We start from the raw sequence: 57,671 nt of genomic DNA on the forward strand, positions 1-57,671 counted from the left end.
GCACTGCGCTTCTTTGCCACCATAATGCAGCCAGAAGTGTCCCGGTCAAGCCGATGAACCAGCTCAAGAAATTTTGCATCCGGGCGCATTTGACGGATCGTTTCAATCAACCCAAGGCTAATACCACTGCCACCATGAACAGCCAGCCCTGATGGTTTATTCAGCACGATCAGATCATTATCTTCGAACAAAATAGAACTCTCGACCAGCGCTCTAAGATTGGTGCTGACGGTCGCCTGAGGCTTTTCGGCACTCAGTCTGATCGGCGGCACCCGCACCAGATCACCATCTTGCAAACGGTAATCCGGCTTGATTCTCTTTTTGTTAACGCGCACCTCACCTTTACGTAAAATACGGTAAATCAACGTTTTGGGCGCACCTTTTAAACGCGTGCGAAGGAAGTTATCTATCCGTTGCCCGGCCAGCTCGGAATCAATTTCAAACCATTGAACGGCAGGGGCGGATCTTGTTGTTTCTTCTGACATATTAATGGGATATCGGACCTTTCGATTGATGCTATCTATTTAAGCTGCTATATTCTAGCGCTGCTGCGAGCAGTTGGCTTTAGCTAATTTGAAATTCCCGGTTATTTTGCCATTTAGTACATAAAATCAAGCAAATAATCGGTGTGAATCCCTCGTACAGCATCAATTTAAAGAGAATTACTACGTATTTCATCCACCTGGCAATGCCCTGAATAGCAAAACCAGTTGGAGGTGTAGATGTCAGTTGCCCGGAACCTGCCAATATATAGACGGCAGCACCAGCCCGATCAGACTCGAGATAACAGTCGATACGAGGCAACTGTTTCCTTCACCGTCGATAAGACCGAGTTACATAACACTGTAGCCCGGCAATAAGTTGAACACCAAAGTCGTTACGAAGACTTTGTTTTGCGTGCCTGTAATGTTAACGACAGGCACCTCTCTGTGTGGCTTCCGGCTGGATGAAGTGCGTTAGTGTTATAAGAGAACGCTAACAAACAATGAAAAGAATGCTAATAAATGCAACTCAACAAGAAGAGTTGCGCGTTGCGCTGGTAGACGGCCAACGCCTTTATGATCTGGATATCGAGTCCAGTTCCCGCGAACAGAAAAAAGCCAACATTTACAAGGGCAAGATTACCCGTGTTGAGCCGAGCTTAGAAGCTGCTTTTGTCGAATATGGCTCAGAACGCCACGGCTTTCTGCCTCTCAAAGAGATCTCCCGTGAATACTTTAAAAAAGGCTCCGACAAAGGCGGCCGTCCAAATATTCGCGAAGTAATCGCTGAAGGAACCGAAGTTATTGTTCAGGTTGATAAGGAAGAACGCGGCAATAAAGGCGCCGCACTGACAACCTTTATCAGCTTAGCCGGTCGTTATTTGGTATTGATGCCAAACAACCCACGGGCCGGCGGCATCTCCCGTCGCATCGAAGGTGATGACCGTAAACAACTGAAAGAAGCGCTCGACGGCGTCACTATTCCACCAAAAACCGGCGCGATCGTCCGCACGGCCGGTATTGGCCGCACCTCTGAAGAGCTTCAGTGGGATCTCGATTATCTCATGACCCTCTGGGATGCGATCACCGGCGCTGCCGAAGAACGCCGTTCCCCCTTCCTGATCTATCAAGAAAGTAACGTGGTCATTCGCGCTATTCGTGATTATCTACGTCAGGATATCGGCGAAGTCTTAATCGACAAGCCTGAGGTTTATCAGGAAGCAATCAACTTCGTTCAGCAAGTGATGCCTAGCTACCTGAACAAAATTAAGCTCTACGATGAAGCGATCCCGCTATTCAACCGCTTTCAGATTGAAAGTCAGATTGAAACAGCCTTCCAGCGTGAAGTTCACCTGCCTTCAGGCGGCTCTATCGTTATCGATCCAACTGAAGCACTGGTATCCATTGACATCAACTCCGCCCGGGCGACCCGCGGAAGCGACATCGAAGAGACAGCACTGCAAACTAACCTTGAAGCCGCCGATGAAATCTCACGGCAGCTGCGCCTACGTGATATTGGCGGCCTGATCGTTATCGATTTCATCGATATGACACCGATCAAAAACCAACGCGAAGTCGAAAACCGGATGCGTGATGCGTTGAAAGTCGATCGCGCCAGAGTTCAGCTCGGCCGCATCTCACGCTTCGGCCTGATGGAAATGTCCCGTCAGCGTCTACGGCCATCATTGATCGAAAGCCGGGGCGCAGTCTGCCCTCGCTGTAATGGCCAAGGCACCGTGCGTGATACAGAATCACTGGCACTGTCCATTTTGCGCTTGATTGAAGAGGAATCTTCAAAAGATCGCACCGCTCAGATTCGTGCGATTCTGCCGGTTTCTGTAGCGACCTTCCTGCTTAATGAAAAACGCAGCGAAGTCCATGAAGTTGAAGTTCGCCACCGCGTTCGCGTAGTTGTGGTACCCAATCCGAACATGGAAACACCGCATTATGAAGTAGTACGACTGCGTGACGACCACACTGTCATCAACACTAATGATGCTAGCTATACGCTTCAGCCTGAACCAGAAGAAGAGTTAAAAGTTGAAGCCGCAACCCAAGCAGCGCCGGTTAGAGAACGCGCCGCTGTAAGCACTGTTGCGCCATCAACACCCGCTCCTGCACCTGTAGCTCAAGCACCAGCACCCGCTGCACCCGTTCAGCAGCCAGCAACCGCTTCACTGACTAGCCGAATCTTTAGCGTGTTAGGTGGCCTTTTTGGTAGCTCCGACGACAGCCAAGAGAAAGCTCGACTGGAACAGGAAAAAGCTAAACAAGAGCAGGAACAGGAAGAGCGCAATAAGAAGCAGCGCGGCCGTAAACGCTCAAATAACCGTCGTGATCGCGATCGTGACCGTAATCGCAATCAACGTCGCGACAGCGACAAGATTATCGACAACCTGTCCGACAATGAGCCGAAAGAAACTAAAGAGCGTGAAGACGCCCCTGAAGATTCCGGCCGTGGCCGCTCACGTAATCGCCGCCGCAATGAGCGTGACAACAAGCCTGCCGCTAAAAACCAGAACGACGAGCAGAACAATGCTCAGCCAAGCCGTCCTGAGAAAGCCAGCGAGCAAAACAAACCTGCCGAGAAAAACGAAGATGGTCGCCCTCGTGGTGAACGTCGTCGCGGACGTCGTCGTCGCGGCGAACGTAGTGGCAAGCGTACCGCCGATAGTAACAATACGGAAAATACCGAGTTGCTAGCACCGGCTGAAACCCAGCCAGACACAGCAGCAGATGCAGCCGTGCAACTGCCAACTGAAAGCGAAGCTACCCCGCCGGCAGAAAAACCAGCGGAAAAGAAAGCTGAGAAAAATACCGATGAAGCGCCACGTAAACGACGCCAGCGCCGCCGTGGACCTCGCAATGATAACTCAGCAGCAACCAACAACGCTGACACAAACGCAACTGAGGACAACGCTGTTCAAGCAGCCGTTGAAACCAGCGAAGCTCAGGTTAACGACACTGCCGTTATAGAATCGACTGACGCCCAAACGACAGCACCGATTGTAGACACAGCGGCAGCGGAAACTAATGCGACTAACAACGCATCAGTGGACGTTAACACCGAGCAAGCGACGCTAGAGACGACTGCACAGAGCGACAAAGCAGCAACACAGGCCGCTGCGGTAGCTGAACCTGCAAACGTAGAAACACAGGTCGCAGACGCGCCTAAGCAAACGATTGCTGAAGCCCCTGCTCCGATTGTTGAAGCCGCACCGGTTGCAGAAGCCACAGTTGCTGTAGACACTGCGCCCGCTATAGAAGCAGACACAACGCCTGCTGAAGCAGCACCGACAGAAACAGCGCCAACGGCTGAACCCGCTAAGTCAGAACCAACACCGACTGAAGCACCTGTGGAAACCAGTACCCTCGAAATCGAAATAGAGATCGAACCGGCTGCTGAAGAACCTGCCCGTACTGCCGGTCGCCGTGTTCGCAAACGTCCTGATCTAACTGCACCGACGGTTGCTCCTGAAGAAGTAATGACCGCACGACCACGTCGTGAAGCACCACCGGCCATTGCAGCGGAAGAAGCAGCACCGCGCAAACGCCGTCAGCGTCGTGCACCTAATGATCCTCGCTTACAAAACCAAGATGCAACGTCCGCTGCACCTCAAAGCGAGACTGAGGAAAAAAGCGATAGCTAATCAGCTACGCTTGCTTAAATCAACCAGGCATTAGCGAGCTCGACACTCTCAATGCCTGAACACTAAAAGCACCTACGGGTGCTTTTTCTTTAGCGACAAAAGCTCAAAAACTACACCAACAAAGCAACAGCATCACACCTCAGTACTGTCAAAACGAATCACAACAGCACAAGCCTCTCTAGCTTCCAATACCATAAGATCAATTCTTGTAGCCGTTATGACAAGGAATCAGCGTTATATACACTGCTCCATCAATGCCAGCTCAAACTTAGCCACAAAAAAAGCAAAAAAAACCGCGATAGGCATCGCGGTTTGGTAAACTAAATAGCCCTTAATAAAAGCCCTCAAGGATAACAGCGCGGTTCAACCTCCAGCATCACACCAAACTGCTTGAATACATCCGCTTGAATCGCGCCAGCAAGATCAACAATATCCGCGCCATCAGCTGCACCATAATTCACCAACACCAAAGCCTGCTTATCATACACGCCAGCATCCCCGCGACGATGACCTTTCCAGCCCTGCTGATCAATCAACCAACCCGCGGCGAGCTTGCAATAACCCGGCTGATCGGCAAACACAACCAAGCCAGGATAATCCTGCTTCAGCTGCTCGACCTGAATTGCAGGTATCACTGGGTTTTTGAAAAAGCTACCCGCATTCCCTAATTGCGCAGGCTGAGGCAACTTTGCATTACGGATATCACAGATCAGATCACTCAGTTGTAATGGCTCAGGGGAATCAATATTGCGCTGCTTAAGCTGATCATCAATGCCACCATAATGCAGTACAGGCTCAAACTCTCGACTCAGGGTAAAGTTAACGGCGGTAATCAGGTAACGGCCTGGAAAGCGACTTTTAAAGAGACTATCTCGATAACCAAACTGACACTCATCTGCGGTAAAAATAACCGACTCCCCCGTCTCGAGATCAAAGGCATCGAGAAAACTCATGCGATCTTTGATCTCAACACCATAGGCACCAATATTTTGAATCGGTGCGGCGCCGACCGTACCCGGAATTAATGATAGATTCTCAAGACCATAAGCACCCTGCTGCAAAGTCCAGCGAACAAAAGAGTGCCATTCCTCCCCCGCCCCTGCGGTGACGCTAACAGAGCCATCAGAGTTACCCTGCATCTGCAATCCCTGAATCTGATTCACCACCACCAGCTGATCTAGGTCGGCCGTTAGCACCAGGTTACTGCCGCCACCGATAAACAACACAGGCATGCGGTTTTGCTGGATAAAATCACGAATAGCCGGAAGCTGCCCAGCATCTTCCAGCACCGCAAAATAGCGAGCAGAGACATCGAAACCGAAGCTGTTATAAGGCTTTAGAGAGATATTTTCTTGGAACTCAATGGTCATTTATGCAGCTCAGCAGCGATACGATCTAACAGTGCCTCAGAGGCCACCTCAACCAGATCAAGCACATGGTCAAAGCCCGCAGGACCTCCATAGTAAGGATCAGGCACTTCACGCTCAGCTAAGCTAGAGAGCGCCAAGAACAACCCCAAATGCCCTTTATAATCCGCCGGACAGATCGATTTGAGCTCACTTAGGTTTTCATTGTCCATTGCCATAATGAAATCATAATGGGCAAAATCAGCCGCTACCGCCTGCCGGGCCCGAAGATCACTTAGATCAACACCCCGCTTCAACGCTGCCGCTGCAGCACGATGGTCAGGCGGATTACCGACATGATAAGCCCCCGTGCCAGCGGAATCGATCTCCACTAGGTGCGCCATACCTCTACGCTCCACAAGCGAACGAAATACACCGTGAGCCGTTGGTGAACGACAGATATTACCTAAGCAAACAAAAAGTACCCGTTTCATGTGCTCCTCCGCTAATCAGCTTTCAAAAAGATGGCGAATCCGCTCAAGGTCTTCAGGGGTATCAACACCCGCTGGCGGCAGTTCGTCTGCCTCTTCGACATGGATGACGGCACCATTCCACATTGCCCGCAACTGCTCAAGACACTCAGTCTCTTCAACCGGCGCTGGCGCCCATTGAACAAAATCATTCAGCAGCTTAACCCTGTAAGCGTAAATGCCGATATGGCGCTGGAAATTCACACCTTCCGGCATTACCTGCTGGCCTGCTTCACTAATAAAAGCATCTCTAGGCCAAGGAATGGGTGCGCGACTAAAATACAGAGCTCGACCATTTTGATCGGCAACGACTTTAACGACGTTAGGGTTTAAAACTGAGTCAATATCCGTCACCGGCTCACAGAGCGTCGCGATGCTAGCGTCCGATACTGCACCGAGATTATGCGCCACCTGATTAATAATCCGTGGCGGAATAAGTGGTTCATCACCCTGTACATTGACTACAATATCGTCGGCATAAAAACCCAGCGAATGAACCACTTCCTGCAATCGATCAGTACCTGATGGATGGTCAGCAGAGGTCATACACACTTCAGCACCAAACCCCTTGGCAATATCGGCGATACGCTGATCATCGGTAGCAACAATAACCCGTTGCGCCTCACTCTGAATAGCCCGCTCATAGACATGCTGAATCATCGGTTTACCGGCGATATCCGCCAAAGGCTTACCAGGAAAACGGGAAGAACCGAAACGCGCGGGTATAACAACAGAAAAAGCCATAATAGCTACTTCTCCAGACGCTCTTCAGTGGTCAATGTCCGCGCTTCGTTTTCCAGCATAACCGGAATATCATCGCGAATGGGGTAAGCCAATCCGGAGCTGCGACAGATCAATTCATTGGTTTCTTTGTTCCATTCAACCGGTGCCTTAGATACCGGGCAAACCAGGATATCGAGTAGTTTCTTATCCATCTTAGATGCCTCTGTGTGAAATACTATAATAAACGTTATTCTATGGGACGTGTCGCCAGCCCTGCGGGTTTCAGTATAGCCTCGAGTGAAGCAGAAAACCCGTTATCCAGCGCAGCATTAACTTCAAGATACCAAGCATTATCCAGTGCTATATGATCGCACTTTACGGCATCTTTTTCAGTCATAATTAAGGGACGTTTAGGCGTGAAATCAAAATCACTGCAACGGTATTGATGATGATCGGTAAAGGAGTGAAGCTGCGGCTGAAAGCCTAGCTGTTCTAAGGTGTGTGCAAAGCGTGCCGGATTCCCGATCGCCGCAACCGCATCAACTACGCGAGAGTCACTCCACGACGATGGATCTAGCTTGGCGTGATTAACCAACGAGACCAACTGCCCCGACTGCAAAGACATGGTAAATGCTTTACTCGCCGCATCAGGCTCCAGCCGTACGTCCGGCGCAGCGCCATTCACCACAATCAGATCAACCTCTTTAAGCCGCGTAACAGGTTCTCTTAACGGCCCCTCAGGTAAGCACCGGCCATTACCGAACCCACGCGCCCCATCAACCACCGCTATTTCAACGGTGCGATTCAAAGCATAATGCTGCAAACCATCATCACTAATAATCACATCGCATTGCGTCTGCGCTAACAGCGCTTGCGCAGCAGCAACCCGGTTGGGGGATATAACCAGTGGCACCTTAGTGCGCCGCACGATCATCAGCGGCTCGTCACCGGCTTCTGCCGCTGAGGATGAGACTGTAACAAAGAAAGGAGACGTTGGCGGCGCTGCCCGGTAACCACGACTAATGACACCCGGCTTATAACCTTGTTGTCGAAGATAATCGACCAGCCAGATCACCAAGGGAGATTTACCCGTCCCCCCTACCGAGATATTACCAACCACGATAACCGGCACCGGTGCCGTCCAACTTTGTTTAATGCCATCCCGATATTGCTGTCGACGGCGACGAGCTAAATAACAAAAGACCCGCTCGAGTGGGCGTAACAATAGCGGCCAACGACGGCCGTTATACCAAGCCTGCTCCAACCCCATATTACTTATCAGCCGACTGCTGAGTCGTAATGCTAAGCCCAGCAAACCCGAGCTTTCCCGCTACATCCATCACCGTAACCACGGACTGATGCGGCGTTTTGGCATCGGCAGAAATAATAAAGGGCAACTGACGGTTATCCCCCGCCTGATCGATAATGGCTCGGCGCAGGGTTTCCGGCTGACTATTCAACAAACTCTGACCATTCAGTGTGTAAGCACCATCAACACTGATTAACACTTCCAATGTATCGGCCTTCGATTCCACGGCCTCACCATCCGCTTCAGGCAAGCTGATCTGCAGATGGGTTTCATTAGTAAATGTTGTCGATACCATAAAAAAGATCAGCAGTAGAAACACCACATCAATCAAGGGTGTCAGATTTACGGAAACCTCTTCCGCTTGTTTTCGTCTGAATTTCAATCGGCTCATGGATTACTCGAAATCTACTTCACGGTCGCCATGAACAACTTCAACCAGTTTGTGACACTCTTGCTCCATCTCAATGAGCAACGTCTCAATACGACGCTGGAAATAACGATGAAACACCAGCGCAGGAATGGCGATGGATAAGCCTGCCGCCGTAGTGATTAACGCCTCGGAGATACCACCGGCTAGTACATTGGCATTACCCGTGCCCTGCAACATGATTTCAGCAAAAACTTTAATCATACCGATAACAGTACCGAGCAACCCCAGCAAGGGTGAAATCGCTGCAATGGTACCCAGAGAATTCAGAAACCGCTCCATCTGATGCATCACATGCTGGGCTGCTTCTTGGATACTTTCCTTCATGATCTCCCGACCATGGGTGGAGTTATTTAAACCGGCCACCATAATCTGCCCCAAGAAGCTCTCGCTGCGGATCTGTTGCAATCGATCAGGTGTCATTTCGCCATTACGCACCATCGTCCAGACATCGGACAACAGGTTGGCTGGCGCTACGCGCTTTTTCTGTAACACCCAAAAACGCTCTAGACAGATAGCCAGAGACAAAATAGAACAGGCGATAATTGGCAGCATTAGCCAACCACCCGATTGAATCAATTCAAACACCAGTATTCCTCCTTTGGATCGGCCCATACTCTAGCATAGAGTCAGACGGCAGAGTAGTGATTAACCCGCTGTCCAGTAACGCTTTTTCTGCTCTCTATAGGCATGAGTCAAACAACCGTTGGCATTGCTCTCCAGGATCAGCGCGCCCTTCTCTGCCGTATTCAAACTAGGTAACTGTAAGTCATCCAACCGCTGAGTTACCGCTTCTGCCGGATGTCCATAGGGATTATCGAAGCCCGCACTAAACAGAACCTGCTGCGGATCAAGTCGCGCCAGCCATTCTGGCGAACTTGAAAAACGACTACCATGATGCGCCGCAACCAACCAGTTAGCGTCCAAATCAGGATATCGGTTAAGAATCTGTGACTCAATGCTGCTTTCGATATCCCCGGGAATGACCAACGAACAATACTCAGACTCCACCAACAGAACACAGGAGCGGTTATTCTCATTAACAACCGCTAAGCGGGCGGGTTGAATATAGCGAAAGCGGATGCCATCCCACTGCCAGCTATCACCTGATACGCAGCGCTGAGCCGATAACCTGCGTAACAATTTAGGACTACCTGTCTGAATATCCCCAATGGCAACGCTCTCGCTAAGCGCCGTATAGCCGCCAGCATGGTCATTATCCTTATGACTCAGGACGACACGATCAATCCGCTCGATTTGACGACTTGCCAATAACGGCAGCAACGTAAATCGAGCAATACTACGACCGTTATAAGCCGCACCGGTATCAAAAACTAAGGTTTTCGTTTCTGTTTCTATTAAAACCGACAACCCCTGCCCAACATCGACAACAGTCGCCCGAAAATCACCTGACCTGAGTGACGGTTTTGCCGGAAAGATTAATCCCAGCAGCAAAAAAACACCAAAAGACCTAACACCAAGCCAGCGAGGCAAAATCAACAGGGCTGCCGCCATGACCCCCAGCATCACAGCAAGCATTGCCGGATGACCGCTCAACATCCCATCAGCCGGTGAGCAGAATGCCAATAACTGCCAAAAATAATTGATCAATTCATCTAACAGAACCACCCCCACACTCGAGTCGCCAAGGCTTAGCAGCAACCCCAGCATTACACCGGGCAGCAACACAAACGTTAATAACGGGATAGCCAACAGATTAACTAAAGGTGCAAGCAGTGCTACCTGCCCTAACCAGAGCAACAACAGCGGCAACAAGCCTAGAAACACCGCCCACTGAGTGGCCAAAATAGTGGCAATAGGCCGACGACTACCCTCTTGGTTAACCGTTAATAACAACGCGGCTACGGCCGCAAACGACAACCAGAAGCCGGGCTGATAAAAACTCAGCGGCTGAAGCAACAACACCATAACCAGCGCCAATCGATAACGCTGCCAAATACCGACATGGCGATTAAAAAGGGCCGGCAACAACATCGCCAACGACATAATTAAGGCTCGCTGAGTGGGAATGCTAAAACCCGCCAGCAACGCATAGCCCGACGCCAACAATAACGCAGGGATTATGCGATAAGCACGAATATCAGTCGACGCGGGCATAAGACGCCCTAAACTAAGCTGCAAAAACCAACCCAGCCCATAGCCCAATAAACAGGCGATACCGATATGTAAACCACTGATGACCACCAGATGAACCGTGCCAGTTTGACGCAACATCTGCCACTGCTCATCCTGCAAACCCTGCTTGTCACCAAGCACCAGCGCTCTGATCGTAGCATCGGTGGGCGCGGCTAACGACAACTGCGTTAACCATTGCGCGAACTGGTAGCGCCACTTTTCCAATGGATACTGGCCGGTTTCATTAGCGCTATTGAGCAGTTGAGCACGCTTCACATAACCCCTAGCATTTACCTGCTCGGCAAATAGTCGCGTTTCATAATCGCTACTACCGGGGTTCATTAGCCCCCGTGGCGGTTTCAACCGCACTACCAATGACCACCGCTGACCAGGCATGACCTCTTGATCGGGATTGTACCAACTCAATAATAAGTGTTTTAAATCAGTATCGACTATAGCTGGAGAATAGCGCTCCACGTCGAAGCGAAATCGGCTCATGCCTGGCATGGTTTCGGGTAAATGACTCACCAGCCCTTCAACGGTGATGGTCTGTGCGGGCATATCGAGAGGCATCCGCTGGCTCAGGTTGTAATACCCCCAACCTGAAGCATAGATCACCCCCAGCAGCACACCCGCAATTTGTACACGCCAACGAACAACCAATTGACCCCAATAGTGCCTGCGCGTCTTAAATAGCCAAGGCCGCAATACGACCTGACAAACAGGTAGACATAAAACCAGCAGCACCATACTCAGTACCACCAGTACCCAATATGAAGGCAGTTGCGGCAGCCAAGCAACCAACAACACACCTAACGCTATACCAATCATCCTTGATTACCGGTTGGCTTAATGGTTTGAAGGAGGCATAATTACCCCCCATCAGCTAACTATAAGTTCCACCCTGATGCCGCGCAAACTTATAAAAAAATTTATGCCAGATGAGCGAAAGCTCAAAGCCAACCGCTACCTTAGCTGGTTGGGGAGCCATATACATGACCCAAACCTCTGGCACCTGACACGCAAGTCAGTCAGTCGGGCGTTTTTTGTGGGGCTTTTCTGTGCTTTTATTCCGCTACCATCGCAGATGCTCATTGCTGCGGTGGCAGCCCTGTTTGTCCGCAGTAACTTGCCGATCTCAGTGAGCCTCGTATGGCTTACCAATCCACTCACTATTCCACCGATGTTTTATTTCGCTTATTGGATTGGTACCTTAATTATTGGCGTCGATGTTGTCGCCATCGATTTTGAAGTCAGTCTCGAATGGCTGAAAGCAGAAATCGATCATATCTGGCTGCCCTTAGTGGTCGGTTCGCTTGTTTGCGCTATCGTTAGCGGCACCTTAGGCTATTTACTCATGCAACGCTTCTGGGTATGGCATGTGAATAAAAGCTGGCGCAACCGTAAAGGTCGCAAATTCACACTGCGCAAAACAAAAGCAGAACAACCCGCCCCCTCTGCACCCCCGTCACTCGAGTCTAAAACACCCCATTCAGAAAACAAAAAGCCGGAATAAGTTCCGGCTTCTCAAATCACGCTAGTAGCAAAAAAAATAGCATTACATGGTCGAGGGCTGCAACAAACCATCCTTTAGTTCAACCACTCGTCCCTGCTTATGCGCCAATTCTAAATCATGAGTCACCACCACAAAAGAGATACCAAACTCGCGATTAAGGGTGTTCATCAAGCTCTGCACCTCTTGCGCAGTATAACGATCAAGATTACCCGTAGGTTCGTCCATCAAGACACAGGCGGGATTCGTCACCAACGCCCGAGCAATCGCCACACGCTGTCGTTCACCACCACTAAGCATCGATGGCTTATGTTCTAACCGGTGCGATAAACCAACCGAATCGAGTATCGTAGCCGATTGCTCACGTACCTTATCAATCGCTTCACCACGAATTAATAGCGGCATTGCAACATTTTCAAGGGCGGTAAACTCAGCCAACAGATGGTGGAATTGATAGACAAACCCGAGCGAACTATTACGCAGCTTGGCCCGTGCCTGCTCGCTAATCTCAAACAGAGATTGATCATCGACACGAACATCACCAGAACTCGGTAGATCGAGACCACCGAGCATATTCAACAAAGTACTCTTACCGGAGCCTGAGCTACCGACTATAGCGAGGGTTTCACCCCGTTTAACCTCAAGTTGAACACCCCGCAAAACTTCAACCCTGATATCACCATCACCGTAGTGTTTTTTTAGATCAAGACACTGCAATACCAGATCACTCATAACGCAATGCCTCCGCTGGTTGTGTGCGGGATGCCCGCCAAGCAGGATAAATAGTCGCGAGGAAACTAATACTGAGCGCTACGGAGATAATCACAAGCACATCACTTAACTGCAATTGCGAGGGCAGATAACTGATAAAGTAAACATCGGCACTAAGAAACTGAATCCCAAAGGTGTGTTCAACCCAAGCGATAAGATCAGTGATCGTTAAGGCCAGAACCACACCAAGCAGAGAACCTAGCAGCGTTCCCATTACACCAATCACCGTCCCCTGGACCATAAAGATGCGCATAATGCAGCCAGGGGTTGCGCCGAGAGTCCGTAAGATAGCAATGTCACCTTTCTTATCGGTCACCACCATCACCAGCGTTGAAACAATATTAAATGCCGCCACAAAGACGATCAAAAACAGCAGTAAGCCGATCATTTTCTTTTCTAACTGAATCGCCTGAAACAGATTTCCATGGGTCCGGGTCCAGTCACTAGCACGATAAAACTCACCTAGGTCGGCAATGATCTGCTTAATACGACGAGGCGCATCAAACAAATTATCAAACTGCAGTCGCAGCCCATCAACACCACTATCCATCCGTTTAATGCGAGCCGCATCGGCAATATGAATGTAGGCCAAATTAGCATCCAACTCGGCCCCCACTTCAAACAAGCCAACCACCGTAAAACGCTTTAACCGGGGAATAACCCCGGCCACACTAATCGATGCTTCCGGCAACACTAAGGTGATTTTATCGCCAATATTAACTCCCATTGAGCGAGCTAACAGAGAACCCAGTACGATGCCGTAGCTCTTAGGCTGCAATGCCGACAGGCTACCGGCCTTAATATGATTGCCTAGGATAGAGACCTGCGTCTCCATCTCCGGCTCAATACCATTGATCAAGACACCGCGTACGACCCCACGATTCGTCAGCATACCCTGCGCTTGTATATAAGGTGCAGTGCCAACAATGCCTGCCTGCTGATTGACTTTCTCAGCGACTGCCTGCCAGTTTTCTAGGGGCTTGCCGTAATCAGAGATTGTTCCATGGGGTACCATCCCCAAAATACGATCTTTCAATTCTCGGTCGAAACCGTTCATGACCGAAAGTACGACAATCAGCGCAGCGACACCCAGCATCAGCCCCAACATTGAGACTAGCGAGATAAATGAGATAAAATTGTTGTTCCGTTTGGCTGCGGTATACCGCAATCCAACGTACAAAGAGAATGGTCTAAACATGGCTGAGGATTAAATCACAGACGGATGAATTTCTCTAACAAAATCAGAATAATATTCGCTATACTCAGTTAAAGTGACAAAATCTCGAGGGCTGTAATTTTGAATCAGGAACGACGTCAGTATTTCCGTATTAATGGCAAGGTAGCGGTAGACTATAAGGTTATCACCGAAGATGAGATGCAACACGGACGCCTTCCGACTCAATTTCAGGTATCGCCTTTCTTTCAGTTGCTAACACAACTTCAAGAATGCAATCACGATAGCAGTTACCAGCTACGCAAGATTGCTCAAAAAGAGCCGATGATCGCCTCCTACCTCGAGTTGATGAATGAAAAAATCGACGCCATTGCCCATGCGGTTGCAAAAAGCGAAGTTGAATTCGAGAACCTCACCGCCCAAGAGATAAACCTCAGTGAAGGCGGCATGTCCTTCAACAGCACCCAGCCGGTTGAACTGAAAAGCTATCTCGCCCTAAAAGTAGTTTTTGAAGAGACTCATAGCGGCTTATTACTCTATGGACAGACGCTCTATTGTGGCGAACAGAATGACGACGGTCTATACAAGATAGGCGTCGAATTTAGTGAGATGCCAGAGAGCAGTCGTATGACCGTTGCTCGTTATATTCTCACCAGCCAAACCCGTGGCCGTATGAGCGACGGATGAGCAATACTAGCGCCGTCGAGCTCGTTGATAGTCTGAACGGCCTGCATCAGGCGTTATTGATTTTTTCACAACAACTATCCGCAAGCACTCTACCCTTTTGGTTACCGGGCCCTACGGCCCGAAACCTGCCCCAAGCGGCGGCACTCTGTACCGACATCTGGTATCAAGATGGTCAAGACGGTCGCACCACGCTGAGTCAGCACGGCATTATTGGCGCAGATTCACAACTAATAGATGCCACCCTCAAGCTCAACCAAGCTAAAGCAGATTTTCAACGCCTAGCTACCCAGTATCGTTTGAGCCAAACAACTGACCTGCTGGAACAACTGCACCAACGCAGTGAAAAAATTGCGGCGCTGCTACATCGGCATGGTGCTGCAAGGCTTCATCTAAAACAGTGCTATCGCCAAATTCCACTGCTAATGCAATGCCCTAACAAAATTGGGTTTAGTTGGTACACCAGCGGCCGCAGCATACGCAAACTAACACCCACTGAGGCTGAACAAAAGCTCCTAAAGATGGATGTTAGCCAGCCCCACATCCAACAACAACTGCAAGCGGTGGGCAACCTTCGCCCAGGAGATATGCTGGCGCAGATTCAAAACCAAGTGCCGGTCATGCGCGCCAATATGATTTGGAAAAACCAAGACCAAGTCGCACGCAAGGCCCGCAATACCTCACTACCGATTATTATTGCCTTGAACAGTGAAAATCCATGTTTGCCTGCGTATAATGAGCCTCCGCTAACACCTCCAGAGACACGCAGCAGATTGGAGCGCAGTGATCTTAAGATAGATCCACAACCTTTTTTGCCGAGCCTCAGAGCCCACCGCTACTTGGGATAACCGACCTCATGGCCGACGATTCGAACGCAAACACACCCGGCGCAGCAACGCCCCAGACGCACAATAAGCTACTACACCATGTAGCAACCGGCTTCGGCCTACTGCTGCTGACCGGTTACTATCTACTCATCGATAGTACAGGCTTTTACGACTGGATCACCTCACAGTTACCGGTAAAATACGCAGGCTCCGGCTTAATGCTAGGCATTATGATCGGTATGACCCCCGGCTTCTTTCTCTGGAAATACTACAACCGCTGGGTAGAGAAAAAACTCGGCGTCACCGGTAAATATTACGAAGATGGTTTTTATAAAGAGCCAGAAAAACACAACGATAAGGCCAAGTAACGATGATCAAATAAGCCCGTGATCAGCGATACGGAAATAAAAAAACCGCCACATTGGGCGGTTTTTTGTCGCTCGAAAGAGCCTTAGAGATTAGATATACGGTTGAGGCCGGCAATTGCCGCTACCCGATAGGCTTCTGCCATCGTCGGATAGTTAAAGGTGGTATTAACGAAATAGTTAATCGTATTCGCCTCACCCGGCTGGTTCATAATCGCCTGACCGATATGCACGATCTCAGACGCTTGGTCACCGAAACAGTGAATACCTAGAATCGCTAGGGTATCGCGATTAAAGAGAATCTTCAGCATCCCAACCGGTTCACCGGAAATCTGCGCCCGCGCGGTATCTTTGAAAAAGGCCTGCCCCACTTCGTAGGGCACACACTCTTGGGTCAACTGCTCTTCAGTTTTACCGATTGAGCTGATTTCAGGGATAGTGTAGATTCCAGTAGGCACATCATTAATATAACGGAAATCATCCGCTTTTAGCATATCAGAGGATGCTGCACGCCCCTGGTCAAGCGCCGCAGAAGCCAGTGCAGGCCAACCGATCACATCACCACAGGCGTAGATACCTTCAGCTTTAGTGCGGTAATGCTCATCAACTTCTATCTGCCCACGACCATTAGCCTCAAGGCCAATATTATCAAGCTTGAGCATGTCAGTGTTACCACTACGACCATTACACCAAAGGAAAGCATCTGCACGAATCATCTTACCGGACTGAAGAGTCAGCGTGACACCACGCTCATCGGCGACTACTTTTTCATAAACTTCATTGTGGCGAATTTTTACCGCGTTGTTACGCAGGTGATAACTCAATGAATCAGAAATTTCAGCATCCAAAAAGGATAGCAGCCGATCCATCGAGTCGATCAGATCAACCTTAACCCCTAAACCACTAAAGATAGAGGCATACTCTGAACCGATAACACCAGCACCATAGATAATCAGTGTACGGGGTGTATGACTCAACGTCAGTACAGTATCGCTGTTATAGATACGCGGATGAGTGAAATCGATATTATCCGGCTTATAAGGGCGTGAACCGGTTGCAATAATAATATTCTTCGCTCGCAGGGTTTCATCGCCTTTCACCGTACCGGATACCAGAACCGTGTTTTTATCAACGAATTCCGCCTCACCAAAGAAGAGATCGATACGGTTGCGTGCATAAAAGTTAGTGCGCATCATAACCTGATTGGAGATAACTTTTTCCGCACGCTTAAGCACTTTAGGAAAGGAGAACCAACGCGGCTCACCGATATCCCGGAACATGGGGTTGGTGTTGAATTCGATGATTTGCTTAACCGAGTGACGTAGCGCCTTGGATGGAATAGTCCCTTTGTGAGTGCAGTTTCCGCCCACCGAATTTTGTGACTCAATCACAGCAACCCGGCGGCCCTTTTTGGCAGCATTCATTGCTGCACCTTCGCCGGCCGGACCCGATCCAATTACAATGACATCATAGTCATATACAGCCATCACTTTCCCCTGCTATCTGTTAATTGTTCTATATTCTTTAGGATGGAACCGAGCATGTTATCTCGGGTCACGACAGCTCAATAGCGCCTTGCGCCAACCGTAACAGCGAAACCGAGTGACAGATGCCAAACATGCTTGCATTAACTAAATTAACGTCCAGATTTAGCGTCATACGCCAGCGCAGCTAGCTCTTCCTTGCGGCTCTGCTTATCTTGCTCTTCTTCACACTTACTAGGATTACCACCGCAGATAGCACACTCTTCATCGATACCAACGGCAGCAAGGCCACCGCAGGAACCCGCTATCGGCTTACGCCCCATCATCACGCCAACCGACATGGCCGCGACCACTAACAACAACACTACAAAGGTTAAAATCATCGTACTCATACTATGTCCTCACTCCACCAGATAATCTTTAAATCCCGGTGTCATTATTTCTACAAAGCCTTCACCAGACTTAACAATCATCAATGCTTCAACGCCCTGCTGCTCAGCATAGGCTTCTGCTTTATCAGGACCCAAAACCATCATCGCAGTTGCCAGCGCATCAGCCGTGGCACAATCCTTAGCCAATACGGTGACTGACGCCAACTTATGATTTATTGGTTTGCCGGTCACTGGATTAATCGTATGGGAAAAACGGACCCCGTTTTCCTCAAAATAGTTACGGTAATCGCCCGAAGTGGCGATACCGATATTGTTGACTTTAATTATACGCTGAACAATACGCTCACCGGAAACAGGCGCTTCAATCGCGATTTTCCAATGACGACCATCAGGCTTAACACCTTTAGCGCGCAACTCACCGCCCACCTCAACCAGATAAGCGTTAACACCTGCCGCTTCAAGAAGCTCAGCGACCTGATCAACACCATACCCCTTAGCGATAGCGGATAGATCGATATAGACATTTCGTTCACGGGTAAGCTGCTCACCCGAAAGCGTCAGATACTGATAACCAACACGCTGACGTAATGCCTCAATATCGGCATCAGCGGGAGCACGAATAATACGACCATCCGGCCCAAAGCCCCACAGATTAACCAACGGACCCACGGTCACGTCGAATGCACCACCTGAGGTGTGGCTAATCTCTAAAGCTTGTTTTAAAACTTGCGTCAAACCAACCGATAGCATAACAGACTCACCGGCCGACATCTGATTAATGCGGCTGAGTTCTGAATCATCTTGGTAAGTAGACATGCTGTGATTAACATCAACCAAAAGTTGATCGATTTTGGCGGGTAATATGGCATCCACTGCGGTATCAGTAGAGACCCATTTTACCGAGAAAGAAGTCCCCATTGTAGGCCCTTGATGGCTAACAATCTGAGGTTGTTTGCTGCACCCCAACAGGGCAAGCAACATAAACGAAGCGGCCAGCAGCAAAGCTGCCGGCCGTTTAATATTACGCCTGGACATATCAGACATCTGTTAATCAGCCACCGAAGTCATCAAGGAAGATGTTTTCACGCTCAACACCCAGATCAACCAACATCTGGATAACCGCTGCGTTCATCATCGGAGGTCCACACATGTAGTACTCACAGTCTTCAGGCGCATCGTGATCCTTCAGATAGTTTTCGTACAAGACATTGTGGATGAAGCCGGTTTTACCTTCCCAGTTATCTTCTGGCTGCGGATCAGACAGTGCTAGATGCCAGCTGAAATTATCATTTTCTTCCTGAAGCTTATCGTACTCTTCATTGTAGAAACACTCACGCAGAGAGCGAGCACCATACCAGAATGAAATTTTACGCTTCGAGTTCAAACGTTTCAGCTGATCAAAGATATGTGACCGCATTGGCGCCATACCTGCACCACCACCGATAAAGACCATTTCGTTATCGGTATCTTTGGCAAAGAACTCACCAAATGGCCCGTAAACTGTGATCTTGTCGCCAGGCTTCAGACCAAACACAAACGAAGACATCTTGCCCGGTGGGTAATCAGTACCTGGAGGTGGAGAAGCGATACGGATGTTAAATTTAACCACCCCACGCTCTTCTGGATAGTTGGCCATAGAGTATGCACGAATGGTGGTTTCATCCACTTTCGACACAAAACGCCATTGATCAAACTTATCCCAGTCACCTCGGTATTCCTCTTCAATATCGAAGTCCTTGTAGTGAACTTCATGAGGAGGACATTCAAGCTGCACATAACCACCGGCGCGGAAGTCAACATTCTCGCCTTCAGGCAGACGCAGTGTCAGCTCTTTGATAAAGGTCGCTACGTTAGGGTTAGACTCAACGGTACATTCCCACTTCTTAACCCCAAAGATTTCATCTTCGAGCTCAATTTTCATGTCCTGCTTAACCGCAACCTGACATGACAAGCGCCAGCCTTCTTTAGCTTCACGCATAGTGAAGTGAGACTCTTCCGTTGGCAGCATAGAACCGCCACCATCTAACACCTGGCACTTACACTGAGCGCAAGTACCACCGCCGCCACAGGCAGAGGGTACAAAGATCCCTGCATTGGACAACGTTTGTAGCAGCTTATCTCCGGCAGGAACAGTCACGCTCTTGTCCGGGTCATCATTAATGGTAATGGTTACATCACCACTGCTTACTAATTTAGAACGGGCTGCCAGAATTACCGCGACCAGTGCAAGCACCACCGCGGTAAACATGACAACGCCGAGAACGATTTCTGCATTCATTAGCTTAATCCTTCTTTAGTTGATCATGCGACAGCAATTACAGCTGCACGCCGGAAAAAGACATGAAACCCAGAGACATCAAACCAACGGTAATGAAGGTAATGCCCAGGCCACGTAAACCTTCCGGTACGTCGCTGTATTTAAGTTTTTCACGAATACCGGCCAGGGTAGCAATTGCCAACGCCCAACCAACACCCGCACCGGTACCATAAACAACAGATTCACCAAAGGTGTAGTCACGTTCAACCATGAACAGTGCAGCACCCATGATGGCGCAGTTTACGGTGATCAACGGCAGAAATACGCCCAACGCGTTGTACAACGCGGGAACATACTTATCGAGGAACATTTCCAAGATTTGTACGATCGCAGCGATAACACCGATATAGGAGATATAACCCAAAAAGCTCAGATCAACATCAGGATAACCGGCCCAAGCCAGCGCCCCTTCACGCAACAACAAATTGAAGATCAGGTTGTTAATTGGGGTCGTGATCGCCAATACAACGATAACTGCAATCCCCAAACCGATCGCGGTCTGAACCTTCTTTGAAATAGCCAAGAACGTACACATTCCCAAAAAGAATGCCAACGCCATGTTTTCAACAAAGATCGCCTTAACCGCAAGGCTGATATACTGTTCCATTACGCAGCCTCCTTCTGAGTGTTCTTCGCCAGTTCAAACTCAGGTGCTTCAACCTGATCCTTCTTAAAGGTACGTACTAACCAAATAAACATACCGATAATGAAGAATGCGCTTGGTGGCAATAACAACAGACCATTTGCTTGGTACCAACCGCCATCAGTGATCAGCGGTAGAATTTCAATACCAAACAGCTTACCTGCGCCGAACAGCTCACGAATGAAACCAACAAACAGCAACACAACACCATAGCCTAAGCCGTTACCGATACCATCTAAGAAAGAGATCCCAGGTGGGTTTTTCATCGCAAACGCTTCAGCACGACCCATAACGATACAGTTAGTAATGATCAAACCAACAAAGACTGAGAGCTGCTTAGAAATTTCGTAAGCATAGGCTTTCAGGATTTGGTCTACCACAATAACCAAAGAGGCGATAATCGCCATCTGACAGATAATCCGAATACTACCGGGTATCTGATTACGGATAATTGAGATAAACATGTTGGAAAAGGCAGTAACAACCGTTACAGCCAACGCCATTACACAGGCAGTCCCTAGGTTAGATGTTACCGCCAGTGCGGAACAAATACCGAGAATCTGCAGCCCGATCGGGTTGTTGTTAAAAATCGGTCCTAATAGGACATCTTTAACTTGAGACATAATTTACGCCCCCCTGCTTTCAGATTTGACAGAAATGGTGCATAACCATTTTCACCCATCCAGAAGTGAACCAGGTTAGTGACACCACGGCTGGTCAGCGTCGCACCGGAAAGCCCATCAATCTGATATTTAGCATCCGCTGAAGCTTGATCAACACTACCTTTAATCAATCCCAGAACCGGCTTCATAGAGTCAGCAGTGTAAACCTGCTTACCAGGCCACAGCGCTTTCCAGTTAGGATTATCGACTTCACCACCCAGCCCAGGGGTTTCCGCATGGGAATAAAACCCTAAACCAACTACCGTGTTCAAGTCGGATTCCAGTGCTAGGAAGCCATACAGCGTAGACCAGAGACCATATCCATGAACGGGAAGGATCATCTTATCGAAGCCCTGAGGCGCATCGCTCTTAACCAGATACACCGGCATAACCTTCGCCTGTACCTTGATCGAAGCAATATCATTCTCACGACTTAGCTTAATACCCGTGTCCGCTTCTTTAGCGGCTTTACGCGCATCATAACGGTCAGGATCAGCAACATCGGTATATTTACCGGTGCGCAGATCAACAAAGCGTTTTTCGATCAGCTCATCAAACAACGCCTGAACATCCTTGCCATCGGTCGCTATACCGGCCGCAGCCAGAATATTCGTTTGACGGTCAAGGTTCTTATTTGCAATCTGTTTTGGCTTTAACAGCACGGCTGCTGCTGATACAACCACAGAGCAGACCACACACAACAAAACAGCTACGGTAAGCGTTCTACCGATAGAATCTTTACTCGCTGACATGTCGCATCGCCCTCCGTTTGATGTTCGCCTGCACGACAAAGTTATCGATCAGTGGTGCAAACAGGTTACCGAACAGAATCGCCAGCATCATTCCCTCAGGGAACGCTGGGTTAACTACACGGATCAGAACAACCATCACCCCGATCAGAGCACCGAAGTACCACTTACCCGTATTGGTCATAGACGCTGAGATCGGATCGGTTGCCATAAAGAACATACCGAACGCGAAACCACCCAGCACCAAATGCCAGTAGAACGGCAGCGAGAACATCGCATTAGTGTCAGAACCTATCAGGTTCAGCAAGGTTGCCATAACGGTCATGCCCAAGAACACACCAGCAACAATCCGCCAAGCAGCGATTTTAGCAAACAGCAACACGAGGCCACCCAAGGCAATCGCAAAGGTAGATACCTCACCAACAGAACCCTGAATGTTACCGATAAAGGCATCAAACCAAGTAATGTTGTGCGCCAGAATAGCATCGACACCACCCGCAGCAGCCAAGCCTAGAGGCGTAGCACCCGAGAAGCCATCAACGGCCGTCCAGATTGCATCCCCTGACATCTGTGCCGGATAAGCAAAGAACAAGAAGGCACGACCTGTCAGTGCTGGGTTAAGGAAGTTTTTACCGGTTCCACCGAAAACTTCTTTACCAATCACAACACCGAAACTGATACCGAGCGCAACCTGCCATAAAGGGATAGTTGGCGGCAAAATCAGCGCAAACAGGATAGAAGTAACAAAGAAACCTTCGTTAACTTCATGACCACGCTTCATCGCGAACAAAACTTCCCAGAAACCACCAACAACAAAGGTTGTCAGATAGATCGGTAACCAGTACATCGCACCGTGGATAAGATTGTCCCACAAGCTATCGGGGTTAAACCCGGTAAACAGCGCAGCAAGACCGCCCTGCCAGCTTGATGGCTCAGTAATACCCATCGCCGCCATGGCAGTGTTTGCCTGAAAGCCCACATTGTACAAGCCAAAGAATACGGCTGGGAAAGTACACATCCAGACAAGAATCATGATCCGTTTCAGGTCAACTGCATCACGAACATGTGCAGCGGCCTTTGTTACATGACCCGGAGTATAAAAAATAGTATCTGCCGCTTCATATAGCGCATACCAGTTTTCATATTTGCCGCCTTTATGGAAATGCGGCTCCATTTTATCGAGAATATTTCTTAAGCTCATGATCAGGCCTCTTTCTCTATGCGCGCCAGATTGGAGCGAAGGATCTGGCCATACTCATACTTGCCTGGACAGGCAAATGTGCATAGCGCGAGGTCTTCTTCATCTAACTCGAGGCAACCCAATTCCATCGCATGAACGACATCACCGGTGACGAGAGCACGCAATAACTGCGTAGGAAGAATATCTAACGGCATCAGTCGTTCAAACTGACCCACAGGCACCATGGCTCGCTCAGAACCGTTCGTCGTCGTGGTGAAGTCAAACTTCTTAGACGGACTCAGTACAGAAGCAAACATATTCAGCACAGAGAACTTGTTAGCGCCCGGTTTAATCCAGCCTAACAGTTCGCGCTGATCACCCTCTTCTAGTACGGAAACCTGCGTGGCATAACGTGTCAGATAAGCCAACGGCCCTTCGGCACGACGACCATTCCAGACAGAACCGCTAATAACACGGTTATGATTGCCTTCTGTACGCCCAGCTAATAAATCATCGAGGCTAGCCCCTAAGCGAGTACGTAACAGTGTTGGCTTGCTAACCTGAGGCCCACCTACCGCAACAACACGATCGGTATACAGCTCACCCGTGGTAAACAGCTGACCAAAAGCAATAACGTCTTGGTAGCCCACCGTCCAAACGGTTTTATTCGCTGATACAGGATCCAAAAAGTGGATATGTGTACCGGCATTACCGGCTGGATGTTTGCCGGCAAACTCTTCAACCGTCACGCCTGCTGCCGTTGGCAGATCAGCGCCGGCGGCTTTACACAGAAAGACCTTACCTTCAGTCAAACGGGTTAATACCGTTAAACCGTTAACAAACGCCTCTTTCTGTTCAGCCACCACAACGGCTGGATCAGCCGCCAATGGATTAGTATCTATGGCTGTCACAAAGATCGACGCAGGCTGAGTGCCTGGCTGTGGAACTTTGCTAAATGGACGTGTCCGCAAAGCAGTCCAGGCACCCGATTTAACGAGGTTTTCCTGTACTTGTTCAGCCGTCAAGGAAGACAACTGAGCTGCTTCATACTTTGCGAATTGCTCCGCCTCATTACCATCTATTTCAACAACAACCGATTGAAGAACACGTCTATCACCGCGGTTGATCTCTTTGATCACCCCCGCAGCTGGTGCTGTAAAATCAACACCTTCCGTTTTCTTATCGGAAAAGATCACTTGACCGAGTTTTACTCGATCTCCCACCTTGACCCGCATCGTAGGCTTCATGCCTGGATAATCGAAGCCGATCACGGCGACAGACTTAACCTCAACAGCTGCCGAAACAGTCTGCTCTGGTGTGCCTGTTATAGGTAGATCTAGACCCTGTTTGATCTTGATCATCCGCCTCACCCAATTTCTATTATAATTTTTTCAGGATCCCCCCTGCAGAGCACTATGCCTCCGACTCTGCAACATTGTCCCCTGATGTCGCAAAAACAAAGCAATAACTCTACCACGGACGGGATAACCCCAACCCAAAAACCGGTTAAGTATAAAGATCGGGAGGTAATTTTTCTACAAGAGCGACCATTAAAGGGGCCTTTTAGGTCATTATTCGCAAAACATTGATAGATCATTAAGATCTAAGAATATAATTTTTATGAATATAAATAAAAACCCAATAAAAAACCGCCTCTTAGGGCGGTTTTTTAAGCCACTAAAGTACTGTTAGACCTTAGCTTTAGGGAACGCAGGCAGAGTACATTTAGCCATACGCTGAGCCATACGGATCACCTGACAGCTATAACCGAACTCATTGTCATACCAAACATAAAGTACGCAACGGTTACCTTCAGCAATAGTCGCCAAGGCATCAACAACACCGGCGGCACGAGAACCAACAAAGTCAGATGACACGGCTTCAGGAGAGTTGCTGTAGTCGATCTGCTTCTGCAAAGGTGAGTGCAACGCCATATCACGCAAGTAGCTATTCAGTTCCTCTTTGTCAGTGGCCGTATCCAGGTTAAGATTCAGGATAGCCATCGACACGTTTGGCGTCGGTACACGAATCGCATTACCGGTTAACTTACCTTCTAACTGAGGCAGCGCTTTAGATACCGCTTTAGCCGCACCTGTTTCAGTAATAACCATGTTCAGACCCGCCGCACGACCACGACGATCACCTTTATGATAGTTATCAATCAGGTTTTGGTCATTGGTGTAAGCATGGACAGTTTCAACATGACCATTGGTCACGCCATACTTAGCATCCATCGCTTTCAGGACCGGTGAAATCGCATTGGTAGTACAAGAAGCCGCTGACAGAATTTTATCACTGTCATCGATATCGCCATGGTTAACACCCATAACAATATTCTTAATACCTTTACCCGGTGCTGTCAGCGCAACCTTAGCAACACCTTTTGATTTCAGGTGCAGCGATAGGCCGGCTTCATCACGCCAAATACCCGTATTATCCAATACCAGTGCGTTATCGATACCGTATTGCGTGTAATCAACTTGATCAGGACCATCAGAATAGATGACTTTGATCAGGTTACCATTAGCAATAATCGCTTGCTCTTCTTCATCAACCTGAATAGTACCGCGGAATGAACCGTGTACAGAATCACGGCGCAGCAGGCTAGCACGTTTTTCTAAATCGTTAGACGCTTTACCCTTACGCACAACAATCGCACGTAAACGCAGAGACTGACCACCGCCGGTACGCTCAATCAGCAACCGCGCCAGCAGTCGACCGATACGACCGAAACCATAGAGAACGACATCAGTCGGTTCAGATGCAGCACCATCAATTGCCGGAGCCAACTCAGCTGCCAGGAAGTCTTCAATGGACGCGCCATTAGCTTCTTCACGGAACTTAACGGCCAACTTCCCGATATCAACGTGGGCACGCTTAACATCAAGTTTATCCAGCGCTTTCAAAACAGGGAAGGTGTCATGGACTGACAATTCCTGATCTTCAAGCTGGCGTACGTAGCGATGGGCTTTAATCACATCAACAACAGAACGTTTAACGATAAGGCGACCATACACGGACGTCTCAACATGCTTGTCACGATACAGACGCCCAACAAGAGGGATCATCTCTTCAGCTAATGCTTCGCGACCTTTCCAGTCAGCTAACACTTTATCTTGGCTCACGGCTCACTCCAAAAAGGTAGTAGTCTTAATAGCAGTCAATTTTGCTGGAGCGGATTATCCTCTTTTAACCCCCTATGAGCAAATCGGAAACACTACACTTTAGGGTTAGATTACTCTTTAATGCCATAAAATCATCGCTTTCAGACAAAAACACACCCGATAAGGACAGCCATATATTGCGCCCTATGGGGTGTACTTTTGCCCCACGCGCCGTAAGATATGCGGCCTGATCAGTACGCTGCTGTTGCCGTCTTTATTCTTAACAGACACCCACATCAGCCTAATGGAGTTAGCCTTAAGTGTTTAAAGAAGAATATCAACTACCCCAATCCTCAGGCGATATCCGCCGGATAGGCAACCTGTCCGGTAGCGGCCGCGGCCTACTGACCACCGAAATCGCCCAACAACATTCGGGCTTGATACTCTGCATTACCAACGACAGCGATAGCGCTAGCCGACTGCAGTCCGAGATCCGTTTCTATAGCAATAACAGTCTTGAATGCATGGTTTTCTCCGACTGGGAAACCCTGCCCTACGATAGCTTCTCTCCTCACCAAGACATTATTTCAGAGCGCCTCAACACCTTATTCAAGCTACCACAGCTTCAACGTGGCGTGATTATTATTCCCGCCAGCACCTTGATGCATCGCGTTGCGCCGCAACAGTTTCTCGATGGCAATGCACTCATCCTTGATCAGGGCCAGCCCTTCAATCTCGACGAGATGCGCCATAAATTGACGGATGCAGGCTATCAACTCAGTGAAACCGTTTACGGCCACGGTGAGTTTGCTATTCGTGGCGCTATTATTGATATCTTCCCGATGGGTAGTGACGTGCCCTACCGCATCGAACTGTTCGACGATGAAGTCGACACCCTGCGCAGCTTCGATCCCGAATCACAGCGCTCGATCGACAAGGTCGATAAAATACGTGTTTTACCGGCTAAAGAATTTCCTTTCGATGAAAAGGCTATCAGCCTATTTAAACAACGCTGGCGAGAAACCTTTGATGTCGACTATAAACGCTGCACCGTTTATCGCGATATCAGTGATGGTATGACACCACCGGGCATCGAATACTATTTACCGCTATTCTTCGAACAATGTGCGACGATCTTCGACTATTTACCACAAAATGTCATGATTCTGGCGGAAACAGATCTAGAAGATCACTGCAAACAATTCTGGCAAGATGTTCAAGAGCGCTATGAAGAGCGCCGCTATGATATCGAACGCCCCATTCTCGCGCCGGATAAACTCTTTACCCCGGCAACCGAGCTGTTCAGCATTTTAAAACAGCGACAACGCATTCAAGTACAACAAAACAAAACCCAAGCAAAAGCCACGTCGGGACGCTACAACCTTTCTTTGGTCGAGCCACCCACCCTGACCGTCAAGGCGCAGGCAACTCAGCCACTCGCGGCAGTCGAAGACTTCCTGAGCAAAACCCAAGACAAAGTCCTGTTTTGCGCAGAATCCGCCGGTCGCCGTGAAGCCTTAATTGAATTACTCGGGCGGATCGATATCAAACCCCATCAAGTCGACAGCCTTGCGCAGTTTTTCTCCGATGGCTACCCAATCAATATTTGTATTTTCCCGCTAGAGCAGGGCCTCAGCGCACCGGGGAAATTTCACCTCATCACCGAAACACAGCTATTCGGGCATCAGGTTTTTCAGCGCCGTCGGCGCTCGAAAGAGCAGGAAGAATCCGACCAGATCATCAAAAATCTCACCGAACTCAATCTCGGCGCACCGGTGGTTCATATCGATCACGGGGTTGGCCGTTACCGTGGACTGGTCACCTTAGAACTGGACTCACAAACCTCAGAATTTCTCAAACTCGAATACGCCAACGACGCCAACCTCTATGTACCGGTGACATCGTTGCACCTCATTAGCCGCTATTCCGGTGCGGGTGACGAGCTAGCCCCACTCCACCGTTTGGGCACCGAACAGTGGAGCAAAGCACGCCGCAAAGCCGCTGAAAAGGTCCGCGACACGGCCGCCGAATTACTCGATATATACGCCCGTCGTGCAGCCCGCCGAGGCCATCAATTCAATTCGCCTGACGAGCACTATGCCAGCTTCAGCGCCGCCTTCCCCTTTGAGGAAACCGTCGATCAAGCCAATGCCATCCAAGCAGTGGTACAGGATATGCAGTCGCCACAACCGATGGACCGACTGGTGTGTGGTGATGTTGGTTTCGGTAAAACCGAAGTGGCCATGCGCGCCGCTTTTATCGCTATACAAAGCAACAAACAGGTCGCAATATTGGTGCCGACAACACTACTGGCACAACAACATTATGAAAACTTCCGTGACCGCTTTGCCGACTGGCCGGTCAATGTCGAGTTGATATCCCGGTTTCGCTCTGGCAAAGAGAGCAATGCGGTCATCGAATCACTGCAACAGGGTAAAACCGATATCGTCATCGGCACCCACAAACTATTACAGGGCGATATTAAATTCAGTGATTTAGGCCTGCTGATTATCGATGAAGAGCACCGCTTTGGCGTGCAACAGAAAGAACGCTTAAAATCACTGCGCTCTGAAGTCGATATCCTTACGCTAACCGCCACACCGATCCCTCGTACACTCAACATGGCGATGTCTGGCATCCGCGATCTTTCGATTATCGCCACTCCCCCGGCGCGCCGCCTATCCGTTAAAACCTTTGTCCGCCAAGCCGACAAAGCACTCAAGAAAGAAGCTATTTTGCGCGAGTTACTCCGGGGTGGACAGGTTTACTACCTGCATAACGAAGTCAAAGATATCGAGCAAACCGCCGCTGAAATTAGTGCCATGATCCCAGAAGCCCGGGTCGCCATTGGCCATGGCCAGATGCGTGAACGTGAACTTGAACAAGTGATGTCCGACTTTTATCACAAACGTTTTAACGTTCTGGTCTGTACCACCATTATCGAAACCGGTATCGATGTCCCCAATGCCAACACCATCATTATCGACCGAGCCGATAAATTTGGCCTAGCGCAACTGCATCAATTACGTGGTCGGGTGGGCCGCTCTCACCACCAGGCGTATGCCTATCTGATGACTCCTCACCCCAAAGCGATGACCACCGATGCCGCCAAACGCCTAGATGCCATCGCCAGTGCCGATGAACTCGGTGCAGGTTTCACCCTCGCTACCCATGATATGGAAATCCGAGGCACCGGCGAACTGCTCGGCGAAGGTCAAAGTGGTCAGATTCAAAATATCGGTTTCTCCCTCTATATGGAGATGCTAGAACAGGCGGTTGACGCCATTCGCGAAGGCAAAACACCGAACCTCGATGCACCACTAAAACTCGGGGTCGAAATCAACCTTCGGGTTCCCGCGCTGATTCCCGACGAATATCTACCCGATGTGCATAGCCGCCTGATCATGTACAAGCGAATTGCTAATGGCAAAAATGAAACCGAGCTAAAAGAGCTACAGATCGAAATGATCGATCGCTTTGGCATCCTCCCGGAACAAACCAAAAATCTATTTCGGCAGACACTACTCAAACTTCATGCAGAACAGCTCGGCATCTGTAAAATCGATGCAGGCGAAAATGGTGGCCGAATCGACTTTGAAGCCGATACAGAGGTAGATCCTTTTAAACTGGTGCAACTTGTACAGCAACAACCACAAAAATTTCAGTTTGGCGGCGCTAGTCAGCTGAAGTTCACCATGAAGATGGATAAAATAGAGCAACGCTTTAAGGCAGTGGAACAGCTACTCCAGCAATTGACCGGGAATTAATAATGACCAAGCTCACCTCAGGGATCATAACGGCCCTGACACTGATACTGTTAAACAGCACAACGGCACAGGCCGCTACCAGCAACTATAAGGTCGAAGTCTTGGTGTTTAGTCATCTCACCTCCGACACCCTCGATGATGAGATCTGGCCGGCGATTAACAGTATTCCCGTGCTCCCTAGCCGCTCACTTGGCTACTATCAAGCCGGCCAAGCAAACGGATATTTTACCCGTTTGCCAAAATCCTCTCTCTCTCTCAGCGCTAAACAAGCCAGCCTAAGACGCAGCGCAACCTATCACGTCTTATTTCATGAAGCCTGGATACAGCCAATTAGCAGTGTGAAAAACCAGAACCGCGTGCGTATTAATGGTGGTGACATTCTCGACAATGGCCTCTATGAGCTCGATGGTTATATCTCGGTTGATAAGGGCCGCTACCTGCATTTCCGCAGCGACCTCTTTCACAGCCGCCGATTAAGCCCCGCCGAAAGCCAACTATTACTCACATCCAAAACAGTCGACACGCCGGTTGAAGCCCCCATTGAGACCGACAGCGATAGCAGCAACGGCAATCGCTATCTAACTCAAACCACCGTACCAGACTTTCTCACGGTTGAAATGGCGTCAGCCCGCCGGATGCGTCGTGATGAATTGCACTACATCGATCACCCACTATTCGGTATGCTAGTGAGAATCACGCGGGTTGGCCAATAGCGCTCTCTATTGAGCGCTATGCCGCTGCGAATACCTCTTCCAGCCAATAGCACAAACAAAAAAAGGCTGATGTGTAACACATCAGCCTTTTTCTCAACCGAAACAGAGCTTATTTGTTCTTGCGTGCCCGCTTAACTTCACGAGTGAGCATCATATCCAGCTCTTCAGGCCACACGACCAAGCCGTTTTCATCCTCACCCTCGCCCGCTAACGGAAACACGATCACCGCAAAACCGTCTTCTTCGAGGCCCGGTGTCCAGCGATGATTCCACTGTTTAAGTGTGATCGGCATCGCCTCACAATCTGACCACTCACCGGTAGCCCATTGCTCCGCAAAGGCAAGATCAGGCCAAACCGGAACACAGTCCTCATCGTCGGTATTGAGCATCACACTGCCCTGCTCGTCAGTCAAAATCCACAGTTCACCCGTTTCAACAACCCGACTGATCAGATAATCGAAGCGCTGCTCCGCATCATAGGTCGCGATCTTATCCAATTCATTTTGTTCAGCAGTCACACATATCTCCAACGCCCTGCAGGGCAAAATTTAACCAACACGCTACGATCACTGCGCTACACCATCAGGTCGATCGACTAGCGGATGAGATTCGCCACTTTCCAGATGTAACGTCTGAGTAGGAAAGGCAAAATCGGCCCCATGCTGATGCACGATGCTAATAATTTTCCCCATGACATCCTGTTTGATCTCATGAAAACGCACCCAGTTAGTCGTTTTAGTAAAGGTATAGATAAAAAATTCGAGTGAATAAGGCGCAAAGCTATTGAGATTCACAATCAAGGTTTGTTGCGTATCGATTTCAGGATGGTTACGCAGCATATCTCGAACATCATCAACCACCGCATTAATTAAAGCCGAATCCTCATAACGCAGACCGATCTTTTCATAGATTCGACGATTACTCATCCGCGAAGGGTTCTCCAGCGAAATACTGGCAAAAGTCGCATTCGGCACATAGAGAGGACGCTTATCAAAGGTTCGAATACAGGTGAGACGCCAGCCAATATCCTCCACCGTGCCTTCAATTTCTTTATCCGGGGAACGCACCCAATCACCTACTTTAAAGGGGCGATCGAGATAGATCATCAGGCCGCCAAAGAAGTTTGCCAGCAGGTCTTTAGCCGCAAAACCGACCGCTAAGCCCCCGATACCACCGAACGCCAACACCCCCGATATGCTATAACCAAAGGTCTGTAATACCACCAGCACGGCAGTAATAATAATCGACAGTCGCAGCAACTTACCCAAGGCCCCCACGGTCGTTTCATCCATCGGGTTTTTGACTTTTTCATCACTGACCAAGGCGCTTTCTGCCTGACGAATAAAGCGGATCAGGAACCAAGCGATCATCACAATCACTAAGCCTCTGCGTAGCGGTTCAATAAGCTTGACCAACACCGAGCCAGTCTCTGGGTCGGTCAACTCGAAGGCTAAACTCAGCCCCAACACCCAGATTAGCAATGCGATAGGACGTCGCGCCGCATGCAGTAAGATATCATCCCAAATATTACGGGTTTTAGCCAACTGAGTTTCCAACCGCTGAAACAGCCGATTAGAGACAAAATTAGCCAACATGGTGATGAACACCACCACAAACACCTGAAATATCCAGGCATCTTTATAGCCTGCTAGGCCTAACTGTGTAAAAACATCAGCAAGTTGCTCCTGCATCATGTCACTCCTAAACGCTTATTGAATACTGATTAACTGCTTCGCTAAAGCCACCGCCTGATGCCAGCGCTCAGTGGTGCGAAGATCATTAAGATCAATCTGGCGCTTCGCCAGCATCCGCTCAATCCGCGGCGAGCCAAGATGATCGATGCTTTCCAAATAATGCAAAACCTGTAGCGCAGCAGAACGATTGTTGCACACCAGCAACATATCGCAGCCGGCTGTCAGCGCTTGCTCAGCCCGCGCTTCAAAGCGACCTGCAACACTAGCGCCTTCCATGGTCAAATCATCACTGAACACCACCCCATCAAACCCCATCTCCCCTCGCAAGCGCTGGCCGATCCAGTAAGGCGAGAAGCCCGCAGGATGCTCATCAATTTGACGGTAGATAACATGGGCAGGCATCACCGCCGCTAAGCCTTGCTGCATCAAGCGCGCAAAGGGGATCAGATCTTGCGCCTCAATATCCGCTAAGCTACGTTCATCAACCGGAATCTCGAGGTGCGAATCAGCCACCACCCAGCCATGACCAGGAAAGTGTTTACCCGTCGCCGCCATGCCTGCGTCACGCATCCCGCGAATAAAGGCCCCCGCAAGCGCAGCAACCTCTTCCGGATCGGCCGAAAACGCCCGATCCCCAATCACTTGGCTCACACCAAAATTAAGATCAAGTACGGGGGCAAAACTGATATCAACACCATAACCGACCAACTCTGCCGCCATCAGCCAGCCCAATTGCGTTGCTGCCTGGCAGGCGCTAGTCGGCTCAGCTTGATACAGCGCCCCGAGCGAGGCCATCGGCGGTAAACGAATAAAGCCCTCACGAAAACGCTGTACACGCCCACCTTCCTGATCGACGGCGATCAAAATTTGCGGCGCACAGGCGCGAATCTCTTGGATCAAATCAGACAGTTGTTGCGGGGACTGATAATTACGACTAAACAGAATAAGACCACCCACCTGAGGATTTTGCAGCAAAGCTTTATCTTCTGCTGTTAGACTCAGGCCGGCGATGTCCAGCATCAATGCTCCAGACATTAGCAATTTACTCTTCTATGAAAACTCGGGTACCTACACTCACTTGCTCAAACAACGCCACAATATCAGTATTGCGCATCCGGATGCAGCCATGGGACAAGGGCAGCCCCATCGGTTCGCTATCCGGCGTGCCGTGAATGTATATATAGCGCTGCATTGTATCAACGCTGGAGAGGCGATTGCGACCTATTTCACAGCCGCAAAGCCAGATAATACGGCTAAGAATCCAGTCTCGTGCGGGATAACGCTTAGCCAGCGCGGAGGAATAGACTTCGCCGGTAGGCCGGCGGCCTATAAAAACGGTGTTGATCGGTTTTTCTGCGCCAATCTTAGCGCGAATAAAATGCTTGCCACGGGGTGTGCAGCCACTATTCTTTTGCTCGCCGGGGCCATTCAATGCAGTCGAGATTGAATAGCGAGCAATACAGGATGAGTCCCGCCATAGCTCAAGGCGCTGCCGGGTAATTGAAATAATAATCGCAGTCACAGTACCATCAACGCCATCAAAGACGTGAAAACGGCGTGTGGTCGGCACGTGCATGCAAACCCGCCACCAGCACTGGGATCATTCGATGTAGGGTACGTTCAACTTCAGCAGCACGTTCAAACTCTCGCATTTCGAGCGCCACCAAGGTTTGGAAATTAGACAGCGTAAAGATAATCGAGCCCATCAAAAAGTGCAGCCGCCAAAAAAACTCTTCATCACTCATCACCGCCGAATCTTTACGCAATAGATCGACAAAGCAACTGAATGAACTGCGGTAACGACTGACCATCTCATCCCGCAATTCGGCCTGGTTTTTCATGTAGATTAGCTCAAGTAAACGCATGAAGACCGGCAAGGCAAATTGCTTAGATTTACCCACCCTCAATAGAGTACGCATCAGAATTTCTAACAACTCTTCCGCCGGAATGGTTTTATCCGTTTCCAACAATAACCGCTCTTCAATCGCCTCTTTGAGATTAGAAACCAAGGGAGTGAGGTATTTTTCAGCCACCGCGGTAATTAACCCTTTTTTAGAACCAAAATGATAATTAACAGCAGCCAGGTTCACCTTAGCCGCACTGGTAATTTCTCGCATCGTGGTTTCAGCAAAACCCTGTTCTGCGAACAGGGCCTCAGCAGATAACATAATTTTCTTTGCGGTTGCAGACTGTCGCATCGACGCCCCCGTCTCGGGTTATAATCCTTACTTGCTTCACACATGATAGCAATTATATGTTTGAAACGCTCATTCCAGAATTATAAGCATGATTCAGGGGTGTGCAGAAATTTCCCTTACCATTTTGGTTACTTAGCTAACAAACGAGAATTCAAAATACGTCCTGCCCACTTGGTAAACAGCGTATCAGTCGTTTTAACTGACATCTCTGAAATACGCTCTTGCAGGGTTTTCTTATATTCAAAACGCACTAAGTACACATCAGACTCTTCACAAGCCTTCGTCAAATATTCATCGCTGGTTGAGATCTCATCAATCAAGTTGACATCTAACGCCCGGCGACCAAACCACACTTCACCCGTGGCAACTTTTTCCAGATCAACCTGCGGACGAAATTCACCTACGAACTCTTTGAAGAGGCTATGGGTATCTTCAAGCTCTTCAATGAACTTCTGACGGCCCTTTTCAGTATTTTCACCCATTACCGTCATCGTACGTTTATATTCACCAGCCGTTAAAATCTCATAATCAATATCATGCTTTTTCAACAACCGATGAAAGTTAGGCAATTGCGCGACAACACCGATTGAACCGAGAATCGAAAACGGAGCAGCAACAATTTTGTCCGCCAGGCAGGCCATCATATAACCACCACTGGCCGCAACTTTATCGACACAGACAGTCAATGGAATGCCCTGACGCTTTATACGCTCGAGTTGCGATGAGGCCAAGCCATAGCTATGCACCATACCGCCAGGGCTTTCCAAACGAATAACCACTTCATCCCGCTCGGTCGCCATGGTTAGTACCGCGGTAATTTCTTCCCGCATAGGCTCCAACTCTGAGGCTTTAATATCGCCATCAAAATCCAGAACATAGACACGCTTACGATCAGCCTCAGGCACCGGTGTAGCCTTTTTCAGCGCTTTTTTACGTGCCTTAGCATCGGCTTTATCCTGTTTCTCTTCGGTTTTAAGCTGATGCTTATACACCTCGGGGTCTAACACCACTTCTTTTAGGGCGTGCTCCATATCTTCAAGTGTCTCATTCATACTATGAACACTCAGATAGCCCTCTTTATTATCTTTTTTATTCCGTGACGCCACAGCTGCCACCGCCATGAGCACCATAACAATAGCGCCGACAACCGTCAGCGCTTTTGCCAGAAACAACCCGTAACTTGCTAGAAAATCAACCACCTAACACTCCAAATAAATACGCCCACTGCGGGCAATTCAATATATTGATTTATGGTCGGGTAATGTAACATACAACCCTCTTAGGCAATATCACTGAAAGATAAATTTGGAGAGCCGAATCAAACATGTCTGATACCATTACCGTCACCCAGGTTATCGAAAAGCTTTCCAGTCGCTTTATACCGGAAAACACCCAAGGTATAACTGCCACTTTTCAATTTGTGCTGGACGATGCCGATGATTTTTATTTCAGCATCGCCGACCAACAACTAACCGTTGAACTCGGCGAACACCCAGATCCCGATATCACCCTCATCACCAACAGCCAAACCTTCATCAGCGTAGTGACCGGCGAAAAAGACGGTATGAGTGCCTACCTTAGCGGTAAACTCAGGGCCGAAGGCAATGTGATGCTAGCGACCCGGTTAGGTAAATTTTTCAGTAAGAAAAAGCAGCGTTAATCGGCTTTTTGCCAACGCGCCTGAAACGCGTCGATCAACTGCCGAGAGATGGTGAACGGTGGTGGGATTGGCGCATCATCCAGCTCGGTATAATGAAACCACTGGGCATCAATGATCTCATCGGGTTCGGGAACAATCTCACCGGAAACATAATCGGCAAAAAAGCCAAACATCAATGAATGAGGGAAGGGCCACGATTGACTGCAATAGTAGCGAATATTATTTACCTCAACGCCCACCTCTTCACGCACTTCACGGGCCAAAGCATCCTCAGCACTCTCTCCCGCCTCAATAAAACCGGCTAAGGTACTATAGCGCACCTCAGTAAAGCGAATACCGTGAGCCAACAAACAATACTCACCCTTAGTAACCAAGGTGATAATACAGGGGGATAGCCGAGGGTACTGAGTTAAACCACACCCATTACATTGCTTAGCCAGATCTTGCGCATGATGAACCAAGCCATCACCACAACGAGGGCAAAAACAATGGTCACGACTCCAAGTGATAACCTGTGCCGCTCGCGAGATCAGCGGAAAATCCCCCTCCTCGGCATGTGATAATAGCTGTCGCAGATTAAAACCCGCTCCATCAACCGGCAACGCCGTCTCAGGCATAACCAGCAATTTCACCGGCTGCTCAGGCAGCAGCGTAAGATCATATTCTTCTAATGCGAGAGCATGATCACAACAAGGTTGATCAAACAACCACCGTCCTTGGACATCGGACCAGACTCGCTGACCGGCGGCATAAATATACTCAATTTTCATCATTTTATGGGAACCTAAACAAAAGTAGATCGCTGAACTGTGATTTCAGACATACAGCTCACCTAAAGATTAGAGTACGCTTAACAGGTTAAGCAGGCTTTTGATTTAACACAACTCCTGCTAACCTACGGCGAAATAGTAACAACTTTAACTACTTAACATATGTTGGAAAGACTGTAATCACTACATTTAACATGATGTACAGAAACTTTCCATAAGCCCGAATTGGCACAGGACCCCGTATCGATGACCACTACGCAGGCTCTTATTAAGAACTTTCTTGGCAACTCTCCTATTTGGTATAAGCAGGCCATAGTACTTTTTCTTATCTTAAATCCGATTCTTCTCTACACGGTAGGCCCAGTCATAACGGGCTGGACACTGATTTTTGAGTTTATCTTCACCCTGGCGCTTGCCCTTAAATGCTACCCACTGCAACCCGGCGGTCTGCTTGCCTTAGAAGCCATTATTATTGGCCTCGCAAGCCCAGACACGGTTTATCACGAAGTACAAGCCAACCTTGAGGTCATCCTACTGCTGATGTTTATGGTAGCAGGCATCTACTTCATGAAGAACATGCTCTTATGGGTGTTTACCAAGCTACTGCTAAAAATTCACTCTAAAATTATTCTTTCACTTATGTTTTCGCTATTTGCCGCGCTTCTGTCAGCATTTCTTGATGCATTGACCGTCACCGCAGTATTAATCAGCGTTGGCGTTGGCTTTTATGCGGTCTACCACAAAGTAGCTTCAGGTAAACAGTTTCAACAAGAAGCCCATGACCACGGCGATGATGAGCATGTACACCAAGACCATCACGAAACCCTCAATCAATTTCGTGCCTTTTTGCGCAGTTTGCTCATGCATGGAGCTGTAGGAACGGCGCTAGGTGGAGTATGTACACTGGTCGGTGAACCGCAAAACCTGTTAATCGCACAAAAAGCCGGTTGGGATTTTGTTGAATTCTTTATTCTTATGGCACCGGTCACCATGCCGGTACTGTTCGCCGGTCTAGCCACCTGTATGCTGCTGGAAAAACTCAAGTGGTTTGGCTATGGCGCCGACATTCCTCCCTCTGTTCGCGCTATTCTGGAAGAGTTCTCAGCTGAACAGGACAAAAAACTAACCAAATCCGATAAGCTTGCCTTGTTTGTACAGATTCTGGTGGCGTTTTTCTTGGTCTTGGCGCTCGCCTTCCATTTGGCGGCCGTTGGTTTAATCGGTCTAACCGTGATTATTCTGCTGACTGCCTTTAATGGTATCGTCGAAGAGCATCAGATCGGTAAAGCATTCGAAGAAGCACTGCCCTTTACTGCACTGCTGGTGGTGTTTTTCTCTATCGTCTCAGTGATTCATGAACAGCACCTGTTTCAGCCGATCATCGCTTCCGTACTGGCGATGGATACCCATGTTCAACCAGGCATTTTCTTTATTGCTAACGGCGTGTTATCCGCTATTTCCGATAATGTTTTTGTTGCTACGGTGTATATCAATGAAGTTCTCGAGGCGCTTCATGAAGGCTCAATTACCCGCGAACACTTTGATCTGCTAGCAATTGCCATCAACACCGGTACTAATATCCCAAGTGTTGCTACCCCTAACGGTCAAGCTGCCTTTCTGTTCCTGCTAACCTCAGCCCTCGCTCCGCTAATCCGTTTGTCTTACGGCACGATGGTATGGATGGCATTACCTTATACAATAGTGATGAGCCTGACAGGTTACTTTGCGGTGACCCACTTCTTATAAGCAACAAGCGCCTCAATCAAACACCTCGGCTGAGGCAAATAAAAAAGGCTGATGCGCTAAGCATCAGCCTTTTTTATAACCGCAAAAACAGGACAGCAGATCAGCCTTAGAGAAGACAGGTGTAGTACACCTAGAACCCTTTCTTATCGCTGCCTTGCGAAGTGCTAATGTGCAGCCTTTATTCCGCCTCGGACGGCACCACGCCAATCTGACTCCAGATACTGCCAGCCTTACCATCTAAACGGCTAATATAAGCCTGATGCGCTTCAAGCTCAGCCTCATTCGCCGGTTGAACCGTCAGATTCAGATCACTGGTATTCATTCTGCGAATCTGATCGACTCCGTCATGGCCATCCTCTTCGCCGGCGAGCAACAGATTTTTCTGTCCACCGGTGAGCATCAGATAAACGTCAGCAAGTATCTCAGAGTCAAGCAAGGCGCCGTGTAATTCACGGTGACTGTTATCAATGCCATACCGACGACATAACGCATCAAGGTTGTTTTTCTGACCCGGGTGCTTCTTTCGCGCTAACGCTAACGTATCGGTTATATGGCAAAAATCATTAACGCGCTCATTATGATTATTCAGCTTTAACTCATGGTTCATAAAGCCCACGTCGAAGGGCGCGTTATGAATCACCAAGTCAGCCCCCCGAATAAAGTGCAGAAACTCATCCTGAATTTCCGGGAACCGCGGTTTATCGTTCAAAAATTCATTGGTAATACCGTGAACCTGTATCGCCTCCTCATCAATCGCACGATCCGGATTGAGATAACGATGATAGGTACGTCCCGTTAAACGACGATTCATCATCTCCACACAACCAATCTCAATAATTCGATGACCCTCCTTGGGGTCAATACCGGTGGTTTCGGTATCCAGTACAATCTGTCTCATTATTTATCTGTCACTTACGTTGTTGCAGGGCCAATTCGACCCCTCGGTTAGCCAACTGGTCCGCCAGCTCATTGCCTGGATGACCACTGTGTCCTTTAACCCACTTCCACGCTATCTGGTGGCGGGCATTCTGCTCATCAAGGCGCTGCCAGAGATCGGCATTTTTTACCGGCTTTTTCGCCGCTGTTTTCCAACCGTTACGTTTCCAACCCGCCAACCACTCGGTTATACCTTTACGTACATACTGAGAATCGGTCGTTAACGTAATCTCACAGGGCTCTTTTAACATCGCAAGGGCCTCAATTGCTGCCATTAACTCCATACGATTATTCGTGGTTGTTAATTCACCGCCACAGAGCTCTTTGGCATGTTCGCCATATTGCAGCACGGCACCCCAGCCACCAGGGCCGGGATTACCCTTGCAGGCACCATCAGTATAAATATTAACTTTTTTCTTCACTCACACTTCCTCGAGCACCGCCAGTTGAGGGTTCAACCCGCGGCAAATTTAACAGCTTACGCTGCTTTCTAACAGGTTCGATAGGGGTCATACCACCAACATCTTTGCGTGCCACCTGCAACATAAACGCACCACAGTGAGATGAACATCGCCGGGTCATCGCATCGATCATGCGCGTCCGTTGTCGCCACGTCTCTTTTTCAAAAGGCAACCGGTAGTAATCGGACAATTCTTTCACCATCGTCAGCTCAAGCAATGATAACCAGTCATCCATCCGCTGTGGACTGATAAAATGGCCCTGCCAAGGCACCGTCTCTTTATTAAATTTCAGTTTGCGATATAGCCCCCACCAGCTGATAGGGTTAAAACCAACATTGATCAGGTAGCCACCGGGCCTTAATACCCGTGCGGCTTCCCGTAATACTTGATGAGGGCTTTGGGCAAAATCCAAGGCATGATGAAGCACCACCACATCGATACTATTATGCTCGAACGGCAGCTCTTCATTACGCGCAATCACGGCGCTGTCGGGTAACCCCAACTCCGTTAGCGGGTTAACCATAATCTGATGCCGCACGGGACTTTCGCGCGCCAGATCTAAACGGTTATCAAAACTCAATTGCAACAGATGATAACCAAACATTGTCGGCAGCAAACGATCGAGAAGCGCCCGCTCAGATATTAATAGCTGCTGGCCCAACTCTGTCTCGAACCACTGCCGTAGTTCGGGTAACCACTCACTAAGGGAAGGCTGTCGTTTAAAAACCATAGATGATTAGCGCTTAACGCTCCGCGTTGAATAGGTTAATCTTGCCATACACCGGGCTATATACGCCCGTATCATTTATCTTGTACTACTATATCTGACAAATCTGATTCCGCCGAGGCCTAAAATGTTTAATGTCACCCCGATCCCTGCTTTTAATGATAACTATATTTGGGCACTAGCAGTACCGGGTACACAAGCCGTAGCGGTGGTTGACCCTGGCGATGCGGAGGCGGTCAACCGTTACCTGCACGATAACAACCTGCAACTTACGACCATTCTGATTACCCATCACCACCATGACCATACCGGCGGGGTTACTCAACTGAGCCATGAGCATTCGGTTAAAGTGTACGGCCCGGCTAACTCACCATTCAAAGGGATCACCGATAAACTATCCGATGGCGATCAAATTGAACTGCTTGGGCAGGCATTGACGGTGCGTGCAGTACCAGGCCATACCCTCGATCATATTAGCTATTATTGTGCCGCTGCGACGCCACAAGTTTTTTGCGGTGATACGCTATTTTTAGCAGGCTGCGGTCGACTCTTTGAAGGCACCGCTGAGCAGATGCATCAAGCGATGGAATACTTCAACAGTTTGCCCGATAACACCCAGATTTACTGCACTCATGAATACTCACTCGCCAACCTTGCATTTGCTGCCGCAGTCGAGCCCAGCAACCCACAGATCACTGCCGTGATTGAACGTTGCACCCAACAACGGCAGAGCCTACAACCAACACTGCCAACCACTATCGCCACCGAAAAGCAGATCAACCCTTTTCTGCGCTACAACCAAGCCGGCGTAAAACAAGCGGCGGAGCAGTTTTCCGGTCACCCTTTAGCTTCTGAGGTTGCGATCTTCGCCGCTATCCGCGAATGGAAGAATCAGTTCTAACGACCAATTTACGTTAGCTATCAACAACCTTGATATGGGGCAATCGAAGGCCGATAACGGTTGACCCATCGATACCAGCCCCATAAAATGCTGCCTTAAATTTATCATGGGGCATCGCGTTCAATGCAGTTGGTCAGAAAATTTGTTGTACTCACCGCTGCTGGGCTTATGCTCACAGGCTGTCAGAATACCTTGGTTAACAACCACTCTACACCTGAGTTTACGCCCAAGGCCTATGTCATCACGCCCGACTTGAATACGGATATGCTGGATGCGGGCGAAACGAATGCCAGCTTCCCTCGCCCAACAGGCCATGCGAATACTGATGACCTGTGGCAACTGACGCGCGCTAATCTGCAACTCAATCTAGATAATCAAGATCCCCGTCTACAAAAGCAGTTTGAGTGGTACAAAAAGCACCCCGAATATATGCAACGGGTTACTAACCGTGCCGGTCGTTACTACTATTACATTCTTAATGAAGTGCTGAAGCGCGACATGCCGGCAGAGATTGCCCTGCTGCCGATCGTTGAAAGTGCCTACGACCCTTTCGCTTATTCCCATGGCCGTGCAGCGGGACCTTGGCAGTTCATTCCCGGCACGGCGAAACATTTCGGCCTAAAATCCAGTTGGTGGTATGACGGCCGTCGCGATATTATCGCCTCCACCGATGCCGCGTTAACCTACTTACAGCAACTATACGGCCGCTTTGGTGATTGGGAGCTAGCATTAGCCGCCTATAACTGCGGTGGCGGCACGGTTTCTAAAGCTATCCGCAAAAACAAAAACAAAGGCTTAGCCACCGACTTTTGGTCGCTTAATCTGCCCAAAGAAACACGCGCCTATGTGCCGAAACTCTTAGCCGTATCACGACTTATCAGAGACGCCGATCAGTCAAACCTGACATTGACCCCGCTGGCCAACAAACCTGTTTTCGAGCAGGTTGAACTCGACAGCCAAATCGATCTAGCCCAAGCGGCTGAACTCAGTTCAATTTCAACCCAAGAGCTATATCAGCTCAACCCGGGTTTTAATCGCTGGGCGACCGATCCGGATGGCCCTCATCGGCTACTTATTCCAGCGACCACCGCCGATCAGTTTCGCGACCAGTTGGCGGCACTGCCGACCCAACAACGGGTTAATTGGAGTCGTCATAAAATTCGCCCTGGCGACACGATCAGCACCATCGCCAAACAGTATAAAACCACCTCATCGGTCATTCGTCATGCCAACAAGTTGAGCGATAACAGGATTCGGGCCGGACGTTACCTTCTCATTCCCAGCGCCAAACATAGCGCTAGCGAATACTCTCTGAGTGAGTCCGAACGTTTTAGCCGCAAGCAAAATCAGTTGGCATCGAGTAATCGCACCAAAACCAGCTACAAAGTAAAATCTGGCGATAGTTTCTGGAGTATTGCTCGACGCCACAATATTAGCGTAAGCGAACTCACCGCGTGGAACCAGATGGCCCCGAGTGACTCATTGAGAGCTGGCCGCAGCCTCACCATTTGGAAAACGGGGACGGAGAAAGTGCTTAGCCGTAGCGATGAACAGATGATCAAGCGCGTGGGCTACTCAGTGCGCAACGGCGACTCACTATCCACTATTGCGAGCCGCTTTAGTGTTTCAGTCAGTGATATCAAACGTTGGAACAAACTGGAGCAGAGCCACTACCTTCAGCCTGGACAAAACCTAACACTCTATGTTGATATTACTAAAACACGCTAATCGAGCTATATCCGGCTAATACAGGGATCACACTATGGACGCTCTCAGCATTGGCATCATCATTATTGCCACGGCAACGGCACTGCTGTTCAAGTTTGTGCTCTACCATAAGATCTGCCACTGGATGGATCAAGACCTCATCAAAGGGCTAGCAGAGGGCGATGCGAATAAGCATCGTTTTCTGACACAACAATTAATCGATATGAAAGCTGCCAAGGTCAAACGCAAACTACAACATCAACGTCTGACCGATCTTGCCACTGAATTTGAACAAAACCGCTGATCCGTACTCATATAACTAGCTATAACCCATTCCCCCTGTTATAAATTAACAGATTATCAATCTGGCTGGATAATTACGGATGAATTTCAAACAGTTATCTAAGCAGGTAGCAACACTCTGCCTGTTATCTGCAACGCTACTTGCCTCAATCATCACCCCGCTACAGGCGGCACAGCCGCAGCATGGTCTTTCCATGTACGGTAATTTGAAATATCCACCTGAATTCCAACACTTTGATTACGTCAACGTGGACGCCCCAAAAGGCGGCACCGCTTCTCAGGATGCTATTGGCACCTTCGACAGCTTTAACCCTTTTATTATTAAAGGCGCGGCCGCCGACGGCATCGGCATGATCTACGATTCCCTGCTTACCCGTGCCCAAGATGAGGCGTTCTCCCTCTATGGCCTGCTAGCCGAATCCCTTGAAGTGGCCGACGATCGCAGCTGGATCATTTTCAACATCAACCCCAAAGCCCGCTTCAGCGATGGCCAACCAGTGACCGCCGAAGACGTCATCTACAGCTTTAAACTGCTACGTGAACAAGGCTCGCCTTTCTATCAATCTTATTATCGCGAGATCTCCGCCATTGAAGCGCTGTCTGAACGGCGGGTTAAATTCAGTTTCAGTGCCCGCGAAAACAGAGAACTGCCGCTGATTGTCGGCGAAGTCAGTATTTTGCCTAAACACTATTGGGAACAGCGCGACTTCAGTCAACCAAGCCTTGATGTACCGATCGGCTCCGGTCCTTATGTGATTGACAGCTTTGATGCAGGCCGCACCATTAACTATAAACGTAACCCCGATTACTGGGCCGCCGATTTGCCCGTCAACCGTGGCCGCTTTAATTTTGATAACTTGCGCTACGACTACTACAAAGACGGCAATGTTGCTCTGGAGGCCTTTAAAGGTGGCGAATACGACTTCCGTCAAGAAACCTCCTCTAAACAGTGGGCTACCGGTTATAAAGGCTCGGTGTTTGATGAGGGTAAAATCATCACCCGCAACATCATCCACGAAAACCCTACCGGTATGCAGGCGTTTATCCTCAATACCCGCAAACCCTACTTTGCTGACAGCCGCGTAAGACAGGCATTGGCTTACGCCTTCGACTTTGAATGGACCAATAAAAATATTTTCTATAACGCTTACACCCGCACCCACAGTTTTTTCTCTAACTCAGAGATGGCAGCTCGGGCACTGCCCACAGCCGAAGAACTTCGTATTCTCGAACCGATTCGTGATCAGGTGCCGGCAGAAGTCTTTACCGAGGTATATCAAGCACCAACCACCAACGGTGATGGCAAAACCCGAGGGCAATTACGCTCCGCTTTGCGATTACTCAAAAGCGCAGGCTGGGCACTCAAAGACGGCCTGCTCTTAGGGCCTGACGGCAAGCAGATGACCTTTGAAATTCTGCTGGTACAACCCGCCTTTGAACGTATTGTCGCACCCTTTAGCCGTAATTTAGAGCGCATGGGTATCAAACCCACGGTGCGCGTTATCGACGCCTCTCAATATATCAACCGGGTGCGTAGTTTCGATTTCGATATCATCGTTAGCGGCTTTGGTCAGTCCAGTTCGCCCGGTAACGAACAGCGGGAATACTGGCACTCTAGCACCGCCGACCAACCCGGCAGCCGTAATATGATCGGCATCAAGAACCCTACCGTTGACTACCTAGTGGAACAATTGATTCAGGCACCCAACCGTGAACAGCTAGTACTAAGAACCCGCGCACTCGATCGCGTATTACAATGGAACCATTATGTGATCCCGCAATACCATATCAACAGCTACCGGGTGGCATACTGGGATAAGTTTGGCTACCCGGCAGTACATCCTAAATACTCACTGGGGTTTGATACCTGGTGGGTTAAACCCGATAAAGCGGAGCAATAACCGCAATGGCGGCCTATATCCTGCGGCGTTTGCTGCTGATCATTCCGACCCTATTCGGCATACTGACCATCAATTTTCTCATTGTACAAGCCGCCCCCGGCGGGCCGGTCGAGCAAACCATTGCCAACCTTCAGGGGCTCAATACCAGTGCCACGGCACGCTTCGATGGATCGGCGCAATCGGATCTTAGCGGCGGATCGCCCTCCGCCACCGAGAATAGCAGCACCTACCGTGGCGGTCGCGGCCTTGATCCCCAGCTAGTGAAACAGATTGAAGCCCAGTTCGGTTTTGACAAACCCGCCCATGAACGTTTTTTCCAGATGCTGAAAAACTATCTGGTGTTCGATTTTGGCGAAAGTCTCTTTAGCGGCAAAAAAGTCACCGATCTGATTATCGAAAAACTACCGGTATCGATCTCCTTAGGCCTATGGACTACCCTGATCACCTATCTGGTCGCTGTACCACTGGGGATCAAAAAAGCGGTACGTGATGGCACACCGTTCGATGTCTGGAGTAGCTCGATTATTATTATCGGCTATGCGATTCCCAACTTTCTCTTCGCCATCCTGCTGATTGTCTTATTTGCCGGTGGCACCTATTTCAGTTGGTTTCCTCTGCGAGGGCTTACCTCCCCGGATTTCGATCAACTCAGCGCATGGGGGCAGATTAAAGACTACTTCTGGCATATCACTCTACCGGTTTTGGTTTCGGTTATTGGCAGCTTTGCGACACTCTCCATGCTGACTAAAAACTCCTTTCTCGATGAGATCAATAAGCAATATGTTATCACCGCCCGTGCCAAGGGCTTATCAGAAAACCAAGTCCTTTATGGCCATGTATTTCGCAACGCCATGCTGCTGATTATCGCCGGCATGCCCGCTGCTCTGATCGGTATTTTCTTTACCGGTTCAATGCTCATTGAGGTGATATTCTCACTCGACGGCATTGGCTTACTCGGCTATGAAGCCGTCATCAAACGCGATTACCCGGTTATTTTCGGCACCCTCTACATCTTCACCCTGATTGGCCTATTGCTGAAATTGGTAAGCGATCTGACCTATGTCGCGGTCGATCCCCGAATAGATTTTGAAAGTAGAGAAAATTGAGCACATGCTGTCACTGTTCAAACACAACAAAATGAGCCCCATCAACCAACGCCGGCTGCAGAACTTTCGCAATAACCGTCGAGGTTACTGGGCGCTGTGGCTATTTTTGGCGTTATTTATCAGCAGCCTATTTGCCGAACTCATCGCCAACGATAAGCCCTTGCTGATTCGCTATGACAATAGTTTCTACTATCCGGTCATGGTGGATTATTCGGAACTCGTCTTTGGCGGTGAGTTTGATACCTTCGCCGATTATAAAGATCCTTATATTCAAGACCTAATCATCGATCAGGGTGGCTGGATACTCTGGCCTCCGATACGCTTTAGCTATCGCACCATCAACCAAGACCTTCCTGTGCCAGCCCCCTCCCCCCGAGCAGCGATAACCTATTGGGTACCGATGATCAGGGACGCGACGTGCTAGCCCGAGTTATCTACGGCTTTCGAGTATCGGTGTTATTTGCCATCACCCTCACCCTGATCAGCTCGGTCATTGGTGTCGCCGCAGGCGCAGTACAGGGTTATTATGGCGGCAAAGTAGACCTATTCTTTCAACGATTTATCGAAATTTGGTCTGGCATGCCGGTGCTATTCTTACTAATTATTTTGGCCAGTATTGTCCAACCTAACTTCTGGTGGTTGCTTGGCATCATGCTGCTATTTTCCTGGATGCAGCTGGTCGATGTTGTCAGGGCTGAGTTTCTTCGCGGGCGTAATTTAGAATACGTGCGGGCCGCGCGAGCGCTAGGGCTAGGAAACCGCTTAATCATGTTCCGTCATATTCTGCCCAATGCGATGGTAGCCACACTCACCTTTATGCCCTTTATTTTCAATGGCTCACTGGTCACCCTGACGGCATTGGATTTCCTTGGCTTCGGTCTCCCTCCTGGGTCTGCCTCACTCGGGGAATTAGTGGCGCAAGGCAAAGCGAACCTCCACGCTCCATGGCTTGGACTCACCGCCTTTGTCTCACTATCGATTATGCTAACACTGTTAATTTTTATCGGCGAAGCGGTGCGCGATGCCTTTGATCCGAGGAAAACATTCAATGACTGAAGCTCTGTTATCCGTCCGCAATCTGTCGGTACGCTTCGGCCAAGATAGTCAGGCTGTTGATGCGGTCAAACGGGTTAGCTTTGATATCAAAACAGGCAAAATAATGGCCTTGGTGGGCGAATCAGGCTCCGGCAAATCCGTGACCGCCATGTCGATCCTGAAGCTATTGCCCTACCCTAAAGCTAGCCACCCTGAGGGTGAGATTTTATATCAAGGTAAAAACCTACTACAAAACAGCGAAGCAGAGATGCGAGCCCTGCGGGGGGATCGCATCAGCGTCATTTTTCAAGAACCAATGACCTCGCTTAACCCATTGCACAACATTGCCCGTCAGATCGGTGAGACACTGCTGCTACATAAAGGCCTAACCGGCCTACAAGCCCGCCAACGCACGCTAGAACTGTTAGAGTTAGTAGGTATCAAAGACGCAGAGAAACGCCTGACAAGCTACCCTCATGAGCTATCTGGCGGGCAACGTCAGCGGGTGATGATTGCGATGGCCTTGGCCAATGACCCGGAGTTGCTGATCGCCGATGAACCGACCACCGCCTTAGATGTGACAATTCAGGAACAGATACTCGAGCTACTGCAGTCACTACAACGAAAAATGGGGATGTCGGTTCTCTTAATCACCCACGACCTTAATATTGTGCGCCGCTACAGCGATGATGTTTGCGTGATGTATCAAGGCTCTATCGTTGAACACAACAGCACTGCCGCATTATTTGCCGAGCCACAACACCCCTACACACTCAAGCTACTGAATGCAGAGCCTAGCGGCCAACCTCAACCGGTCGCGCAGAGTGACACCCCCATACTGCATACCCGTCATCTTAAAGTCTGGTTTCCGATCAAACGCGGGCTACTAAAAAAGACCGTGGATCATATCAAAGCAGTTAACCCCTGTGATATCACCCTCTACCCCGGCCGCACCTTAGGGGTTGTCGGTGAGAGCGGCTCAGGAAAAACCACATTAGGTCTCGCGATCCTACGCCTTATTAAGTCAGACGGCGCCATAGAGTTTGCCGGCACAGCCATTGACTCACTCAACCAGCGGGAAATAAAACCGCTACGACGCAGAATGCAAATCGTCTTTCAGGACCCCTATGGCAGTCTCAGCCCACGGATGTCTGTTGCCGATTCCATTAATGAGGGGCTAGAGATTCATAACATCGGCCTAGCGAGCGAACGTCAACAGATGATTATTGATGTGCTGCGCGAGGTCGGACTTGAACCGCAGGACAGGCATCGTTATCCGCATGAATTTTCCGGCGGTCAGCGACAACGTATTGCGATAGCCAGGGCTGTTATTCTTAAACCCGAGCTGATCATATTGGATGAACCCACGTCCGCATTAGACCGTACCGTACAGGCACAAATCATCGACCTGTTACGCACTCTGCAACAACGCTACCAACTCAGCTATATCTTTATCAGCCACGACCTCGCCGTGGTGAAGGCTCTCAGCCACGATCTACTGGTGATGCAACAGGGTAATGTCGTTGAGCAGGGGTTGGCCGCTGATATTTTCAAACAACCGACACAGGCTTATACCCGCCGCTTACTCGATGCCGCGTTTGCCCGCTCATAAACAGCGGTAGCTATATAGCGATACCGACCTAAACGAAAAAAGGCTGATACATCACGTATCAGCCTTTTTTTATAGCGTTGCTTTTATCTCTACTGGTGATTAGAGGCGCTCGACCTCAGCAGCCGCTTTACGCGCTTCAATCATCGCCTGATAGTCAAACTGACCGGCCCGCTGAGCTAGCACGTTCAACATACCTTCTCGCTCTTCTGCCGTAACATCCGACAAATCTGGCGCATTCACAGCGGTTACCGCAACAAGCGCCTTAGAACCGTCCTGTAGCGTGATCAAATCATAAGATGCGCTGGCATCAGGCTTAGGCATTTTAAAAGCTGCTAACATGATTTCAACGGGCTGAGTACGATCCGTACGAGCAACCGCTTCGGCAACCTGCCATTCAGCACCATTGACAGACGTACGCTCTGCACCTTGCTCCAGCTTTTCTAACTCAGCGCTAAGAGAAGCCTGTAATGCCTCACCCGCTTTCTGCTGGGAAAGAATCTCAGTAATCTGCGACGCAACTTCCTCTTCAGTCAATTGACGGGGACGAATATGCTGTTTGATTCGCAGCACCAACGTACGGCCCGCATCCAACTCAATCGGATCACTATTCAAACCATCACGAATCAGCTCTTCATTGAATGCCGCACGAATAACTCGAGGATTCGATGTCAACTCATCATCGCCACCTTGACGAGAAAATGGCTTGGCTTCCATGATGGATAACTCAAGCTCAGCCGCAGGCTCTTGCAGGTCACCGGCAGAGAACGACAGATCAGTCAGTTGACCGACTCGCTCCACATAGAGCTGCTCAACTTTATTTTCCATCTGCTCAGCAATCAGTTGATCTTTCACATCTTCAAACACCGGTGGCGTAGAAGCCGATAAGCCGGTTAGCTTAATAATATGATAACCAAACGCAGTACGAACGGGCTCAGACACCTGCCCCTCTTCCAACGCGTAAACCGCTTGCTCAAACGGGCCATCCAGCATACCACTTTGATAGACCCCCAAATCACCACCGCTAGCAGCAGAACCCGGATCATCGGATTCAGTTTGCGCCAAAGCGGCAAAGTCTTCACCAGCTGCTAGCTTTTGCTCAATCGCTTGGGCTTTAGCTAACGCAGCCTCATCATCAACCGTATCAGAGACTTCGACCATGATATGTGCAACACGGCGCTGTTCTTCGGATTTAAACACCGCCTTTAGTTGATCAAACTGAGCCTGCAGTTCGGACTCATCAATATTCACTTCTTTCAGTAGGTCAGCTTTATTGACCAACAGATACTCAATGGCAACCTGCTCTTCGGTCATGAAATCCTGCAGGTGAGCATCATAATAAGCGCTCAACTCAGCGGCAGAAACAGACACACCTGCGAGGTAATCGCTCAAGCCTACTTTGAGGTAAGCCATATCACGGGTTTCGCGATCGAGCTTAATGATGTTCTCAACATCGCTATCCAACACAAAAGCTGACAGCATATAACCAGAACGTTCGTAATCAATCAGACTCTCTTTGCGCAGCAGATCTTTATACATCATCGGTGTCAGTCCGGCATTACGCAGCACCGCCTGATACTGATCAGGATTAAACACACCATCCACTTGGAAGTCTTGCGTATTAATAATGATCTGATCCAGCATCTGGTCTGAGATGGCCATATCCTGGTTAACCGCAGACTGAAGCAGCACTTCTTGCTGAATCAGGTTATCTAGGGTCGCTTTATTAATAAGATTGTCATCTAGCAGAGTAGGATCAGCATTTTCACCCATCTGGGCCAATAGCTGACGACGCTGCAGATCGGCACCTTGCAGCAGATCGCGCTCGCTGATTTCAACACCATTAACCGTCGCCGGCGCATTTGAACCTGAGGACAGGCTGACCAGGGACTCAACCCCAAACAGTGCAAAGGTAACGATGATCAGACCAACGATGATCTTGGCAACAATTCCTTGGGAGTTATCTCGGATATTCTGAAGCATGATGCCTCTGGGCCTCTAAGGTAGTGTACAAATAGAAAAAAAGGCGCATCCATAACAGGATGCGCCTTTTATATGTTTGGCAATACGGAACGGCTCAAGCCAGTTACCGTTACCCAGAGAAGCACTAACTGTTACGGTTAATGATCTCACATTTGGCGGAACGGACGGGACTCGAACCCGCGACCCCCTGCGTGACAGGCAGGTATTCTAACCAACTGAACTACCGCTCCGGGTGCCAATGATCCTTACGGATCAGGCGCTAACTTTTTATTACTTATTTACAGCGTCTTTCAGAGCCTTACCAGGCTTGAAAGTCGGCAGAGTCGCAGCAGCGATCTGAATTGGCTGACCAGTCTGAGGGTTACGACCCGTACGCGCAGCACGCTCTTTTACACCAAAGGTACCAAAGCCTACCAGAGCAACAGAATCGCCCTTTTGCAGAGCATCTGAGATAGATTCCAGTGTAGCATCCAGCGCACGGCCAGCTGCTGCTTTTGGAATATCCGCAGATGCGGCGATTGCGTCGATTAATTCAGATTTATTCACATTGTTCCCCTTATATGAATCATTTTTATATTCTGTAGCCCAAGCCCAGTAAGTTAACGGACAACTTATACCAAGCGCGCAATTCAGGTGTCAAGCGGGTTGCAGCCCGTTTTGTCACTATTTTGAGTTAATGCGGCTTTATTTGCCCACGCTCATTTTTTGCTTGCTTTTTCTTTTCAGAAAAGCTTGCTTTCTGCTCTTCAGTCAATGGTTCTGGACTATATTTAAGAGCAATTTGCAACACCTCATCGATCCATTTAACCGGACAAATTTTGAGATCTGCTTTTATATTGTCAGGGATTTCCTTCAGATCACGTTTGTTCTCATCCGGAATAATGACAGTTTTAATGCCACCCCTGTGTGCCGCCAGCAATTTCTCTTTCAAACCACCGATAGGCAACACCTGCCCACGCAATGTAATTTCCCCGGTCATCGCTACATCAGAGCGAACAGGGATACTGGTGAGCACAGATACTAATGCAGTACACATCCCGATACCAGCACTTGGGCCATCTTTTGGTGTCGCACCTTCAGGAACATGAATATGAATATCACTTTCTTCATGAAAATCAGGATTAATACCCAGGGATTCTGCACGGCTACGCACCACCGTCATCGCCGCCTGAATAGACTCCTGCATCACATCACCCAACGAACCAGTACGGATCTGACGTCCCTTACCCGGCACAACCGCCGATTCGATAGTGAGGATATCACCGCCGACCGAAGTCCAAGCTAAGCCGGTTACCTGGCCGATACGATCCTCTTCTTCCGCCACCCCGAAGCTACACTTACGCACGCCGGAATACTGCTCAAGGTTGGCACTGTTAGCCACAATCGAGGCATTCTTATCATCGCCTAAGGCAACCTCTTTGATCACCTTACGACAGATTTTGGCGATCTCACGCTCGAGTCCACGCACACCAGCTTCACGGGTGTAGTAGCGAATCAGATCGGTCACCGCTTCATCAGCAATAGTCAGCTCTTTTTCCTTCAGACCATTTGTCTTCATCTGCTTAGGAATCAAATATTTACGAGCAATATTTAATTTCTCATCTTCGGTATAACCCGGAATTCGAATGATCTCCATACGGTCCAACAAAGGCCCAGGAATGTTCATTGAGTTCGAGGTACAGACAAACATGACGTCTGATAGATCGTAGTCAACTTCGAGATAATGATCGTTAAACGTGCTGTTCTGCTCTGGGTCGAGCACTTCCAATAACGCAGACGCCGGGTCACCCCGTTGATCCATACCCATCTTATCGATCTCATCCAGCAGGAACAGCGGATTCTTGACGCCAACTTTTGACATCTTCTGAATCAGCTTACCCGGCATAGAGCCGATATAAGTACGACGGTGCCCACGGATTTCAGCTTCATCTCGAACACCGCCTAGCGCCATCCGTACATACTGACGATTGGTCGCCCGAGCAATGGACTGCCCAAGGGAGGTCTTACCCACACCAGGAGGCCCGACTAAACAGAGAATCGGACCTTTTAATTTCCGTACCCGGCGCTGAACCGCTAAATATTCAAGAATCCGATCTTTAACCTCTTCGAGGCCATAATGATCTTCGTTCAGAATCGCTTCTGCACGCTTCATATCATGGCGCAGCTTAGAACGCTTAGACCATGGAATTTGCAACATCCAGTCGATATAGCCCCGAACCACCGTCGCTTCCGCTGACATCGGTGACATCATCTTCAGCTTATTGTATTCATTAAGGGTTTTATCCAATGCCTCTTTTGGCATACCGGCTTCATCGATACGCTTTTTCAGCTCTTCGATATCCGTGGTGCCATTTTCGTCCAGATCACCCAGCTCTTTCTGAATCGCTTTCATCTGCTCATTCAGATAGTACTCACGCTGGCTTTTTTCCATCTGTTTCTTGACCCGACCACGGATCCGTTTTTCAACTTCAACTAGGTCGATCTCAGATTCCATCAGCGCCATCAAGTGCTCAAGACGTAATTTATCGTCGAGAATTTCTAAAATTTGCTGCTTTTCCTCTAGCTTGAGGGACATGTGTGCAGCGATGGTGTCCGCTAGGCGACCAATCTCATCGATCGAACCTAAAGAGGTTAGCACTTCAGCTGGAATTTTTTTATTCACCTGAACAAAGCGCTCAAACTGATCTAGCGCGGTGCGCTTATAGATCTCCGCTTCGTTTGCACTGACTTCATCAATTGGCAAAACAGTAATATCGGCGGTGAAATGAGGCTCAGTGGTGTGCAGTGTTTCAATCCGCGCACGGTAATCACCCTCGACCAGTACTTTAACCGTACCATCGGGCAATTTAAGCATTTGCAGCACACTAGCGACCGTACCGATAGCGAACAGGTCTTTACCGTCTGGTTCATCATCTGAAGCATTTTTCTGAGCAATCAGCAGAATCTCTTTATTCTGCAACATCGCCGCTTCAAGGGCCTGAATTGATTTTTCCCGGCCTACAAACAGCGGGATCACCATATGTGGATATATAACAACATCACGCAACGGCAAAACCGGCATCAGGGTGGTGGTGATCTCTTTATCATTCTCGAGTGGTGCCATATTGGACCTTACTCCTTTGTCGAAAGAAACTGCGGGAGATACAGCAGTTACGGGCTGTACGATATATCGCTCTTACTGATAAATGGGGCTTAGACTATAAAAATCAACCACATCACTGTAAAAGTTACATAAAAAAGTAACAACTATTAATACCCTTTTATCAGTTCATTGAACGACGCACAACGTACCAAAATGGTGGGCATTATATTTGCAATCAAAAAAGCCCGGAAAGTCCGGGCTTTTTACGTTTACAACACCTTATTTATAATAGGCATTATCGGTAACAGTGTGATCGGTTACATCCCGCACACCCACCAGCCCTTTAACACGCTCAACAAGGGTTTTCTCGACACCATCCTTGAGGGTCATATCAACAGCGCTACAGCCCTGACAACCGCCACCAAACTGCAGGATAGCGACCTGTCCGTCAGCCTCTTCGATCAGCTCGATCAACTTCACCTCACCGCCGTGAGACGACAGACCCGGATTAATATCGGAGTACAGAATATAGTTAATCTGTTCATCCATCGGACTATCATCCGACACATTTGGCACTTTAGCGTTCGGGGCTTTGATCGTCAGCTGGCCACCCATCCGATCAGTCGCGAAATCAACGGTGGCTTCTTCAAGATAGGGCAGGCTGTTCTTTTCAAAGTAGAACGTTACCTTCTCCATCGGCATAACGGCATCGTCTTCCACGATTTCGTCAGGACGACAGTAAGCCAGACAGGTTTCAGCGTAAGGCGTTCCCGGCTGGGTAACGAACATCCGCACAGCAATGCCTTCTACATTTTGCTTTTCAAGTAGCTCAGCAAGGTAGATTTCAGCTGATTCGGTTACGGTAATATTCATCAAAATTCCTGTTAAATCACTCACTCAATATGGGCCTCAGGATACACTCTTTCTAATCCCGAGTAAAATGCTCAGTTATTAGCCAAATCAGCGTTTTTACCGCTTCTTAAATCTGTTAAACTGGCCCGCTTACACCATTAAGGCTGGCTACGCACTATTCTGATCTGTATTACGACTCACTGCAAATACGGATTCAGATGCTTTGCTAGCCCTATCGTTTACATCGGGATATTTTTTTGAATCGCCGACAGCGCATTACAACCATTCTCACCCTTGGCCTGCCAATCATAGGCGGCATGTTATCGCAAAGTTTACTCAACTTAGTCGATGCCGCAATGGTCGGCCGCTTGGGCGAAACAGCCTTGGCCGGTGTTGCCCTCGGCGGTTATAGTAATTTTCTGGCCGTGAGTCTTATATTGGGACTTTCTTCAGGAGTACAAGCATCGATAGCTCGTCGACAAGGCCAAGGCCGTGATCACGACTGCGCCGTACCGCTGCGCTGGGGTATCCTGCTAGCTCTTATCATTACGCCCCCTCTAAGCCTATTTTTTTATCTTCATTCTGAGTGGTTAACCGCACTCATGAGCGATGATATTCAAACCCAGTCGATTGCTGAACACTATTTCAATTACCGCATACCAGCATTAGTGTGCGTGGCTCTTAATCTGAGTTTTCGCGGCTATTGGAATGGTATCAATAAGCCACTGGTTTATTTACGAATTTTACTGTTAGTGCAACTGCTTAATATCCCCATCAGCTATGTCCTTATTTTTGGCTATTTCGACATACCAGCCATGGGCGCACCGGGAGCCGCTCTTGGTACTAGCTTATCTTTGTGCATTGGCGCCCTACTGTGCACCGCGCTGACGCTCCCTCACGCCCGCTACAAGGGCTTATTTCGCCGAAGCAGCGATGATCGAGCAGTACTGCAGTCGCTCCTCAAACTCGCCATACCTCACTCGACGCAACAATTCTTTTTTGCCATGTCGATCGCTGTGCTGTTTTGGATCATCGGCCAACTAGGCACTGCCGAACTAGCAATTGGCCACGTCCTCGTCAACCTAGCATTACTGTTAATATTACCCGGCGTGGGGATCGGCATGGCCTGCACAACACTGGTCAGTCATGCCCTCGGTCAGAGAAACCCCAGCCTTGCCAGTCGCTGGGGCTGGGATGCTATCCTGACCGCCAGCGTCATCATCGTTTTCCTAAGCTTGCCTATGTGGCTTTTCCCCGAGCCACTGTTGCGCCTCTTTTTGGCCACCGAAGCGGCTGTCAGCCAAGCCCATCTGCCGATGATGTTAACCGGTTTAGCCATCTCACTGGATGCTGCCGCTATCGTATTAACTCAAGCGCTACTCGGCGCAGGCGCCAACCGGAGCGTGATGTTGATCAGTATTTTAGGGCAATGGTGTTTTTACTTGCCGTTAGCCTGGCTCATCGGCCCTTGGCTCGGCTTCGGCCTGACAGGCATCTGGATATTACAGGTCGTCCATCGCTGCGGATCATCGTTTATTTTTATTTATATCTGGATGCGCCGGAACTGGGTTCATATCCGCCTATAGATTAGTTAAACTAAAGAGCGCTCTATGAAAAAGCGCTGAACCGATAAAGCCCCTGCCCTGAATCGACCGGATATACCCTTAGCTATGATGCAACAGAGCCTCGTTTTCTCTTTTTTCCTGATTTTTACCGGCGCAGCAGTACTGGCTTCGGTGGCTCTTTATACCCGCCAACCCCTGCTGGTTGCGTACATCGTACTCGGAGCAATTTTAGGGCCTTACGGTTACAGCTATATTCAGGATACCGCTCTGCTCTCGGATATCTCCCATGTCGGCATCATCTTTCTGCTATTCCTTCTCGGTCTGGATATGCAACCTAGTCATTTGGTACATATGCTGAAAAAGGCGACATTAGTGGCTATTTTTAGCGCGATCATTTTCATGGCCATCGGCTACGGTGTCGGCATTGCATTTAGCTTTACCCGCACAGAAGCGATCATTATTGGCGTCGCCTTGATGTTTTCCAGCAC

Annotated in this window: 52 protein-coding genes, 1 tRNA gene and 1 pseudogene (2 of these 54 running past the window's edge); 18 read left to right on the forward strand and 36 right to left on the reverse strand. The window is 49.1% G+C overall.

All coding sequences use genetic code 11. The features are described 5' to 3' along the window. Positions 1-485, reverse strand: the 5' portion of a protein-coding gene (gene rluC, locus AC0L4K_RS10055) for a 23S rRNA pseudouridine(955/2504/2580) synthase RluC (protein ID WP_473269153.1). Its footprint begins 484 nt before the window's first position; only the first 485 of its 969 coding nucleotides appear in the window; the start codon lies at positions 483-485; its stop codon lies beyond the left edge, outside the window. Positions 486-985: 500 nt separating this feature from the next. Here rluC and rne point away from each other — a divergent pair, with 500 nt between their 5' ends. Further along, entirely contained in the window at positions 986-4,132 is a 3,147-nt protein-coding gene (gene rne, locus AC0L4K_RS10060; protein ID WP_473269155.1) for a ribonuclease E, read from the forward strand. Between the two features lie 344 nt (positions 4,133-4,476). On the opposite strand, the gene murB is transcribed toward rne, so the two are convergent. From murB to AC0L4K_RS10100, 8 genes are read right to left on the reverse strand one after another with little or no spacing between them, the layout of a single operon-like run. Continuing rightward, positions 4,477-5,502, reverse strand: coding sequence for a UDP-N-acetylmuramate dehydrogenase (gene murB / locus AC0L4K_RS10065; RefSeq protein ID WP_473269156.1), 1,026 nt, complete (start codon positions 5,500-5,502; stop codon positions 4,477-4,479). Next, positions 5,499-5,972, reverse strand: coding sequence for a low molecular weight protein-tyrosine-phosphatase (locus AC0L4K_RS10070; protein WP_473269157.1), 474 nt, complete (start codon positions 5,970-5,972; stop codon positions 5,499-5,501). The genes murB and AC0L4K_RS10070 overlap by 4 nt, the downstream gene beginning before the upstream one ends. A 15-nt stretch (positions 5,973-5,987) precedes the next feature. Next, positions 5,988-6,752, reverse strand: a complete 765-nt coding sequence (kdsB, locus tag AC0L4K_RS10075) for a 3-deoxy-manno-octulosonate cytidylyltransferase (protein WP_473269159.1) — start codon at positions 6,750-6,752, stop codon at positions 5,988-5,990. A 5-nt stretch (positions 6,753-6,757) separates the two neighbouring features. Next, the gene (locus AC0L4K_RS10080; RefSeq protein ID WP_417222814.1) at positions 6,758-6,943 is read right to left on the reverse strand and encodes a Trm112 family protein; all 186 of its coding nucleotides are present in this window, start codon (positions 6,941-6,943) and stop codon (positions 6,758-6,760) included. 35 nt (positions 6,944-6,978) lie between these two features. Then, complete coding sequence (gene lpxK, locus AC0L4K_RS10085; protein ID WP_473269160.1) at positions 6,979-8,001, reverse strand: tetraacyldisaccharide 4'-kinase; 1,023 nt, start codon at positions 7,999-8,001, stop codon at positions 6,979-6,981. A gap of 1 nt (position 8,002) precedes the next feature. Next, the gene (locus AC0L4K_RS10090; protein ID WP_473269218.1) at positions 8,003-8,422 is read right to left on the reverse strand and encodes an ExbD/TolR family protein; all 420 of its coding nucleotides are present in this window, start codon (positions 8,420-8,422) and stop codon (positions 8,003-8,005) included. Positions 8,423-8,434: 12 nt separating this feature from the next. After that, on the reverse strand, positions 8,435-9,055 hold the full coding sequence (locus AC0L4K_RS10095) for a MotA/TolQ/ExbB proton channel family protein (protein ID WP_417222809.1): 621 nt from the start codon (positions 9,053-9,055) through the stop codon (positions 8,435-8,437). Positions 9,056-9,115: 60 nt separating this feature from the next. Continuing rightward, positions 9,116-11,434: a DNA internalization-related competence protein ComEC/Rec2 gene (locus AC0L4K_RS10100; protein WP_473269162.1), complete on the reverse strand. Its 2,319-nt coding sequence runs from the start codon at positions 11,432-11,434 to the stop codon at positions 9,116-9,118. Between the two features lie 103 nt (positions 11,435-11,537). On the opposite strand from AC0L4K_RS10100, the gene AC0L4K_RS10105 reads away from it, so the two are divergent. Next, positions 11,538-12,119 carry a DUF2062 domain-containing protein gene (locus tag AC0L4K_RS10105; protein WP_417222804.1) on the forward strand — a complete coding sequence of 194 codons (582 nt, stop codon included), beginning with the start codon at positions 11,538-11,540 and terminating at the stop codon, positions 12,117-12,119. A 42-nt stretch (positions 12,120-12,161) separates the two neighbouring features. On the opposite strand, the gene lolD is transcribed toward AC0L4K_RS10105, so the two are convergent. After that, positions 12,162-12,848, reverse strand: a complete 687-nt coding sequence (gene lolD, locus AC0L4K_RS10110) for a lipoprotein-releasing ABC transporter ATP-binding protein LolD (protein ID WP_417222802.1) — start codon at positions 12,846-12,848, stop codon at positions 12,162-12,164. Then, positions 12,841-14,085 (reverse strand): lipoprotein-releasing ABC transporter permease subunit, encoded by a 1,245-nt coding sequence (locus AC0L4K_RS10115; RefSeq protein WP_417222799.1) that lies wholly within the window; start codon positions 14,083-14,085, stop codon positions 12,841-12,843. The genes lolD and AC0L4K_RS10115 overlap by 8 nt, the downstream gene beginning before the upstream one ends. 99 nt (positions 14,086-14,184) lie before the next feature. Between AC0L4K_RS10115 and AC0L4K_RS10120 the strand changes: the two genes are divergently transcribed. The 3 genes from AC0L4K_RS10120 to AC0L4K_RS10130 are packed head-to-tail and all read left to right on the forward strand — an operon-like array spanning position 14,185 to position 15,940. Continuing rightward, on the forward strand, positions 14,185-14,748 hold the full coding sequence (locus tag AC0L4K_RS10120) for a PilZ domain-containing protein (protein ID WP_417222796.1): 564 nt from the start codon (positions 14,185-14,187) through the stop codon (positions 14,746-14,748). After that, positions 14,745-15,593 carry a DNA replication terminus site-binding protein gene (locus AC0L4K_RS10125; protein WP_473269163.1) on the forward strand — a complete coding sequence of 283 codons (849 nt, stop codon included), beginning with the start codon at positions 14,745-14,747 and terminating at the stop codon, positions 15,591-15,593. Before AC0L4K_RS10120 ends, AC0L4K_RS10125 begins: the two co-directional genes overlap by 4 nt. 8 nt (positions 15,594-15,601) lie before the next feature. Then, positions 15,602-15,940 carry a hypothetical protein gene (locus AC0L4K_RS10130; RefSeq protein WP_417222790.1) on the forward strand — a complete coding sequence of 113 codons (339 nt, stop codon included), beginning with the start codon at positions 15,602-15,604 and terminating at the stop codon, positions 15,938-15,940. Positions 15,941-16,023: 83 nt separating this feature from the next. On the opposite strand, the gene sthA is transcribed toward AC0L4K_RS10130, so the two are convergent. The 10 genes from sthA to AC0L4K_RS10180 form a co-directional block, all read right to left on the reverse strand. Beyond that, a complete protein-coding gene (gene sthA / locus AC0L4K_RS10135; RefSeq protein WP_417222788.1) occupies positions 16,024-17,424 on the reverse strand; it encodes a Si-specific NAD(P)(+) transhydrogenase in 1,401 nt (466 codons plus the stop codon). A 149-nt stretch (positions 17,425-17,573) separates the two neighbouring features. Further along, on the reverse strand, positions 17,574-17,813 hold the full coding sequence (gene nqrM / locus AC0L4K_RS10140) for a (Na+)-NQR maturation NqrM (RefSeq protein WP_417222785.1): 240 nt from the start codon (positions 17,811-17,813) through the stop codon (positions 17,574-17,576). Positions 17,814-17,822: 9 nt separating this feature from the next. Beyond that, positions 17,823-18,848, reverse strand: a complete 1,026-nt coding sequence (locus AC0L4K_RS10145; protein ID WP_417222782.1) for an FAD:protein FMN transferase — start codon at positions 18,846-18,848, stop codon at positions 17,823-17,825. Between the two features lie 16 nt (positions 18,849-18,864). Continuing rightward, the gene (gene nqrF / locus AC0L4K_RS10150) at positions 18,865-20,091 is read right to left on the reverse strand and encodes an NADH:ubiquinone reductase (Na(+)-transporting) subunit F (protein WP_417222779.1); all 1,227 of its coding nucleotides are present in this window, start codon (positions 20,089-20,091) and stop codon (positions 18,865-18,867) included. A 37-nt stretch (positions 20,092-20,128) separates the two neighbouring features. Continuing rightward, positions 20,129-20,737, reverse strand: coding sequence for an NADH:ubiquinone reductase (Na(+)-transporting) subunit E (gene nqrE, locus AC0L4K_RS10155; RefSeq protein WP_417222776.1), 609 nt, complete (start codon positions 20,735-20,737; stop codon positions 20,129-20,131). Continuing rightward, the gene (locus AC0L4K_RS10160; protein ID WP_417222774.1) at positions 20,737-21,396 is read right to left on the reverse strand and encodes an NADH:ubiquinone reductase (Na(+)-transporting) subunit D; all 660 of its coding nucleotides are present in this window, start codon (positions 21,394-21,396) and stop codon (positions 20,737-20,739) included. Before AC0L4K_RS10160 ends, nqrE begins: the two co-directional genes overlap by 1 nt. Then, complete coding sequence (locus AC0L4K_RS10165) at positions 21,369-22,187, reverse strand: Na(+)-translocating NADH-quinone reductase subunit C (protein WP_473269165.1); 819 nt, start codon at positions 22,185-22,187, stop codon at positions 21,369-21,371. The genes AC0L4K_RS10160 and AC0L4K_RS10165 overlap by 28 nt, the downstream gene beginning before the upstream one ends. Further along, positions 22,174-23,385 (reverse strand): NADH:ubiquinone reductase (Na(+)-transporting) subunit B, encoded by a 1,212-nt coding sequence (locus tag AC0L4K_RS10170; RefSeq protein ID WP_417222768.1) that lies wholly within the window; start codon positions 23,383-23,385, stop codon positions 22,174-22,176. The genes AC0L4K_RS10165 and AC0L4K_RS10170 overlap by 14 nt, the downstream gene beginning before the upstream one ends. A 2-nt stretch (positions 23,386-23,387) precedes the next feature. Then, positions 23,388-24,725 (reverse strand): Na(+)-translocating NADH-quinone reductase subunit A, encoded by a 1,338-nt coding sequence (locus AC0L4K_RS10175; RefSeq protein ID WP_417222766.1) that lies wholly within the window; start codon positions 24,723-24,725, stop codon positions 23,388-23,390. Positions 24,726-25,052: 327 nt separating this feature from the next. Beyond that, positions 25,053-26,489 carry a glyceraldehyde-3-phosphate dehydrogenase gene (locus AC0L4K_RS10180; RefSeq protein WP_417222763.1) on the reverse strand — a complete coding sequence of 479 codons (1,437 nt, stop codon included), beginning with the start codon at positions 26,487-26,489 and terminating at the stop codon, positions 25,053-25,055. Positions 26,490-26,788: 299 nt separating this feature from the next. Between AC0L4K_RS10180 and mfd the strand changes: the two genes are divergently transcribed. Together mfd and AC0L4K_RS10190 are read left to right on the forward strand one after the other, a co-directional pair. Continuing rightward, positions 26,789-30,235, forward strand: a complete 3,447-nt coding sequence (mfd, locus tag AC0L4K_RS10185; protein ID WP_473269166.1) for a transcription-repair coupling factor — start codon at positions 26,789-26,791, stop codon at positions 30,233-30,235. 2 nt (positions 30,236-30,237) lie between these two features. Continuing rightward, positions 30,238-30,948 carry a CsiV family protein gene (locus tag AC0L4K_RS10190; RefSeq protein ID WP_473269167.1) on the forward strand — a complete coding sequence of 237 codons (711 nt, stop codon included), beginning with the start codon at positions 30,238-30,240 and terminating at the stop codon, positions 30,946-30,948. A 109-nt stretch (positions 30,949-31,057) separates the two neighbouring features. Here AC0L4K_RS10190 and AC0L4K_RS10195 read toward each other — a convergent pair whose 3' ends face one another. From AC0L4K_RS10195 to sohB, 6 genes are all read right to left on the reverse strand, one after another. After that, a complete protein-coding gene (locus AC0L4K_RS10195; protein ID WP_473269168.1) occupies positions 31,058-31,465 on the reverse strand; it encodes a DUF2750 domain-containing protein in 408 nt (135 codons plus the stop codon). 48 nt (positions 31,466-31,513) lie between these two features. Continuing rightward, on the reverse strand, positions 31,514-32,638 hold the full coding sequence (locus AC0L4K_RS10200; protein ID WP_473269219.1) for a mechanosensitive ion channel family protein: 1,125 nt from the start codon (positions 32,636-32,638) through the stop codon (positions 31,514-31,516). Between the two features lie 18 nt (positions 32,639-32,656). Further along, complete coding sequence (nagZ, locus tag AC0L4K_RS10205; RefSeq protein ID WP_473269169.1) at positions 32,657-33,676, reverse strand: beta-N-acetylhexosaminidase; 1,020 nt, start codon at positions 33,674-33,676, stop codon at positions 32,657-32,659. Positions 33,677-33,683: 7 nt separating this feature from the next. Further along, complete coding sequence (locus tag AC0L4K_RS10210; protein ID WP_417222749.1) at positions 33,684-34,211, reverse strand: L,D-transpeptidase family protein; 528 nt, start codon at positions 34,209-34,211, stop codon at positions 33,684-33,686. After that, on the reverse strand, positions 34,180-34,839 hold the full coding sequence (locus AC0L4K_RS10215; RefSeq protein WP_417222747.1) for a TetR/AcrR family transcriptional regulator: 660 nt from the start codon (positions 34,837-34,839) through the stop codon (positions 34,180-34,182). Before AC0L4K_RS10215 ends, AC0L4K_RS10210 begins: the two co-directional genes overlap by 32 nt. Before the next feature lie 128 nt (positions 34,840-34,967). Further along, positions 34,968-36,038, reverse strand: coding sequence for a protease SohB (gene sohB / locus AC0L4K_RS10220; protein ID WP_417222745.1), 1,071 nt, complete (start codon positions 36,036-36,038; stop codon positions 34,968-34,970). A 125-nt stretch (positions 36,039-36,163) separates the two neighbouring features. Between sohB and AC0L4K_RS10225 the strand changes: the two genes are divergently transcribed. After that, positions 36,164-36,499 carry an SCP2 sterol-binding domain-containing protein gene (locus tag AC0L4K_RS10225; protein ID WP_417222743.1) on the forward strand — a complete coding sequence of 112 codons (336 nt, stop codon included), beginning with the start codon at positions 36,164-36,166 and terminating at the stop codon, positions 36,497-36,499. Here the strand turns inward: AC0L4K_RS10225 and nudC are convergent. After that, positions 36,496-37,272 carry an NAD(+) diphosphatase gene (gene nudC, locus AC0L4K_RS10230; RefSeq protein ID WP_473269171.1) on the reverse strand — a complete coding sequence of 259 codons (777 nt, stop codon included), beginning with the start codon at positions 37,270-37,272 and terminating at the stop codon, positions 36,496-36,498. The genes AC0L4K_RS10225 and nudC overlap by 4 nt on opposite strands. 243 nt (positions 37,273-37,515) lie before the next feature. Between nudC and nhaB the strand changes: the two genes are divergently transcribed. After that, entirely contained in the window at positions 37,516-39,015 is a 1,500-nt protein-coding gene (gene nhaB / locus AC0L4K_RS10235) for a sodium/proton antiporter NhaB (protein ID WP_417222738.1), read from the forward strand. A gap of 178 nt (positions 39,016-39,193) precedes the next feature. Here the strand turns inward: nhaB and dnaQ are convergent, their stop codons facing one another. Genes dnaQ through AC0L4K_RS10250 form a run of 3 tightly spaced genes read right to left on the reverse strand, consistent with a single transcriptional unit; the run spans position 39,194 to position 41,142 of the window. After that, positions 39,194-39,913, reverse strand: coding sequence for a DNA polymerase III subunit epsilon (dnaQ, locus tag AC0L4K_RS10240; RefSeq protein ID WP_417222737.1), 720 nt, complete (start codon positions 39,911-39,913; stop codon positions 39,194-39,196). Positions 39,914-39,923: 10 nt separating this feature from the next. After that, the gene (rnhA, locus tag AC0L4K_RS10245) at positions 39,924-40,373 is read right to left on the reverse strand and encodes a ribonuclease HI (protein ID WP_473269172.1); all 450 of its coding nucleotides are present in this window, start codon (positions 40,371-40,373) and stop codon (positions 39,924-39,926) included. After that, the gene (locus AC0L4K_RS10250; protein WP_473269173.1) at positions 40,357-41,142 is read right to left on the reverse strand and encodes a class I SAM-dependent methyltransferase; all 786 of its coding nucleotides are present in this window, start codon (positions 41,140-41,142) and stop codon (positions 40,357-40,359) included. The genes rnhA and AC0L4K_RS10250 overlap by 17 nt, the downstream gene beginning before the upstream one ends. 124 nt (positions 41,143-41,266) lie before the next feature. On the opposite strand from AC0L4K_RS10250, the gene gloB reads away from it, so the two are divergent. The 7 genes and pseudogenes from gloB to AC0L4K_RS10285 all read left to right on the forward strand — a co-directional run bounded on the left by gloB (position 41,267) and on the right by AC0L4K_RS10285 (position 49,704). After that, entirely contained in the window at positions 41,267-42,040 is a 774-nt protein-coding gene (gene gloB, locus AC0L4K_RS10255; protein WP_417222729.1) for a hydroxyacylglutathione hydrolase, read from the forward strand. A gap of 123 nt (positions 42,041-42,163) precedes the next feature. After that, positions 42,164-43,768 (forward strand): LysM peptidoglycan-binding domain-containing protein, encoded by a 1,605-nt coding sequence (locus AC0L4K_RS10260; protein ID WP_473269175.1) that lies wholly within the window; start codon positions 42,164-42,166, stop codon positions 43,766-43,768. A gap of 34 nt (positions 43,769-43,802) precedes the next feature. Continuing rightward, positions 43,803-44,051 (forward strand): hypothetical protein, encoded by a 249-nt coding sequence (locus tag AC0L4K_RS10265; RefSeq protein ID WP_417222723.1) that lies wholly within the window; start codon positions 43,803-43,805, stop codon positions 44,049-44,051. Between the two features lie 79 nt (positions 44,052-44,130). Continuing rightward, positions 44,131-45,951: an extracellular solute-binding protein gene (locus tag AC0L4K_RS10270; RefSeq protein WP_473269177.1), complete on the forward strand. Its 1,821-nt coding sequence runs from the start codon at positions 44,131-44,133 to the stop codon at positions 45,949-45,951. A gap of 5 nt (positions 45,952-45,956) precedes the next feature. After that, complete coding sequence (locus AC0L4K_RS10275; protein WP_417222718.1) at positions 45,957-47,057, forward strand: microcin C ABC transporter permease YejB; 1,101 nt, start codon at positions 45,957-45,959, stop codon at positions 47,055-47,057. Positions 47,058-47,061: 4 nt separating this feature from the next. Beyond that, positions 47,062-48,113, forward strand: a pseudogene (locus AC0L4K_RS10280) (ABC transporter permease). Continuing rightward, positions 48,106-49,704 (forward strand): ABC transporter ATP-binding protein, encoded by a 1,599-nt coding sequence (locus AC0L4K_RS10285; RefSeq protein WP_473269178.1) that lies wholly within the window; start codon positions 48,106-48,108, stop codon positions 49,702-49,704. The pseudogene AC0L4K_RS10280 and the gene AC0L4K_RS10285 overlap by 8 nt, the downstream one beginning before the upstream one ends. Before the next feature lie 99 nt (positions 49,705-49,803). Here the strand turns inward: AC0L4K_RS10285 and AC0L4K_RS10290 are convergent, their stop codons facing one another. From AC0L4K_RS10290 to nfuA, 5 genes are all read right to left on the reverse strand, one after another. Then, complete coding sequence (locus tag AC0L4K_RS10290) at positions 49,804-51,684, reverse strand: SurA N-terminal domain-containing protein (protein ID WP_473269179.1); 1,881 nt, start codon at positions 51,682-51,684, stop codon at positions 49,804-49,806. A 153-nt stretch (positions 51,685-51,837) separates the two neighbouring features. Next, positions 51,838-51,914: transfer RNA gene (locus AC0L4K_RS10295), tRNA-Asp, on the reverse strand. Positions 51,915-51,954: 40 nt separating this feature from the next. After that, positions 51,955-52,230, reverse strand: a complete 276-nt coding sequence (locus AC0L4K_RS10300) for an HU family DNA-binding protein (RefSeq protein ID WP_126158608.1) — start codon at positions 52,228-52,230, stop codon at positions 51,955-51,957. A gap of 127 nt (positions 52,231-52,357) precedes the next feature. After that, a complete protein-coding gene (gene lon / locus AC0L4K_RS10305) occupies positions 52,358-54,787 on the reverse strand; it encodes an endopeptidase La (protein ID WP_417222710.1) in 2,430 nt (809 codons plus the stop codon). Positions 54,788-55,045: 258 nt separating this feature from the next. After that, positions 55,046-55,639, reverse strand: coding sequence for a Fe-S biogenesis protein NfuA (nfuA, locus tag AC0L4K_RS10310; protein WP_417222707.1), 594 nt, complete (start codon positions 55,637-55,639; stop codon positions 55,046-55,048). 236 nt (positions 55,640-55,875) lie between these two features. On the opposite strand from nfuA, the gene AC0L4K_RS10315 reads away from it, so the two are divergent. Together AC0L4K_RS10315 and AC0L4K_RS10320 are read left to right on the forward strand one after the other, a co-directional pair. Next, positions 55,876-57,204 (forward strand): MATE family efflux transporter, encoded by a 1,329-nt coding sequence (locus tag AC0L4K_RS10315; protein WP_417222704.1) that lies wholly within the window; start codon positions 55,876-55,878, stop codon positions 57,202-57,204. Between the two features lie 84 nt (positions 57,205-57,288). Beyond that, positions 57,289-57,671, forward strand: partial view of a cation:proton antiporter domain-containing protein gene (locus tag AC0L4K_RS10320; protein WP_473269181.1) — the 5' end (the start) only. It continues 787 nt past the right edge of the window; the window shows 383 of its 1,170 coding nt (coding positions 1-383); its start codon is at positions 57,289-57,291; its stop codon lies off the right edge, out of view.

This window comes from Amphritea sp. GJ51-11 (assembly GCF_055808735.1).

Excerpts from the sequence above, each read along its gene's own strand:
- AC0L4K_RS10270 (WP_473269177.1), top strand. The coding sequence starts at position 44,131 with ATGAATTTCAAACAGTTATCTAAGCAGGTAGCAACACTCTGCCTGTTA.
- AC0L4K_RS10100 (WP_473269162.1), bottom strand. The coding sequence starts at position 11,434 with ATGATTGGTATAGCGTTAGGTGTGTTGTTGGTTGCTTGGCTGCCGCAA.
- lpxK (WP_473269160.1), bottom strand. The coding sequence starts at position 8,001 with ATGGGGTTGGAGCAGGCTTGGTATAACGGCCGTCGTTGGCCGCTATTG.
- nqrM (WP_417222785.1), bottom strand. The coding sequence starts at position 17,813 with ATGAGTACGATGATTTTAACCTTTGTAGTGTTGTTGTTAGTGGTCGCG.
- nqrF (WP_417222779.1), bottom strand. The coding sequence starts at position 20,091 with ATGAATGCAGAAATCGTTCTCGGCGTTGTCATGTTTACCGCGGTGGTG.
- lon (WP_417222710.1), bottom strand. The coding sequence starts at position 54,787 with ATGGCACCACTCGAGAATGATAAAGAGATCACCACCACCCTGATGCCG.
- AC0L4K_RS10225 (WP_417222743.1), top strand. The coding sequence starts at position 36,164 with ATGTCTGATACCATTACCGTCACCCAGGTTATCGAAAAGCTTTCCAGT.
- AC0L4K_RS10285 (WP_473269178.1), top strand. The coding sequence starts at position 48,106 with ATGACTGAAGCTCTGTTATCCGTCCGCAATCTGTCGGTACGCTTCGGC.
- AC0L4K_RS10175 (WP_417222766.1), bottom strand. The coding sequence starts at position 24,725 with ATGATCAAGATCAAACAGGGTCTAGATCTACCTATAACAGGCACACCA.
- AC0L4K_RS10290 (WP_473269179.1), bottom strand. The coding sequence starts at position 51,684 with ATGCTTCAGAATATCCGAGATAACTCCCAAGGAATTGTTGCCAAGATC.
- AC0L4K_RS10130 (WP_417222790.1), top strand. The coding sequence starts at position 15,602 with ATGGCCGACGATTCGAACGCAAACACACCCGGCGCAGCAACGCCCCAG.
- nhaB (WP_417222738.1), top strand. The coding sequence starts at position 37,516 with ATGACCACTACGCAGGCTCTTATTAAGAACTTTCTTGGCAACTCTCCT.
- sthA (WP_417222788.1), bottom strand. The coding sequence starts at position 17,424 with ATGGCTGTATATGACTATGATGTCATTGTAATTGGATCGGGTCCGGCC.
- gloB (WP_417222729.1), top strand. The coding sequence starts at position 41,267 with ATGTTTAATGTCACCCCGATCCCTGCTTTTAATGATAACTATATTTGG.
- AC0L4K_RS10125 (WP_473269163.1), top strand. The coding sequence starts at position 14,745 with ATGAGCAATACTAGCGCCGTCGAGCTCGTTGATAGTCTGAACGGCCTG.
- AC0L4K_RS10265 (WP_417222723.1), top strand. The coding sequence starts at position 43,803 with ATGGACGCTCTCAGCATTGGCATCATCATTATTGCCACGGCAACGGCA.
- AC0L4K_RS10070 (WP_473269157.1), bottom strand. The coding sequence starts at position 5,972 with ATGAAACGGGTACTTTTTGTTTGCTTAGGTAATATCTGTCGTTCACCA.
- nqrE (WP_417222776.1), bottom strand. The coding sequence starts at position 20,737 with ATGGAACAGTATATCAGCCTTGCGGTTAAGGCGATCTTTGTTGAAAAC.
- AC0L4K_RS10190 (WP_473269167.1), top strand. The coding sequence starts at position 30,238 with ATGACCAAGCTCACCTCAGGGATCATAACGGCCCTGACACTGATACTG.
- AC0L4K_RS10145 (WP_417222782.1), bottom strand. The coding sequence starts at position 18,848 with ATGTCCAGGCGTAATATTAAACGGCCGGCAGCTTTGCTGCTGGCCGCT.
- AC0L4K_RS10200 (WP_473269219.1), bottom strand. The coding sequence starts at position 32,638 with ATGCAGGAGCAACTTGCTGATGTTTTTACACAGTTAGGCCTAGCAGGC.
- AC0L4K_RS10160 (WP_417222774.1), bottom strand. The coding sequence starts at position 21,396 with ATGTCTCAAGTTAAAGATGTCCTATTAGGACCGATTTTTAACAACAAC.
- AC0L4K_RS10105 (WP_417222804.1), top strand. The coding sequence starts at position 11,538 with ATGCCAGATGAGCGAAAGCTCAAAGCCAACCGCTACCTTAGCTGGTTG.
- AC0L4K_RS10215 (WP_417222747.1), bottom strand. The coding sequence starts at position 34,839 with ATGCGACAGTCTGCAACCGCAAAGAAAATTATGTTATCTGCTGAGGCC.
- dnaQ (WP_417222737.1), bottom strand. The coding sequence starts at position 39,913 with ATGAGACAGATTGTACTGGATACCGAAACCACCGGTATTGACCCCAAG.
- rne (WP_473269155.1), top strand. The coding sequence starts at position 986 with ATGAAAAGAATGCTAATAAATGCAACTCAACAAGAAGAGTTGCGCGTT.
- murB (WP_473269156.1), bottom strand. The coding sequence starts at position 5,502 with ATGACCATTGAGTTCCAAGAAAATATCTCTCTAAAGCCTTATAACAGC.
- nudC (WP_473269171.1), bottom strand. The coding sequence starts at position 37,272 with ATGATGAAAATTGAGTATATTTATGCCGCCGGTCAGCGAGTCTGGTCC.
- AC0L4K_RS10115 (WP_417222799.1), bottom strand. The coding sequence starts at position 14,085 with ATGTTTAGACCATTCTCTTTGTACGTTGGATTGCGGTATACCGCAGCC.
- AC0L4K_RS10080 (WP_417222814.1), bottom strand. The coding sequence starts at position 6,943 with ATGGATAAGAAACTACTCGATATCCTGGTTTGCCCGGTATCTAAGGCA.
- AC0L4K_RS10250 (WP_473269173.1), bottom strand. The coding sequence starts at position 41,142 with ATGGTTTTTAAACGACAGCCTTCCCTTAGTGAGTGGTTACCCGAACTA.
- nagZ (WP_473269169.1), bottom strand. The coding sequence starts at position 33,676 with ATGTCTGGAGCATTGATGCTGGACATCGCCGGCCTGAGTCTAACAGCA.
- lolD (WP_417222802.1), bottom strand. The coding sequence starts at position 12,848 with ATGAGTGATCTGGTATTGCAGTGTCTTGATCTAAAAAAACACTACGGT.
- kdsB (WP_473269159.1), bottom strand. The coding sequence starts at position 6,752 with ATGGCTTTTTCTGTTGTTATACCCGCGCGTTTCGGTTCTTCCCGTTTT.
- AC0L4K_RS10170 (WP_417222768.1), bottom strand. The coding sequence starts at position 23,385 with ATGAGCTTAAGAAATATTCTCGATAAAATGGAGCCGCATTTCCATAAA.
- AC0L4K_RS10275 (WP_417222718.1), top strand. The coding sequence starts at position 45,957 with ATGGCGGCCTATATCCTGCGGCGTTTGCTGCTGATCATTCCGACCCTA.
- AC0L4K_RS10165 (WP_473269165.1), bottom strand. The coding sequence starts at position 22,187 with ATGTCAGCGAGTAAAGATTCTATCGGTAGAACGCTTACCGTAGCTGTT.
- nfuA (WP_417222707.1), bottom strand. The coding sequence starts at position 55,639 with ATGAATATTACCGTAACCGAATCAGCTGAAATCTACCTTGCTGAGCTA.
- AC0L4K_RS10260 (WP_473269175.1), top strand. The coding sequence starts at position 42,164 with ATGCAGTTGGTCAGAAAATTTGTTGTACTCACCGCTGCTGGGCTTATG.